Source organism: Faecalibacterium sp. OF04-11AC, from assembly GCF_003460645.1.
Lineage (GTDB): Bacteria > Bacillota > Clostridia > Oscillospirales > Ruminococcaceae > Faecalibacterium > Faecalibacterium prausnitzii_I.
Genome location: NZ_QTVP01000018.1, coordinates 1 through 49,262 on the forward strand (window position 1 = coordinate 1; position 49,262 = coordinate 49,262).

32 protein-coding genes, 1 tRNA gene, 1 other RNA gene and 8 pseudogenes are annotated in these 49,262 nt (G+C 60.9%); 10 read left to right on the top strand and 32 right to left on the bottom strand.

The window, feature by feature from the left end; genetic code table 11:
• Positions 1–480, bottom strand: a 480-nt coding sequence (locus DXA70_RS09270; protein ID WP_147341639.1) for an oligosaccharide flippase family protein, incomplete at its 3' end; no start/stop codon positions are given.
• Positions 481–715: 235 nt separating this feature from the next.
• On the opposite strand from DXA70_RS09270, the gene DXA70_RS09275 reads away from it, so the two are divergent.
• From DXA70_RS09275 to DXA70_RS09310, 8 genes and pseudogenes are all read left to right on the top strand, one after another.
• Entirely contained in the window at positions 716–1,549 is an 834-nt protein-coding gene (locus DXA70_RS09275; protein ID WP_181566962.1) for an Mrp/NBP35 family ATP-binding protein, read from the top strand.
• Between the two features lie 143 nt (positions 1,550–1,692).
• The gene (locus DXA70_RS09280) at positions 1,693–2,358 is read left to right on the top strand and encodes an HAD family phosphatase (RefSeq protein WP_128118290.1); all 666 of its coding nucleotides are present in this window, start codon (positions 1,693–1,695) and stop codon (positions 2,356–2,358) included.
• A 294-nt stretch (positions 2,359–2,652) separates the two neighbouring features.
• Positions 2,653–4,005, top strand: coding sequence for an NADP-specific glutamate dehydrogenase (gene gdhA / locus DXA70_RS09285; RefSeq protein ID WP_128118291.1), 1,353 nt, complete (start codon positions 2,653–2,655; stop codon positions 4,003–4,005).
• Positions 4,006–4,355: 350 nt separating this feature from the next.
• A complete protein-coding gene (gene hcp, locus DXA70_RS09290) occupies positions 4,356–5,972 on the top strand; it encodes a hydroxylamine reductase (RefSeq protein WP_128118292.1) in 1,617 nt (538 codons plus the stop codon).
• Between the two features lie 258 nt (positions 5,973–6,230).
• Positions 6,231–10,761, top strand: a pseudogene (gene gltB, locus DXA70_RS09295) (glutamate synthase large subunit).
• 14 nt (positions 10,762–10,775) lie between these two features.
• Positions 10,776–12,253: pseudogene (locus tag DXA70_RS09300) on the top strand (glutamate synthase subunit beta).
• 329 nt (positions 12,254–12,582) lie between these two features.
• Positions 12,583–12,933, top strand: coding sequence for a metal-sensing transcriptional repressor (locus DXA70_RS09305; RefSeq protein WP_112114981.1), 351 nt, complete (start codon positions 12,583–12,585; stop codon positions 12,931–12,933).
• Between the two features lie 47 nt (positions 12,934–12,980).
• A pseudogene (locus DXA70_RS09310) lies at positions 12,981–15,556 on the top strand (heavy metal translocating P-type ATPase).
• Between the two features lie 51 nt (positions 15,557–15,607).
• Here DXA70_RS09310 and DXA70_RS09315 read toward each other — a convergent pair.
• The 5 genes and pseudogenes from DXA70_RS09315 to DXA70_RS09340 form a co-directional block, all read right to left on the bottom strand.
• Positions 15,608–17,050: an amino acid decarboxylase gene (locus DXA70_RS09315; RefSeq protein WP_347553539.1), complete on the bottom strand. Its 1,443-nt coding sequence runs from the start codon at positions 17,048–17,050 to the stop codon at positions 15,608–15,610.
• Positions 17,047–18,497: pseudogene (scfB, locus tag DXA70_RS09320) on the bottom strand (thioether cross-link-forming SCIFF peptide maturase). Before scfB ends, DXA70_RS09315 begins: the two are co-directional and overlap by 4 nt.
• 60 nt (positions 18,498–18,557) lie before the next feature.
• Positions 18,558–18,704, bottom strand: coding sequence for a six-cysteine ranthipeptide SCIFF (gene scfA, locus DXA70_RS09325; RefSeq protein WP_005926683.1), 147 nt, complete (start codon positions 18,702–18,704; stop codon positions 18,558–18,560).
• A gap of 357 nt (positions 18,705–19,061) precedes the next feature.
• On the bottom strand, positions 19,062–19,985 hold the full coding sequence (locus tag DXA70_RS09335) for a haloacid dehalogenase-like hydrolase (RefSeq protein WP_128118294.1): 924 nt from the start codon (positions 19,983–19,985) through the stop codon (positions 19,062–19,064).
• A gap of 101 nt (positions 19,986–20,086) precedes the next feature.
• Positions 20,087–20,160: transfer RNA gene (locus DXA70_RS09340), tRNA-Gln, on the bottom strand.
• A 210-nt stretch (positions 20,161–20,370) separates the two neighbouring features.
• On the opposite strand from DXA70_RS09340, the gene DXA70_RS09345 reads away from it, so the two are divergent.
• Positions 20,371–20,652 (top strand): DUF2508 family protein, encoded by a 282-nt coding sequence (locus DXA70_RS09345; RefSeq protein ID WP_022257742.1) that lies wholly within the window; start codon positions 20,371–20,373, stop codon positions 20,650–20,652.
• A 71-nt stretch (positions 20,653–20,723) separates the two neighbouring features.
• Here DXA70_RS09345 and spoIVA read toward each other — a convergent pair whose 3' ends face one another.
• From spoIVA to DXA70_RS09390, 10 genes and pseudogenes are all read right to left on the bottom strand, one after another.
• Positions 20,724–22,220 carry a stage IV sporulation protein A gene (gene spoIVA / locus DXA70_RS09350; protein ID WP_128118295.1) on the bottom strand — a complete coding sequence of 499 codons (1,497 nt, stop codon included), beginning with the start codon at positions 22,218–22,220 and terminating at the stop codon, positions 20,724–20,726.
• A 286-nt stretch (positions 22,221–22,506) separates the two neighbouring features.
• Positions 22,507–23,144, bottom strand: a pseudogene (locus DXA70_RS09355) (GDSL-type esterase/lipase family protein).
• A 15-nt stretch (positions 23,145–23,159) separates the two neighbouring features.
• Positions 23,160–23,471, bottom strand: a complete 312-nt coding sequence (locus tag DXA70_RS15475; protein ID WP_347553540.1) for an ROK family protein — start codon at positions 23,469–23,471, stop codon at positions 23,160–23,162.
• Between the two features lie 85 nt (positions 23,472–23,556).
• Positions 23,557–24,090 (bottom strand): annotated as a pseudogene (locus DXA70_RS15480) (ROK family protein); the annotation flags it as partial.
• 24 nt (positions 24,091–24,114) lie between these two features.
• On the bottom strand, positions 24,115–24,819 hold the full coding sequence (locus tag DXA70_RS09365) for an N-acetylmannosamine-6-phosphate 2-epimerase (protein ID WP_128118310.1): 705 nt from the start codon (positions 24,817–24,819) through the stop codon (positions 24,115–24,117).
• On the bottom strand, positions 24,819–25,286 hold the full coding sequence (locus DXA70_RS09370) for a YhcH/YjgK/YiaL family protein (protein ID WP_128118296.1): 468 nt from the start codon (positions 25,284–25,286) through the stop codon (positions 24,819–24,821). The genes DXA70_RS09365 and DXA70_RS09370 overlap by 1 nt, the downstream gene beginning before the upstream one ends.
• A gap of 102 nt (positions 25,287–25,388) precedes the next feature.
• Positions 25,389–26,318, bottom strand: coding sequence for a dihydrodipicolinate synthase family protein (locus tag DXA70_RS09375; protein ID WP_128118297.1), 930 nt, complete (start codon positions 26,316–26,318; stop codon positions 25,389–25,391).
• A 15-nt stretch (positions 26,319–26,333) separates the two neighbouring features.
• Positions 26,334–27,302 (bottom strand): carbohydrate ABC transporter permease, encoded by a 969-nt coding sequence (locus tag DXA70_RS09380; protein ID WP_112114736.1) that lies wholly within the window; start codon positions 27,300–27,302, stop codon positions 26,334–26,336.
• A gap of 14 nt (positions 27,303–27,316) precedes the next feature.
• Positions 27,317–28,243 (bottom strand): sugar ABC transporter permease, encoded by a 927-nt coding sequence (locus DXA70_RS09385; protein ID WP_181566960.1) that lies wholly within the window; start codon positions 28,241–28,243, stop codon positions 27,317–27,319.
• 114 nt (positions 28,244–28,357) lie between these two features.
• Entirely contained in the window at positions 28,358–29,722 is a 1,365-nt protein-coding gene (locus DXA70_RS09390) for an extracellular solute-binding protein (protein ID WP_128118298.1), read from the bottom strand.
• A gap of 455 nt (positions 29,723–30,177) precedes the next feature.
• Here DXA70_RS09390 and DXA70_RS09395 point away from each other — a divergent pair, with 455 nt between their 5' ends.
• The gene (locus tag DXA70_RS09395; protein WP_128118299.1) at positions 30,178–31,023 is read left to right on the top strand and encodes a MurR/RpiR family transcriptional regulator; all 846 of its coding nucleotides are present in this window, start codon (positions 30,178–30,180) and stop codon (positions 31,021–31,023) included.
• A 127-nt stretch (positions 31,024–31,150) separates the two neighbouring features.
• Here DXA70_RS09395 and DXA70_RS09400 read toward each other — a convergent pair whose 3' ends face one another.
• The 16 genes and pseudogenes from DXA70_RS09400 to DXA70_RS14520 all read right to left on the bottom strand — a co-directional run.
• Positions 31,151–32,359, bottom strand: a complete 1,209-nt coding sequence (locus DXA70_RS09400; protein ID WP_112114733.1) for a GNAT family N-acetyltransferase — start codon at positions 32,357–32,359, stop codon at positions 31,151–31,153.
• A 44-nt stretch (positions 32,360–32,403) separates the two neighbouring features.
• Positions 32,404–34,119, bottom strand: a complete 1,716-nt coding sequence (locus tag DXA70_RS09405; protein ID WP_128118300.1) for a PASTA domain-containing protein — start codon at positions 34,117–34,119, stop codon at positions 32,404–32,406.
• A gap of 62 nt (positions 34,120–34,181) precedes the next feature.
• Positions 34,182–35,525, bottom strand: a complete 1,344-nt coding sequence (locus DXA70_RS09410) for a DUF4832 domain-containing protein (RefSeq protein WP_158565151.1) — start codon at positions 35,523–35,525, stop codon at positions 34,182–34,184.
• A complete protein-coding gene (locus DXA70_RS09415) occupies positions 35,518–36,183 on the bottom strand; it encodes a DUF4956 domain-containing protein (protein ID WP_128118302.1) in 666 nt (221 codons plus the stop codon). Before DXA70_RS09415 ends, DXA70_RS09410 begins: the two co-directional genes overlap by 8 nt.
• Before the next feature lie 22 nt (positions 36,184–36,205).
• Complete coding sequence (locus DXA70_RS09420; RefSeq protein ID WP_128118303.1) at positions 36,206–36,997, bottom strand: polyphosphate polymerase domain-containing protein; 792 nt, start codon at positions 36,995–36,997, stop codon at positions 36,206–36,208.
• Positions 36,987–38,639, bottom strand: a complete 1,653-nt coding sequence (locus DXA70_RS09425) for a CotH kinase family protein (protein WP_243001277.1) — start codon at positions 38,637–38,639, stop codon at positions 36,987–36,989. Before DXA70_RS09425 ends, DXA70_RS09420 begins: the two co-directional genes overlap by 11 nt.
• Positions 38,640–38,786: 147 nt before the next feature.
• Positions 38,787–40,277: an exopolysaccharide Pel transporter PelG gene (gene pelG, locus DXA70_RS09430; protein WP_128118305.1), complete on the bottom strand. Its 1,491-nt coding sequence runs from the start codon at positions 40,275–40,277 to the stop codon at positions 38,787–38,789.
• A 3-nt stretch (positions 40,278–40,280) separates the two neighbouring features.
• On the bottom strand, positions 40,281–41,696 hold the full coding sequence (gene pelF, locus DXA70_RS09435; protein ID WP_112147796.1) for a GT4 family glycosyltransferase PelF: 1,416 nt from the start codon (positions 41,694–41,696) through the stop codon (positions 40,281–40,283).
• 93 nt (positions 41,697–41,789) lie between these two features.
• Positions 41,790–43,562 (bottom strand): DUF2194 domain-containing protein, encoded by a 1,773-nt coding sequence (locus tag DXA70_RS09440; RefSeq protein WP_243001278.1) that lies wholly within the window; start codon positions 43,560–43,562, stop codon positions 41,790–41,792.
• Positions 43,562–44,473, bottom strand: coding sequence for a hypothetical protein (locus tag DXA70_RS09445; RefSeq protein ID WP_128118306.1), 912 nt, complete (start codon positions 44,471–44,473; stop codon positions 43,562–43,564). The genes DXA70_RS09440 and DXA70_RS09445 overlap by 1 nt, the downstream gene beginning before the upstream one ends.
• Before the next feature lie 4 nt (positions 44,474–44,477).
• Positions 44,478–46,589 (bottom strand): nucleoside-diphosphate sugar epimerase, encoded by a 2,112-nt coding sequence (locus DXA70_RS09450; protein ID WP_128118307.1) that lies wholly within the window; start codon positions 46,587–46,589, stop codon positions 44,478–44,480.
• A 201-nt stretch (positions 46,590–46,790) separates the two neighbouring features.
• Positions 46,791–47,139: a transfer-messenger RNA gene (ssrA, locus tag DXA70_RS09455) on the bottom strand.
• Between the two features lie 68 nt (positions 47,140–47,207).
• The gene (gene smpB / locus DXA70_RS09460) at positions 47,208–47,690 is read right to left on the bottom strand and encodes an SsrA-binding protein SmpB (RefSeq protein ID WP_022257764.1); all 483 of its coding nucleotides are present in this window, start codon (positions 47,688–47,690) and stop codon (positions 47,208–47,210) included.
• Between the two features lie 114 nt (positions 47,691–47,804).
• A complete protein-coding gene (gene recR / locus DXA70_RS09465; RefSeq protein WP_022257765.1) occupies positions 47,805–48,404 on the bottom strand; it encodes a recombination mediator RecR in 600 nt (199 codons plus the stop codon).
• 16 nt (positions 48,405–48,420) lie between these two features.
• Positions 48,421–48,758, bottom strand: a pseudogene (locus DXA70_RS09470) (YbaB/EbfC family nucleoid-associated protein).
• Positions 48,759–48,784: 26 nt separating this feature from the next.
• Positions 48,785–49,262: pseudogene (locus tag DXA70_RS14520) on the bottom strand (DNA polymerase III subunit gamma/tau); the annotation flags it as partial.

A 49,262-nucleotide genomic window follows, 5' to 3' on the forward strand; every position in this document is an offset into this window, starting at 1 on the left:
GACGGCCATCCAGGGCATCCCGAACTGCTGCCGCCCGCAGAGCGCCCGCCGGCCCGGGCATCTCCCAGCCACCAGGCAGCCGCCAATCCTGCCAGCCCGAACTGCGCCGCCCGCAGAGCGCCCGCCGGCCCGGGCATCTCCCAGCCACCAGGCAGCCGCCAATCCTGCCAGCCCGAACTGCGCCGCCATGGCAAAGGCCCCCAGCCCAAGGCCCGCTGCCAGCAGCCGCACCAGCATTCCCCGAGCTTCGGCCCTGCCGCGGCTCAACTCCTCGGCCATGAGGCGGGTAGCCGCCACCGAGACGCCCGCCGTGGCCAGCGTAACGAACAGGGCGTACACCGCCAGCACCAGCTGGTACAGGCCCATTCCCTCACCGCCCAGGGCATTGGCCAGATAAATGCGCAGCCCCATGCCTGCCAGCCGGAGCAGGACATCCGCCCCGGTCATCAGGGCCGCATTCTTCAGGTAGCTCTGCCGCATGGCGCGCCTCCTTTCCCCGCCAATGCACAAACGGGGAGGTTTTGTTTACTGTATGCGGCAAAACAGCCCGTTTATGCGCTTTGCAAAAGATGAGTGGCGTCGTGGGTTGTTTCTCTCCCACTTTTATGGTATGATATGTGTTGGTCACACAAGGGCGGTTCGCGCCCTTTGATACAAAATGCAAGGAGGAAGCGCATTCCCCTACGGCAACGCCGCCGGAGTGCGCAACGAGAGAATGAGCGAAGAATGCACCCATGACTGCTCCAGCTGCGGAGCAGCATGTTCTTCCCGCAATGCCGCGCCTCAGCACGACGCGCCCAACCCCAACAGCAGCGTCAAAAAGGTCATCGGCGTTGTATCCGGCAAGGGCGGCGTTGGCAAGAGCATGACCAGTGCCCTGCTGGCCTGCGCCATGGCCCGCCGCGGCTACCACTGCGGCGTTCTGGACGCCGACATCACCGGCCCGTCCATCCCCAAGCTGTTCGGCATCCATGGCCGTGCCATGGCCGACGCGCAGGGCTGCTGGCCCATCCAGAGCCGGATGGGCATTGACGTCATGAGCATCAACCTGCTGGTGGAGAACGAGGAAGACCCCGTGGTCTGGCGCGGTCCCGTCATTGCAGGCGCGGTGAAGCAGTTCTGGACCGATGTGGTCTGGAAAGACGTCGATTTCCTGTTTGTGGACATGCCTCCGGGAACCGGCGACGTGCCCCTGACGGTCTTCCAGAGCCTGCCCGTGGATGGCATCGTGGTGGTGGCAAGCCCGCAGGAGCTGGTGAGCATGATCGTTGCCAAGGCTGTGAACATGGCCGAGATGATGAAAGTGCCCATGCTGGGCCTGGTGGAAAACATGAGCTACGTTGTCTGCCCGGACTGCGGCAAGCACATCAATGTGTTTGGCGACAGCCATGTGGACGAGGTGGCCGCCAAGCACGGCCTGCCCGTGCTGGCCAAATGCCCCATCGACCCCGAGCTGGCGCGCCTCTCTGACGCCGGCCTCATTGAGACCTACGGCGGCCAGTACCTGGAGGGTGCCGCGGACGCCTGCGAGAAGCTGCTCAAGAAGTAAAATTTCATGTTCCCGCTGTTCTGCCCCGTGCAGGATGGCGGGATTTTGTTATTTTTCGGACGGATTTGTCCTATCGCATCCCGGGAGATTCTGGTATACTGGTTTTATCACGATACGTTTTGATGAAAGGATGTGCGCTGCCCGTGCTGGATTCCATTATTTTTGACATGGATGGTCTGCTGATCGACACCGAGATCATCTCCTACCAGTTGTATTCTGCTCTTTTGGCTCCTTATGGCTTTACCGTGAGCCTGCACGATTACGCCGAGACTTACAGCGGCAAGACCGAGGAGAAAAACGTGACCACCCTTTTGGAGCATTACCCCCTGCCCCTGAGCCGGGAGGAGTGTTTTGCCCGCATTTCGGCCATGGAAAAAGAGTTTCTGGCCAAGGGTGTTGCTCTCAAGCCTGGCGCAAAAGAGCTGCTCACCTATTTAAAAGAGCATGGCTATAAAATTGCACTGGCCTCTTCCAGCATCGCAGACCGGGCCTACGGCATCCTGGACCAGCACGGCATCCGCGGTTGTTTTGACGCCTTTGTGTTCGGCCCGGACCTGCCCAAGGGCCGCGGCAAGCCCGCGCCGGATATCTTCCTCATTGCCTGCCAGAAGCTGGGCACCACCCCGGCGCGGGCACTGGTGCTGGAAGACAGTGAGGCAGGCATCCAGGCCGCTCACTCCGCCCGCATCCCGGTCCTCTGCGTGCCCGACCTGCACCACCCGGCCCCGGCTTACGAGTCCATGACCGCTGCCATCCTCTCCTCCCTGCACGAGGTGCCGGGCTGGCTGGAAGCCCAGAACGCGCAATAAAAGCCGCACAAAAGTCTTTCTTTTGCAGCCTCCGCTCACTTTAGAAAAGAAGATTTTTTGCCTGTTTCCGCACAGTTTTTCTTTTTTGTGAAGCGTGTTCATCTTTTATCCTGTTTTTTTGAAAGATTTTCGCAAAATATTCGCACAGCTTCTATTGTAAATTGCCCCGCAAAGCTTTATAATAACAAAGTGCTCTGCGGCAGATGTGTGCCGCAGAGGGGAAAAAGCCTGCACAGGGCGAATGTGCGTTTGGCCCTGTACTGCTGCAATATAGAGGAAAAGGAGTATTCTGTTATGTTGACGAATGAATACCTGAAGCGCGTTTACGATGGCCTTGCACAGCGCAATGCCAATGAGCCTGAGTTCCTGCAGGCAGTCCGCGAGGTTCTGGAGAGCATCCAGCCCGTGGTGGAGAAACACCCCGAGTACGAGAAAGCCGGCCTGATCGAGCGTCTGGTCGAGCCCGAGCGCGTCATCAGCTTCCGTGTGCCCTGGGTCGATGATCAGGGCAAGGTGCAGGTCAACCGCGGCTACCGCGTCCAGTTCAACAGCGCCATCGGCCCCTACAAGGGCGGTCTGCGCTTCCATCCCTCTGTCAACCAGGGCATCCTGAAGTTCCTGGGCTTTGAGCAGATCTTCAAGAACAGCCTGACCACCCTGCCCATGGGCGGCGGCAAGGGCGGCTCTGACTTTGACCCCCACGGCAAGAGCGACATGGAAGTGATGCGCTTCTGCCAGAGCTTTATGACTGAGCTGTACCGCCACATCGGCCAGTTCGTGGACTGCCCCGCCGGTGATATCGGTGTCGGCGGCCGCGAGGTCGGCTACATGTTTGGCCAGTACAAGCGCCTGACCAACAGCTTCCAGGGCGGTATGCTCACCGGCAAGGGCCTGACCTTTGGTGGTTCTCTGGCCCGCACCGAGGCTACCGGCTACGGCCTGTGCTACTTCACCGCTGAGGCGCTGAAGTGTATGCGCAACGACAGCTTCAAGGGTAAGACCGTGGTCATCTCCGGTTCCGGCAATGTTGCCATCTACGCCTGCGAGAAGGCTACCGAGCTGGGCGGCAAGGTCGTGACCATGTCCGACTCCAACGGCTATGTCTATGACCCCAACGGCATTGATCTGGCTTACGTCAAGGACCTGAAAGAAGTCCGCCGCGGCCGCATCAAGGAGTATGCCGAGACCCACAAAGACGCAACTTACGTTGCAGACTGCACCAAGGTCTGGACTGTCCCCTGCGACATCGCCCTGCCCTGCGCAACCCAGAACGAGATCAACAAGGAGTCCGCTGAGGCTCTGGTCAAGAACGGCTGCACCGTGGTCTGCGAGGGCGCAAACATGCCCAGCACTCCGGACGCCATCGAGGTCTATCTGGCAAACGGTGTCCTGTACGGACCCGCAAAGGCTGCCAACGCCGGCGGCGTGGCTACCTCCGGCCTGGAGATGAGCCAGAACTCCGAGCGCCTGAGCTGGACCTTTGAAGAAGTCGATGCAAAGCTCAAGGGCATCATGGAGGGCATCTTCCACGCCAGCTACGACGCTTCTGTTGCCGCTGGTTCCGAGGGCAACCTGATGGTGGGCGCAAACTGCGCTGGCTTCCTGAAAGTTGCTACCGCTATGATGGCTCAGGGCATCACCTACTAATTCTCCTCGCGTTTTTGAGAGCTGCACCCCGCCGGGTGCGGCTCTTTTTGTTTGTGCGGTTTCGTCCGTTTGGGGAGCTTTCTCTTCGGACACGAGGACGAGTTGCGGCTCCCAGCATCCGCTTCGCTTGCGCTTGCGTTTTGCTGGCCGCGGCCCCAACAACAATTCCCTGATTCCGCCACTGGCGGCGGTCATTGTTGTTGCAGGCCATTCCATCGCCCGCTCGATTGCCTGCGGCAACAGGGTCCCACCCCAGCGGACGGTCCTCAGAGAAACTCCCCGCACTGACATGCATAGCGGGATGCAGTTTTGTCCATACTCTTTTTATCACAAAAAGAGAGGTTTTACCAATGGACGAGAAGATGTTCTGTTTCCAGTGCGAGCAGGCGGCCAATGGCTGTGCCTGCGTGGGCAATGCGGGTGTGTGCGGCAAATCGGCGGAGACGGCGGACGCGCAGGATGCACTCACCGGGGCGCTCATCGGGTTTGCAGAGCTGCTGGTGGAGCTGGGCCAGCCCATCCAGCCGCCGCAGGCACTGCTGTTATTGGAGGGATTATTCACCACCATCACGAATGTGAACTTTGACCCCGAGACGGTCCGCCAGCTGACGGAAAAGGTCTGGGAGGCAAAGAACACTGCCTTTGCCACAGCCTGTCCTGCTCCGGCCCCGGTGGGCGATTACGACATGAAACAGCTGTGGCAGGAGCCGGATGAGGACATCCGCAGCCTGAAATCCACGGTGCTGTTCGGCCTGCGGGGCATGGCGGCCTACACCTACCATGCCCGGGTGCTGGGGTACACGGACGGCGAGATCGACACGTTTTTCTGCACCGCCCTCTCCACGCTGGCCCACGAGCAGGACAAGGAAAAGCTGTTCCAGCTGGTACAGGAGACTGGCCTGATGGCCTACCGGGTGATGGAGCTTCTGGACAAGGCCAACACCACCACGTTCGGCGACCCGGAGCCTGTGGAAGTGCCCCTGACCATCCAAAAAGGGCCATTCATCGTCATCTCCGGCCATGACCTCTATGATATGAAATGCCTGCTGGAACAGACAGCGGGCAAGGGCATCAGCATCTACACCCACTCGGAAATGCTGCCCGCCCACGGCTACCCGGAGCTCAAGCAGAAATACCCCCACCTCAAGGGCAACTTTGGCACGGCGTGGCAGAACCAGCAGCGGGAGTTTGAGGACATCCCCGCGCCCATCCTCTTCACCACCAACTGCATCATGCCCCTGCGGCCCAGCTATGCGGACCGGGTGTTCACCACCTCGGTCGTCTCCTACCCCGGCATTGTGCACATCGGGGAAAGCAGGGATTTCTCCCCCGTCATTGCCAAAGCGCTGGAGCTGGGCGGCTATGAGAAAGACACCCTCGTCCCTGGCATGAACGGCGGAAGCACCGTTGCCACCGGGTTTGCCCGGGATGCAGTCCTGCACCACGCGGGCGAGATCGTGGAAGCCGTCAAGGCCGGGAAGATCCGGCACTTCTTCCTGGTGGGCGGCTGCGACGGCACCCGCCCCAGCCGCCGCTACTACACCGAGTTTGCCAAGCTCACCCCGCCGGACACCGTGCTGCTGACCCTGGCCTGCGGCAAATTCCGGCTCAACGACCTGCCGCTGGGCACGGTGCCCGGCACAGGCCTGCCCCGCATCCTGGACGTGGGCCAGTGCAACGACGCCTACAGCGCCATCCAGATCGCGCTGGCGCTGGCGGACGCCTTTGGCTGCTCGGTCAACGAACTGCCCCTCTCCATCATCCTGTGCTGGTTTGAGCAGAAAGCCGTCTGCGTGCTGCTGGCGTTGCTGGCGCTGGGCATCCGGGGCATCCGCCTTGGCCCTACCCTGCCGGCTTTCCTCTCCCCGGGTGTCGCTGCCGCTTTGCAGCAGAAATACGATCTGAAGCCCATCACCACCCCGGAGGCCGATCTGGCCGCCTGCCTGGGCAGTCACGCCGCAGACTGAGGCGGGAAAAGTCATCCTTTCCCCACTGGGCCTATCTGTTTTTCACAAGAAGAAACGCCAATGGTGCACCAATGTTTGTTGCACCTCACACTTGAACAATCTTCACGAACCAGTATAATAGTTTTATCGGAACAACGGCGTTCCAGCAGGGTCTCCCCGACTCTGTTGGAGCGCCGTTTCTTTTTGTTTCCGGTTGTGCTGCGGAGTGTGCCGCAGTGCCATAGAGAGGATTTTTCAAGAAAAAGGATGGGAAAGGCAATGGATAATTTTACCGAGCAGACCTCGCCCCTCGGTCTGTACGATCCCCAGTTTGAGCACGATGCCTGTGGCATTGGCGCTGTGGTGGATATCAAGGGCCGCAAAAGCCACCAGACTGTCAGCGACGCGCTCTGCATCGTGGAGCAGCTGGAGCACCGCGCCGGCAAGGATGCAGAGGGCAAGACCGGCGACGGCGTGGGCATCATGCTCCAGATCAGTCACAAGTTCTTCTCCAAAATTGCAGACGAGATGAACATCCGCCTGGGCAACGAGCGGGAATACGGCGTGGGCATGTTCTTCTTCCCCCAGAACGAGCACCTGCGGGCACAGGCCATGAAGCTGTTTGAGCTGGTGACCCGCAAAGAGGGGCTGGAATTTCTGGCCTGGCGCGAAGTGCCCGTGAACCCGGACGCCGTAGGCAGAAAGCCCGTGACTGTATGCCCGCCATCTGGCAGTGCTTCATCAAAAAGCCGGCCAAGGTGAGCAAGGGCATTGATTTTGACCGCAAGCTCTACATCGTCCGCCGGGTGTTTGAGCAGGCCAGCAACGGCACCTATGTGCCCAGCCTGTCCAGCCGCACCATCGTATACAAAGGCATGTTCCTGGTGCACGACCTGCGGCTGTTCTACGCCGACCTGCAAGACCCGGATTATGAATCCGCCATCGGCATGGTGCACAGCCGTTTCTCCACCAACACCAACCCCAGCTGGATGCGTGCCCACCCCAACCGCTTTATCCTGCACAACGGCGAGATCAACACCATCAAGGGCAACACGGACGCCATGCTGGCCCGTGAGGAGACCATCTCCTCTTCCATCATGCGGGACGATATGAACAAGATCCTGCCCATCATCAACACTTCCGGCTCCGACTCCGCCATGCTGGACAACGCGCTGGAGTTTATGGTGATGAACGGCATGGACCTGCCGCTGGCCGTGATGATCACGATTCCCGAGCCCTGGGAAAACAACAAGAACATCAGCCAGAAAAAGCGGGATTTTTACCAGTATTACGCCACCATGCTGGAGCCTTGGGACGGCCCTGCCGCCATTCTCTTCTCGGACGGCGACGTGGTGGGTGCCGTGCTGGACCGCAATGGCCTGCGCCCCAGCCGCTATTACATCACCAAGGACGGCCGGATGATCCTTTCCTCCGAGGTGGGCGTGCTGCCCTGCGACCCCGAGAACATCCTGGTCAAAGACCGTCTCCGCCCCGGCAAGATGCTGCTGGTGGATACCGTCAAGGGCGAAGTGGTGGACGATGAGAAGCTGAAAGAATACTACGCCAGCCGCGAGCCCTACGGTGAGTGGATCGATCGCAACCTGGTGGAGCTGAAAAACCTCAAGATCCCCAACACCAAAGTCCCCAGCTACACCGGCGAGGAGCTGACCCGCCTGCAGAAAGTGTTCGGCTACAAGTATGAGGAGATCAACTCCCTCATCCTGCCCATGGCCCGACTGGGTGCCGAGCCCTCGGGTGCCATGGGCACGGATACCCCGCTGGCTGTCCTCAGCGAGCAGCACCCGCCGCTGTTCAACTACTTCAAGCAGCGGTTTGCCCAGGTGACCAACCCTCCCATTGACGCGATCCGCGAAAAAGTGGTCACTTCCACCAGCGTCTATGTGGGCACCCACGGCAACCTGCTGGAGGACAAGCCTGAAAACTGGAAGGTGCTGAAAGTCCACAACCCCATTCTGACTTCCACCGACCTGCTCAAGATCAAGTACATGAACGTGCCGGGCTTCAAAGTGGCCACGGTGTCCATCAACTACTACAAAAACACCAGTCTGGAAAAGGCCATTGACCGGGTCTTCCTGGAAGTGGACCGCGCCTACAAGGATGGTGCCAATATCATCATCCTATCGGATCGCGACATTGATGAGTACCATGTGGCCATCCCCAGCCTGCTGGCGGTCTCCGCGGTGTCTCAGTACCTCATCCGCACCAAGAAGAGCACGGCACTGGCTCTGATCCTCGAGAGCGCCGAGCCCCACGAGGTGCACCATTTTGCCACCCTGCTGGGTTACGGTGCCTGCGCCGTCAACCCCTACCTGGCCCACGAGACCATCGGCCAGCTCATCGACGAGGGCCTGCTGGACAAAGACTACTACGCTGCCGTGGACGACTACAACAAGGCCATCCTGAACGGCATCGTCAAGATCGCCTCCAAGATGGGCATTTCCACCATCCAGAGCTACCAGAGCAGCCAGATCTTTGAGGCAGTGGGCATCTCGAAAGAGGTCATCGACAAGTACTTCACCGGCACGGTGAGCCGTGTGGGCGGCATCGAGCTGGAAGACATTCAGGCCGATGTGGAGGCCCAGCACAACGCCGCGTTCGACCCGCTGGGCCTGGACATCAACATGGAGCTGGAGGACGGCGGTGCCCACAAGTTCCGCAGCGGCAAAGAAGAGCATCTGTTCAATCCCCAGACCATCCACCTGTTCCAGAAAGCCTGCTGGACCAACGATTACGGCACGTTCAAGCAGTTTACCAGTGCTGTGGACAGCATGGGCAAAGAGGGCGTGCACCTGCGCAGCCTGCTGGACTTCAACTTTGACCCCAACGGCGGCATCCCGCTGGAAGAGGTGGAACCGGTGGAGTCCATCGTCAAGCGGTTCAAGGCCGCTGCCATGAGCTACGGTGCCCTGAGCAGCGAAGCCCATGAGACCATTGCCATCGCCCTGAACCGTCTGGGCGGCCGGAGCAACACCGGCGAGGGCGGCGAGCCGGAAAAGCGCTACCACAGCGAGAGCAATTCCAAGATCAAGCAGGTGGCTTCCGCCCGTTTCGGCGTCACCAGCAAGTATCTGGTCTCCGCGGAAGAGATCCAGATCAAGCTGGCACAGGGTGCAAAGCCCGGCGAGGGCGGCAACCTGCCCGGTGCCAAGGTGTACCCCTGGATCGCCAAGACCCGCCACAGCACCACCGGCGTGGGCCTCATCTCTCCCCCGCCCCACCACGACATCTACTCCATCGAGGATCTGGCCGAGCTCATCTATGACCTGAAGAACGCCAACCGCCACGCCAACATCAACGTCAAGCTGGTCAGCGAGGCAGGTGTTGGCACCATTGCCGCCGGCGTTGCCAAGGGCGGCGCACAGGTCATTCTGGTCTCCGGCTACGACGGCGGCACCGGCGCGGCACCTCGTACCTCCATCAAGAACGCGGGCCTGCCCTGGGAGCTGGGCATCGCCGAGACCCACCAGACCCTGATTTTGAACGGCCTGCGCACCCGTGTCCGCATTGAGAGCGATTCCAAACTGCTCTCCGGCCGTGATGTGGCCATCAGCTGTATGCTGGGCGCTGAGGAATTCGGCTTTGGTACCTCCCTGCTGATGTGCGAGGGCTGCGTGATGATGCGTGTCTGCAATCTGGACACCTGCCCCATGGGCATCTGCACCCAGAATCCCGAGCTGCGCAAGAATTTCAAAGGCAAACCGGAGTATATCATCCACTACCTGACCTTTGTGGCGCAGGAGCTGCGGGAGTACATGGCCAAGCTGGGCGTCCGCACCATCGACGAACTGGTGGGCCGTACGGATCTGCTCCATGTCAAGCCCAGCGCGCCGGGCAGCCGTTCCGCCAAGATGAACCTGGACTGCATCCTGCACAACCCGGCCATCGTCAACAGCAACGTCCACTTTGTCAAGGAGGACACCTACGACTTCCATCTGGAAGATACCCTTGACATGAAAGTGCTGATGAAGAAGTTCAAGCTGAACAGCAAGAACCCCCAGAGCGTGGCCCTCAATGTCAGCAACACCGACCGCGCTTTTGGTGCCATCTTTGGCAGCGAGATCACCCGCAAATACGGCAGTGACCTGCCGGACGATGTGTACACCGTCCGCTGCAACGGAGCCGGTGGCCAGAGCTTTGGCGCGTTCATTCCCAAGGGCCTGACCCTGCGGCTGACTGGCGACTGCAACGACTACATGGGCAAAGGCCTTTCCGGCGGCAAGATCATTGTCCGCCCGCCGGAAAACGTGACCTACAAGCCCGAGGAGAACATCATCACCGGCAACGTGGCCCTCTACGGTGCCACCTCCGGTAAGGTGTTCGTCTCCGGTGTGGCCGGTGAGCGCTTCTGCGTCCGCAACTCGGGTGCTACCGCCGTTGTGGAGGGCGTGGGCGACCACGGCTGTGAGTACATGACCGGCGGCACCGTGGTGGTGCTGGGCCAGACCGGCAAAACTTTGCAGCCGGCATGACCGGCGGCATCGCCTATGTGCTGGATGAGAACTGGGATTTCTACCAGCGGGTCAACAAGGAGACCGTCAGCCTGGAGCCTGTGGAGCACAAGTATGATGTGGCCACCCTGAAAGAGCTGATCCGGGAGCATGTGGAAGAGACCGGCTCCCCCCGCGGCAAAGAGATCCTGGACAACTTCAGCGAGTTCCTGCCCAAGTTCAAGAAAGTTCTCCCCTACGATTATGACCGGATGCTCCGGGTGATCGCCTCGATGGAAGAGCGCGGTCTGGACGGAGACCAGGCACAGATCGAAGCATTCTATGCCGTGCAGAAGAAGTAAGGAGGGGAAATCATATGGGCAAGATCACAGGATTTATGGATTACAAGCGCAAGACCAGTGCGGACATCCCGCCGCTGGAGCGCATGGAAAACTTTAACGAATTTCACATCTGGCTCTCCCGGGAGGAGCAACAGACCCAGGCTGCTCGCTGCATGGACTGCGGCGTGCCGTTCTGCCAGGCGGGTATGATGATCGGCGGCATGGCCTCCGGCTGCCCGCTGAACAACCTGATCCCGGAGTGGAACGACCTGGTTTATCAGGGCAAGTGGAGATGGCGCTCCACCGCCTGAAAGCCACCAACCGTTTCCCGGAGTTCACCAGCCGGGTCTGCCCCGCCCTGTGCGAGGCGGCCTGCACCTGCGGCGATGTGACCGGCAGCAGCGTTACCGTCCGGGAAAACGAGCACGCCATTGTGGAAACGGCTTACGCCAAGGGCTGGATGAAAGTCACCCCGCCCCCGGCCCGCACGGGCAAGAGCGTGGCGGTCATCGGCAGCGGCCCCTCCGGCCTCTCGGTGGCCGAGTACCTGAACATCCGAGGCCACGCCGTGACCGTGTTTGAGCGGGCTGACCGCATTGGCGGCCTGCTGATGTACGGCATCCCCAATATGAAGCTGGAAAAGAACGTCATCGAGCGCCGCCTGAAGATCATGCAGGCGGAGGGCATTGAGTTCCGCACCAATATGGATGTGGGCGGGGCGGTCTCGGCGGAAGAGATTTTGAATAGCTATGACGCGGTCGTCCTCTGCTGCGGTGCCAAAAAGGCCCGCGACCTGAATGTCCCAGGCCGGGACGCCAATGGTGTCCACTTTGCGGTGGACTACCTCACCAGCGTGACCAAGAGCCTGCTGGACTCCGACTTTGCAGACGGCAGGGCCATCAACGCGGCGGGCAAGAACGTCCTCGTCATCGGCGGCGGCGACACCGGCAACGACTGCCAGGGCACGGCCCTGCGGCAGGGCTGCACCGACCTGATGGCACTGGAAATGATGCCTCAGCCCCCCAAAGAGCGTGCCGCCAACAACCCCTGGCCGGAGTGGCCCAAGGTGCTCAAGGTAGACTACGGCCAGACCGAGTGCATCGCAAAGTTCGGCAAGGACCCCCGCGTCTACCAGACCACGGTCAAAGAATTCCTGAAAGATGAAGCGGGCAACCTGACCGGTGCCGTCATTGCGTATCTCAAGCCGGAGAAAGACCCCGAGACCGGCCGCACCAACATGGTGCCCACCGGCGAGACCTTTCTTTACGACTGCCAGCTGGCCTTTATTGCAGCGGGCTTTGTGGGCTGCGAGAGCTATGTGGCCGATGCCTTTGGCGTCAGCCTGACGAATCGCGGCTGCGTGGACACCGACCACTTCAAGACCAATGTGGACAAAGTATTTGCCTGCGGCGATATGCGCCGGGGCCAGAGCCTCGTTGTCTGGGGCCTGCGGGAGGGCCGTGACTGCGCGGCCGAGGTAGACCGCTACCTGATGGGCTACACCAACCTGTAACCCCCTCCCCTCTATTTTTCAAGCCATTCTCTTTCCTATCCTAAACAAGCAGCAGCGGGGACCTCGCATGGGGTTCCCGCTGCTGCTTTTCTGTTTTTATGGGCACATTTTCACAAAGTTTTCACATTTACAGCTTAATTCCTACTTGTCTTATAGGACAAGCTGTGCTAGAATCATCTCGCAGGAAGAGATACCCCCACGGGGTAATTCTTTAAACCAGAAAGGAGCAAGATACGATGTCGGAACCATCGGAACACATGGAGCACGCTTCCCCCGCCTGCCCGCACTGTGCGGCAGCGGCTGAGGCTGCCACACCGGAACCTGCGGAAATGGCGGCAGAATGCCGCGCCGCGCCGGAACCGCCAGAGGCAGAAACGGAAGCCGCTCCCCATGCCTGCTGCTGCCGCCACAAAGTGCGCACGCCGGAGGAGCACAAAGCCCTGCTCAACCGCCTGAGCCGCATTGAGGGGCAGATCAGAGGCATCCGGGGCATGGTGGAGAAAGACGTCTATTGTGCCGACATTCTGGTGCAGGTGGCAGCGGCCAACTCGGCGCTGAACAGCTTCACCCGCGAGCTTCTGGGCCAGCACATCCGCACCTGTGTGGCGGATGACCTGCGGGCCGGGCAGGACGAGAAGCTGGACGAGCTGCTCAAGCTGCTGCCCAAGCTGATGAAATAAGCCCCGCCGGGGCATCCTAGTTCCAAGCGACAGGAGGAACCAACACAATGGAACAGTATAACGTTACGGGCATGAGCTGCGCGGCCTGCTCTGCCCGGGTGGAAAAGGCCGTAAAGAAAGTGCCGGGTGTGACCAGCTGCTCGGTGAGCCTGCTGACCAACTCCATGGGCGTGGAGGGCACGGCCAGCGAGGCGGCCATCCTCAAAGCCGTGCAGGACGCCGGTTACGGTGCCAGCCTCAAGGGTGCGGCCAGCAACGCTACCCACAGCACCAGCGCCGATCTGGACGCCCTGGCCGACCATGAGACGCCCAAGCTCAAGCGGCGGCTCATCGCCTCGCTGGGCTTTCTGCTGGTGCTGATGTACTTCTCCATGGGACACATGATGTGGGGCTGGCCCCTCCCCCACTGGTTTGACGGCAACCACATTGCCATGGGCCTCGTCCAGCTGCTGCTGGCCGGCATCGTCATGGTCATCAACCAGAAATTCTTCCTCAACGGCTTCAAGGGCCTCCTCCACGGTGCGCCCAACATGGACACGCTGGTGGCCCTGGGCTCCATGGCCAGCTTTGTGTGGAGCACTTACGCCCTCTTTGCCATGACCCGTGCTCAGGTAGATGGCAATAACGAACTCGTCATGCACTATATGATGGAGTTCTACTTTGAATCCGCCGCCATGATCCTGACCCTCATCACCGTGGGCAAGATGCTGGAAGCCCGCTCCAAGGGCAAGACCACGGACGCCCTCAAGAGCCTGATGAAGCTGGCTCCTAAGACTGCCACCCTGCTGCGGGACGGCGCGGAAGTGGTTGTCCCCGTTGAGCAGGTGCAGAAAGGCGATGTCTTCGTCGTCCGCCCCGGTGAGAACATCCCCGTGGACGGCATCGTGCTGGAGGCTCCAGCGCCGTCAACGAGAGTGCCTTGACCGGCGAGAGCATCCCGGTGGACAAGGCCGAGGGCGATAAGGTCAGCGCCGCCACCACCAACCAGTCGGGCTTCCTGCAGTGCCAGGCCACCCGCGTGGGCGAGGACACCACTCTGGCCCAGATCATTAAGATGGTCAGCGATGCCGCCGCCACCAAAGCTCCCATCGCCAAGATCGCCGATACCGTTTCCGGCTTCTTTGTGCCCGCCGTCATCTCCATTGCCGTGCTCACCACCATCGTCTGGCTGCTGCTGGGCCATGAGCTGGGCTATGCACTGGCCCGCGGCATTTCCGTCCTGGTCATCAGCTGCCCCTGCGCGCTGGGTCTTGCCACCCCGGTGGCCATCATGGTGGGCAACGGCCTGGGTGCCAAGAACGGCATCCTCTTCAAAACGGCCGCTTCGCTGGAGGCTGCTGGCCGTACCCAGATCGTGGCGCTGGATAAGACCGGCACCATCACCAGCGGTGAGCCCAAGGTCACCGACATCCTCCCTGCGGAGGGCGTGACCGAGAGCGAGCTGCTGACGCTGGCCGCCTCGCTGGAGCAGAAGAGCGAGCACCCGCTGGCCAAGGCCGTGCTGGCCTATGCCGAGACCGAGACCATCGCATGCCCCGACGTCACTGACTTTACTGCCCTGCCCGGCAACGGCCTTTCCGCCAAGCTGGACGGCATGGAGATCTTTGGCGGCAACGCCAGCTTCATTGCCACCAAGGTGGAGGTGCCCGAGGCGTTGCAGAATGACGCCGCCGCCCTTTCCGCGCAGGGCAAAACGCCCCTCTTCTTTGGCGGGGCGGGCAGGCTGATGGGCGTCATCGCCGTGGCCGACACCATCAAAGAGGACAGCCCCCGGGCCATCCAGGAGCTGCAGAACATGGGCATCCGGGTGGTGATGCTGACGGGCGACAACCAGCGCACCGCCGATGCCATTGGCAGGCAGGCGGGCGTGGATGAAGTGATCGCAGGGGTCCTGCCCGACGGCAAGGAAGCCGTCATCCGCAGGCTGCAGGAGTCCGGCAAGGTGGCCATGGTGGGCGACGGCATTAACGACGCCCCGGCCCTGACCCGTGCCGACACCGGCATCGCCATTGGCGCGGGCACCGACGTGGCCATTGACGCCGCCGACGTGGTGCTGATGAACTCCAAGCTCTCGGACGTGCCCGCCGCCATCCGTCTGAGCCGCGCTACCCTGCGCAACATCCACGAAAACCTGTTCTGGGCGTTCATTTACAACATCATCGGCATCCCGCTGGCCGCCGGTGTCTTCATCCCGCTGGGCCTGACGCTCAACCCGATGTTTGGTGCCGCCGCCATGAGCCTTTCCAGCTTCTGTGTGGTCAGCAACGCCCTGCGGCTGAACCTGTTTGACGTCCACAGCACCAAGCACGACCGCAAGGTCAACCCCGTTTCGGCTCCCGCCGCCGCCTCTGCCCCCGTGGCTGAGGCTCCGGCTGAAGATAAAAAGAGTAATTCCAACCAGGAGGATCCTACCATGAAAAAGACTCTGCATGTTGAGGGCATGATGTGCGGCCACTGCGAGGCCCGTGTCAAGAAAGCACTGGAAGCCCTGCCCGAGGTCAGCGAGGCGGTCGTCAGCCACACTGACGGTACCGCCATCGTCACCCTGTCCGCTGAGGTCGCCAACGAGACCCTGAAAAAGGCCGTGGAAGACCAGGACTACCAAGTGACCGGCATCGAATAAGCCTGCCAAGACGCAAAAACACCGCTGAGGACAAAATCTCAGCGGTGTTTTTCATTTTATGACAGCGACGTTTGCAACGCCGTAGCGCTTCATCAGCGTAACGGCCTCTCTGCTGACCATTTCCCCGCTGACCACGATGGGGATGGCGGGCGGGCAGGAGACGGTGGGCATGGCGCAGACACGGCCCAGGGCTTCCTCTGCCGGGACGACCTCCTGCGGGGCAAGGATGGCTTCCCGGATGGTGCACCGGGGGCCATTTTCCGCCAGTTGCCGGGCCAGGGCCGCAAAGTTCCCGGCAGTGTCTTCTTCCGCCGGGGCACTGCCCAGCGGGCGGGCCGTACAGCAGGCGGTGATGGCCTCCCGCAGGCGGTCATAATCCTGCGGCGGGTTCTCCGGCGTAAACATCAGCACGAGATAGCGCGGGTCGGCATACTCGCACTCGATGCCATGCTGGCGCAGCACCTCGGCCAGTGCCTGCCCGGAACAACCCAGCGCGGCGGCATCCAGCGTCAGCTTGAGGGGCTCCCGGTCCGGGGGATTCCCGGGTAACGCCAGCGGGAGCACAGCCCCGTGGGCTGCAGCTGTCTCATTCAGGGCTTTGCGCAGGGCTTCCAGCGCTGCACAGCACCCGGCCAGCCGGGCCCGGTAATCCCCGGCCAGCACCGCGTTGCACTGGTCCAGCGACTGCAAAATGAGGTAAGACGGGCTGGTGGAGCCAAAGAGGTTGAGGGTATTGCGGACGGTTGCCTCGTCCTGCATGGGGGCATCCGGGCCCAGATGCAGGTAGGCCCCGCCTGTCAGGACCGGCAGAGTCTTGTGGCCGGAATCGCAGCACATGGCCGCCCCCAGTGCAATGGGGTGGCGGCTGCCGCCGGGCAGAAAGTGCAGGTACGCCCCGTGGGCGTTATCCACCAGCAGGGGCACGCCCCGCGCCTTGCAGACGGCTGCCAGCCCGGCGATATCCTGCACGCTGCCCAGATAATCCGGGCTGGTGACGTAGACGCCAAAGGGCCGTGTTCCCTGCCCTGCCAGCGTTTGCAGGGCCCTGCGCAGGGCTTCCGGCGTCACCGGGCAGCTGCACAGCGCCCCGGATGCTTCCGGGGCCGGCCAGAGCCACTGGATGTCGAAATCCAGCAGGGCGGCGGCATAGAGCAGGGCCTTGTGGGCATTGCGGGCCGCCAGCAGCACCGGGCGCTTCCCTGTTTTGGGAGCCCTCCGCAGGGCCAGCGCCAGCATGGCCCGGATACACTGGGACGAGCCCTCCGTGCTGTAATAAGTGCGCGCCGTGCCGAAAAGGGCCGTGGCGTTGGCTTCGCTCCGGGCAATGATACCCTCGGCCTCGTACAGCTCATCGGCCCCTTTGATCTCGGTGATGTCCCAGGCCTCACAGCCCAGAAACGGCTGGCCCTTATGGCCGGGCATGTGCAGGCGGCTGGTGCCGGACCGCGCATACTGCCGCACAAAATCCACGATGGGGGTGGTCATGGAGCTCATTCGCAGGCTTCGCCGGTGGCGCAGGCATTGCACTGGCCGCCGATCTCAATGGGCACCTCGATGCCCTGGGCAGCCAGCTCCTGGTTTTCGGCCACCTTGATCATGATGGCGCACTCCATCCGCTTGCGGAACAGCTCACAGCCGTACTCATACACGCCCTTGATGCTGCCCGTGGCGTGGTAGCCGTTGGCCGCACAGCCGCCGGAGCAGTAGAGCTTGGCCCAGCAATCCTTGCACTCCTTGCGGGCATAGGCGTTGCAGTGCTTGAACTCATCCCGGATCTCGGTATTGGTGACACCTTTCCAGATATCGCCCATGAGGTACTTGGGGTCGCCGACGAACTGGTGGCAGGGGTACAGGTCGCCCCAGGGGGTAACGGCCATGTACTCGGTGCCGGAACCGCAGCCCGAAATGCGCTTGTAGATGCAGGGGCCGCCGGTCAGGTCGATCATGTAGTGGTAGAACGTGAAGCCGCGGCCCTCGCGGTCCCGCTTGATCATCTCTTTGGCCAGGATCTCATACTGCTCCTTGAGGATGGGCAGATCTTCCGCGGTCAGGGCGCTGGGATCGTCCGGCTTGCAGACCACGGGCTCCATGCTCAGCTCGGTAAAGCCGAGGTCGGCCATGTGGAAGATGTCGTTGGTAAAGTCGGTGTTGAAATGGGTGTAAGTGCCGCGCATGTAGTAGTTTTTATCACCGCGCTTCTTGACGAACTCCTGGAACTTGGGCACGATGGCATCATAGCTGCCGTGGCCCGCGTAATCCTTGCGGAAGCGGTCGTGGACTTCCTTGCGGCCGTCCAGGCTCAGAACGACATTGTGGCACTCCTTGTTGCAGAAATCAATGACATCGTCGTCGATGAGCATGCCGTTGGTGGTCATGGTGAAACGGAAATTCTTGTTGTGGATCTTCTCCTGCTCACGGCAGTAGGCCACCAGCTTTTTGACCATATCGAAATTCATCAGCGGCTCACCGCCGAAGAAATCGACTTCGAGGTTGCGGCGGGTGCCGCTGTTCTCAATGAGGAAATCCATGGCGCGCTTGCCCACCTCAAAGCTCATGAGGCACGCTCGCCCTCATAACGGCCCTGGGAAGCAAAGCAGTAGGAGCAGTTCAGGTTACAGGTGTGGGCCACATGCAGGCAGAGAGCTTTGACCACGGTGTTGCGGTTCTTAAAGTCAAATGCCATATCCTCGTAGACATCCGGGCTCCACAGCTTGCCCGCCTCTTTCAGGGCGGTGACATCATCGATGCACTGGCGCAGGTCTTCCTCGGTGACGTCGGGCCGGTCGCCATATTTTTCCATCATGGCAGACACGATCTCGTCCGGGGTGTGGTCTGCATACATGGCGATCACATCATACGCCACATCGTCCACCACATGTACGGAACCGCTGCAGGTATCCAGCACGATGTTATATCCATTCAATTGATACTGATGTACCATTTTTACCTCCATACCATAAAAAAATGCCGCCCGGCAAAGGCGGCATAAGGTTTGCAAAAATTACTTATTGCTGTTCTCGCACTGCTGGTTAGCCACGCCGCAGGAGGTCTTGCAAGCGGACTGGCAGGAAGTCTGGCACTCGCCGCAGCCGCCGGTCTTAACGCTCTTAGTCAGGTCACGAGTAGCGATAGTCTTAATACGTTCCATAATAGAAAACCTCTCTAGCTCCATAGTTTCGTGCACGGAACCACCCGCACACCATGTTATCTTTATGTATGATAACACGCACGGGGGCTGATGTCAAGATTTTTAGGGGGCTTTTATCACCATCACCGCTTGGGGAGCTTTCTCTTCGGACACGAGGACGAGTTGCGGCTCCCAGCATCCGCTTCGCTTGCGCTTGCGTTTTGCTGGCCGCGGCCCCAACAACAATTCCCTGATTCCGCCACTGGCGGCGGTCATTGTTGTTGCAGGCCATTCCATCGCCCGCCCTACTGCCTGCGGCAGCAGGGTCCCACCCCAGCGGACGGTCCTCAGAGAAACTCCCCGCGCTCCCGGCATCATTCACCTCTCGATCGAGCAGGCCATCCGGTGGTACGTGTGCCGCACGCCCCGCACCGCGATGGAGTAGGCCATGATATTCTCCGGCAGGGCCATCCCGAAATAACCGGTATCGCCCAGGTGGTGGATATCGGTGCCCGCCATCTTGCACATGAGGGCAATGCGCTTTATCGTGTCGGTGTCAGCGCCCTCCTGCGAGGTGCCGATGGAAGTAATGGTCAGTGCGCCGTGCTGGTGGGCGCAGGTGATCAGGCGTTGGGCGTACTCCTGCGTGATGCCGGGCACAGTGCCGGGGGCAGGCAGGAGGATGATGTCGGCTCCGGCCTCCACAAAGGAAGCAATGTCCTGCTCTGTCATAATGTTTTCCGCCGCCTCCGAAAGGATCCCCGCCGCATGCATCTTGCCTGCCGCCAGGACGATGCTATCCCCGACGGCTTCTTTGAAACGGCGGAGCGTCTGCTCAATGGCTGTGTTGGTGACACCGACACCGGGGTTGCCCGTGAGCAGGACAAAATCAATGCCCAGCTTCTTGGCCCGCAGAGCGTTCTCCACCGTGGCGTGACGCCCGGCGGACATGGCCCACATGGGGTCCGTCTCGATCTCCGCGTCATCCGCCACGGGCTCCAGATTGATGCCGATGGGCCGCCCGGTGAGCTTTTTCAGCAGGCGGATGGTCTCCCCCGGTTCCACCGGCGGCAGGCCGTGGATGACGGGCTGCTGCACATCAAACAGATTCAGCAGCAGGATATCCGCCCCCATGGAGGCCGCAAACTCCGCGTTGGTCACATTGCCCAGCAGCGGCTGCACCGAACCGATGGTCTCGCAGGCAATGACCCGGCCCTCGCTCTTCTGGATGGACTCCAGCAGGTCAGCCTTGGTGAACTGCGCAAAATCCGAAGCGCAGCAATCCAGCATTCGTTTTGCCATAGTGGGTTCTCCCTTTTTGTTTTTCTTTTATTATACGACAGGGCAGGGGGCTTTTACAAGATAAACAAAAAAACCACCCGATTATTACCGGATGGCCAGACTGGTTGGGGATGAGAGAATCGAACTCCCACAAGTAGAGTCAGAGTCTACCGCACTACCACTATGCAAATCCCCAATATTCTGTTTTGTTTTGCGGGGTGATCCGCTCAACGTGTGCTATTATACGGAAAACGCGCGTCTTTGTCAAGCGGTTTTTTGAAAAAATTTGCACTTTTTGAAAAATCAACGCGGAGCCGTGCACAGTGCCCTGAAATGTCATCCTTTTTGTGCCCGCTGCATATACTGGAAACCAGCAGATGCAAAAAACAAAAAAGGAGGACATCCTATGGTACAAGCCGCACAAAAGCCGCAGACCCTGCTTTCCAGCCGCATCCCGCGGGACACGGAGCACGAGCGTTACCACCCGGAGCTGGAGGAGGAACTGAAAGAGTGCCTGTTCTGTCTGCGCCGCAACGAGATGATGTTTGATCTGGAGACGGACACAGACCTCATCGAGCAGCGCATCTACGAGCGGCAGGCCCTGCTGGCCCGCTACCGTTACTTACTTTCCCGCGCCCGGGAACTAGGGCTCCACACGATCTTGCAGAAGTATCAGCCACTGGGTTGATGTTCCTCATGGGAAATCAGCCTAAAATGACAGCAGCCCCCGACGGAACTCCCGCCGGGGGCTGTTTTTGTTTAAAGTAAGATGCAGATGAGGCCGGTGCAGCCCTCGTTGATGACCTGCTCCAACGTTTCCTGCATTTTGGTGCGGGCTTCCTGCGGCATGTGCAAGAGCTTGTTCTGCAGCCCGTCGTTGACCAGCTCGTGCAGACTTTTGCCAAAGATATTGGACTCCCACAGCTTGACGGGGTCGCTCTCAAAATCCTGCAAAAGGCTCTGGACTAAATCTTCGCTCTGCTTCTCGGTGCCCACAATGGGGCTGATCTCGGTATGGATGGTGGCTTTCATCATCTGGATGGAGGGGGCGCTGGCTTCCAGCCGGACGCCGTACCGCCCGCCCTGCTGGACGATCTCAGGCTGTTCCAGCGAGAGCTCGTCAATGGTGGGCATGACGATGCCATACCCGGTGGCCTCCACCTGCTCGAGGGCGGAACGAATTTTCTCGTACTCCCGGCTGGCCTTTGCCAGCGAGAGGATGCAGGGCATCAGCCCGGCCTCGTCGCCGATCTCCAGCCCGGTCTGCTCGCTGAGCACCTGATAGAAGACTTCCGGCTTCAGGATCACCGTCACCCGGACGATGCCATCAGAGAGGTTCATCCCGCTGAGAGCGGTCTGCTGGACGGCGTCACAGGCCAGCGCGGCCCCGCCGGAGGCAGAGAGGTCTTTCATCCGGGTCACCTGCTCGGAAAAGGCCATGGCGGCAGAGTACACTTCCGTCTGGAGCCAGTGGCCTTTGTCCAGCATGGTCACCCAGCGGGGCAGCGCGAAATCCAGCTCCCGCACCGGGAACTCATACAGCACCTTTTGCAGGATGGTGTTCAGTGCGGCGGCATCCAGGTCCAGACAGCTGACGGCCAGCACGCCGCGGCCATAGCTCTGCTCCAACTCGGCCGCCAGGGCCCGGGTCTCCGGGGCGTCCGGGTGGGTGCTGTTGAGGAGGATGACAAAGGGCTTGCCCAGCGCTTCCAGCTCCTGCACCACCCGCTGCTCCGCCGGGAGGTAACTTTCCCGGGGGATCTCGCTGATGGAGCCATCCGTCGTGACCACGATGCCGATGGTGGAGTGGTCGGTGATGACCTTGCGGGTACCTGTTTCTGCCGCCAGGTCAAAGGGGATCTCCTCCTCAAACCAGGGGCTCTTGACCATCCGGGGCTTGTCATCCTCCTCGTGGCCCATGGCCCCCTCCACCATGTAGCCCACACAGTCGATGAGGCGCACCCGGCACTCGCCCCCGCCCTCCAGTGCCAGCGGCACTGCCGCTTCCGGGATGAACTTGGGCTCGGTGGTCATGATGGTACGCCCCGCCGCCGACTGGGGCAGCTCATCCCGGGCGCGGAGGCGGGCGGCCTCCGGCCCCATGGCAGGCAGCACCAGCTGCTCCATAAACCGCTTGATGAATGTACTCTTCCCTGTCCGCACCGGCCCCACCACCCCGATGAGGATGTCGCCGCCCGTCCGTGCACCGATCTCCCGGCAGACCGCGTTCTGCTCCAGCATTTCCTGCTTTTCCAAAGTGCTCTCCCCTCTCGTCCTGTTTTAGCAAAGTTTATGCGGCTATCTTTCAAAAAATAACTGCTGCTTCCCGCTTTGCCAAGGCCTCTCCCTTTGGGAGAGGTGTCACCGCAGGTGACGGAGAGGGCTAGGATGCTGTCAAAAAGCAAAAACACAGCGATACGCTGCCTCTGACAAACAGAGTGCGTATCGCTGTGTTTGCGTGTTTTTCTTTGCCAGGCTCGCCCTCTCAGGCGCTAACGCGCCAGCTCTCCCAAAGGGAGAGCCTCTGGCGAGGAGGAAAATTTTACAATAAAGCAGGCACCAGCTCTGCCAGCTTTTCCGCCAGCTGAGCGTGGCCATGGCGGGTCAGGTGCATAAAGTCGATCTGATTGAACTCGCAGCCCTCGGCGTCCAGAAAGTGCACGCCCTGCCGCTCGGCGATGACGCGGAACTGCTCCGCCACACCGGCGGATCTCTCCACACAGCCCTCGCCCATGACGGGGTCGTGGAAGCCTCTTTGATACGGGGCGGGGCCACCACCAGAATGTTGGGGGCCTTGGCACCCCAGCAGTCCACGCTCTTGCACTTGAGGATGAGCCGTTCCAGACCCGCGGCGATACAGGCAGCGTTGGCGCCAAAGCGCTCCTTGACGTCGTTGGTCCCCAGCATGATGATGAGCAGGTCGATGACCTCATGGCTCTTGAGGAGGGCGTAGGCGGCGCTCAGGGCGTCCATGGATTCGTGGATGGGGTCTACAAAGACGGTCGTCCGGCCGGAGAGGCCCTCTTCGGTGACGAGATAATCGCTGCCCAGCGCGGTCTGCAGGCGGCAGGTCCAGCGTTCCTCCTCATTGAAGCGGATCCCGCCGTCGGCACAGTCCGTCGGGTCGGCACAGTAGCCGTGGGTGTTGCTGTCACCCAGGCAGAGAACATGTTTTTTCATGGTAGTTCCTCCTGTTCAGGTGTTTTCCATGGTCTGGCGGAAATAATACACAGCGCCTACCATTCCGGCGTCGTTGTGGAGCTGAGCCGCCCGGATCTCCAGCCCCTCGGCAAAGGCGGGCATGATGGAGCGCCGGACCTTTGCGGCCACCGGCTCGATGAGGAATTTTTCCTGCGCGCTGACGCCGCCGCCGATCAGGATGAGCTGCGGATTGAAGATGTGCACCATGCCCGCCAGCCCCTGCGCGATCTCGTCCGTCCAGCGTTCGATGAGATCGAGCACCAGCGGGTTGCCTGCCTCGGCCGCCGCAAAGATGGCCCGGCCCATCTTTCAGGTTGGGGTCAATGGCGTGGGCTCCCCGCACCAGAGCCGTGGTGGAGGCGTACTGCTCCCAGCAGCCCACCGCCCCGCAGGTGCAAAGCAGGCCGTGCTGGGCGTGGGTACGGTAGTGGCCCATCTCGCCGCCCAGGCCCCGGGCACCCTCCAGCAGGCGGCCCCCGGTCAGGATGCCGCCGCCGACGCCAGTGCCCAGCGTGACACCGATGACGTCGGTATAGCCCTTTGCCCCGCCGACCCAGACTTCACCCAGGCACATGCAGTTGGCGTCGTTGGCCACGGTGACGGGCCGGTGGAATTTGGCTTCCAGCTGCTCCTTGATGGAGCTGCCGATGTAGTTGGGCAGGTTGCCACAGGTGCCCACCACCACGCCGGTATGGCTGTTGATCTGGCCGGTGGCGGAAACGCCGATGCCTTCCAGCGCCCGCGGGTCTTCCCCCCGCGCGGTGAGGAACCGCTCGGCAGCGGCCAGCACCGTGGTCAGGATGGGAGTCTGCCAGCCGTCAAAGCTGACGCTCTCCTCGGCTTTGGCAAGGATGCCGCCCGTTTCGTCCACAAGGCCCAGCTTGACGCTGGTGCCGCCGATGTCAATGGCAAGATACTGTTTCATCCAGCATTCCCTTTCCTTTTGTTGTCATTTGTTCATGGCGTGGATGGCACCGGTAAAGCGGGCCGTGATCTCGGCCGGGCGGGTAATGGCGCCGCCCACCACCAGCGCAAAGGCACCGGCTTCCAGCGCCTTGACGGCCTGCTCCGGGTAGTGGATGTGGCCCTCCGCGATGACTTTGGCCGGGCACTGGGTGGCCAGCGTGTGGACGAAATCAAAATCAATGTCGTTGATGCCGGTGGTCTCGGGGGTATAGCCCCGCATGGTGGTGCCCACAAAGTCCGCTCCGGCGGCGGCGCAGGCCATGGCGTTTTCCACGTTATCGCAGTCGGCCATGAGCAGCTGGTCCGGATATTTCTCTTTGATGGCCTTGATGAACTCCGGGGAGGTCATGCCGTCCGGGCGCAGGGCGCCGGTGCCCTGCACAGCCAGGATATCCACCCCGCAGGCCACCAGCTCGTCCACTTCCTTCATGGTGACGGTGATGTACATGGGCGTGCCGGGGTAGTCCTTTTTGATGATGCCGATGACGGGCAGGTCCACCACCTGCTTGATCTGGGTAATGTCCCGCACGGTGTTGGCCCGGATGCCCACGGCCCCGCTCATGGCGGCTGCTTTGGCCATCAGGGGCATCACACCGCCCTCCTTGGTGTACAGGGGCTCGGTCTCCAATGCCTGGCAGGAGACGATGAGGCCGCCCTTGATCTGTGCAAACAGTTTTTCTTTGTCCATCATGCTTTGTCCTCCATTCTGATCTTGACGACGGCTTTGCGCACTTTCGTGCACTCCGGGCGGGCCACGCCGGGCTTGTGCAGCTCTCCGGGGAAGAAAAGGACGAACCGCCCCTCCCCCAGCGAACCCGTGACGGCGTCCGGGCTGTTCTGGAACCCGATGTCCCCCGTGAACGTCCCGACTTCCTCGCCGGGAGCCGTGGCGTAGCCCCAGCCCTCGCCGCCGGTGATGTCGATTTGCAGGTCCGCATAGCGGCGGTGGTACTCAGGGTTTGCCCCCTCGCCCGGTTTCAGGTCAGCCTCCATCACATTGATGAAGATGTTCTCCCCGTCCACTTCGGTGCGGCCCAGTGGCAGGTCGGCCAGGGTGTGGCCCACACAGTAGGCGGTGAGGTAATCAATGGCGGTATCGAGGTTTTCATGGAAGCCCCGGTAGCGGTTCAGATGTTCCAGCGTATCGCAGATCATGATGTTTTCTCCGTTTTTGTGTTGTGATAAAACCAGAAACAGCGCCTGCCCTCTCCCCTCAAAAATGAGACGGAGAGGGGGCGCGGTTTCCGGGAACAGGGGTTACAGTTTTGCGATGGCGGCCTCGATCATGGCCTGTGCCTGCGCGACGATCTTCTCATCCTCGCAGGCCAGGTTGGGCATGGGAGCGCGGACGCCGCCCAGCTCCAGGCCGTACATCCGGCGCAGGATCTCTTTCTGCACCGCGTAGAGGTTGCCGTGGGCCTCGCACATCTTATAAATGATGCGGTCGGCATCGTACTGGATGGCGCGGGCCTTTTCGATCTCGCCCTTGTTGATGTGGTCGTTCATGGCCAGATACAACTCGGGCATAACGGCGTAAGTGCCGCCGATGCCGCCGTCGGCACCAATGACACGGCCGGAGACGAACTGCTCATCCGGCCCGTTGAAGACCACGAAGCTGCCCTCGCCCCGGGCGGCGATGCCGGCATCCTTGAACATCTGGATGTCCTGAGTGGGCATGGAGCTGTTCTTGACGGCGACGACGTTGGGGTTCTTGAGCATCTCATGCAGCAGGCTCATGGTCAGGCCGGTGCCTGCCAGCTGGGGGATGTTATAGATGACGAAATCCGTGTGGGGGGCGGCAGCGGACATGTCATTCCAATACTTGGCAATGGCATACTCAGGCAGGTGGAAGTAGATGGGCGGGATGGAAGCAATGGCGTCCACGCCCACGCTCTCGGCATGGGCTGCCAGCTCCACGCTGTCGGCGGTATTGTTGCAGCCGACATGGGCAATGACGGTGATCTTCCCTTTGGCCTCGCTCATGACAGCTTCCAGCAGCTTCTTGCGCTCATCGGGGTGCTGGTAGATGCACTCACCGGAGGAGCCGCCCACATAGACGCCCTTGACGCCCTTGGCGATCAGGTGGCGGGTCAGGGCTTTCGCGCCCTCCGTGGAAATATTGCCCTCTGCATCATAGCAGGCATAGAACGCGGGGATGACGCCGCAGTATTTGGTTAAGTCTTTCATGATTTCTTCTCCTTTTTATCCCTTAACGGCACCCATTGCGATGCCCTTGGTAAAGTATTTCTGGAAGATGAGGAAGATGATGATGATGGGCACAGCGGCCAGCGCGGCACCGGCCATGATCAGGCCGAAGTCGGTGCTGTTTTCCGCCTGCAGCTTAGCAATGCCCAGCGAGATGGTCAGGTTGCTGGTGCTGGACAGCATGATCAGCTGCATGAAGTAGTCGTTCCAGCTGTTGATGAACGTGAAGATGGCCAGCGCGCCGATGCCCGGCTTGACCATAGGCAGCACGATGCTGATAAAGGTCTTGGCCTCGCTGGCGCCATCGATGCGGGCCGCTTCCAGCATCTCGGTGGGGATGCCCTCACTGAACTGCTTCATCAGGAAGACACCGAAAGGCCAGCCGACGATGGGGAAAATGACCGCCCAGATGGTGTTATACAGGTTGAGGGAGCTCATCTCGCGCAGCAGGGGGATCAGGATGACCTGCTTGGGCAGAGCCATGGCGCAGACGATGAGGGTGAACAGCAGCTTGCGGCCCACGAAGCGCTTCTTGGCCAGTGCATAGCCTGCCATGGCAGCCGTTGCACAGGTGAGGATCATGGAGACGACCGCCATGAAGACGGTGTTGACCATCCAGCGGATGGCCGCCGGGACGGTGGGGCCGACCGAGAAGTAGATGGGCTCGCCGTCGGCGCTGAAACGGCTGCCGAACGGCACGGCCAGCTGCCACAGCGGAGCGCTTTTGCCCGCAAACAGTTTCTGGTAGTTGGTGAGCACCCACTCACTGGGCCACCACTCCGGGGTGGTGGAGTTGATGGCCGCGCCCGTTTTGAACGAGCCGGTGATGATCCAGTACAGCGGGAACGCGAACAGCACCGCCATGATGCTGATGAGGATGATGGCAAGGATCATGTAGGCGCTCATCCGCTTGAGTTTGCTGGGGTGACGCTTTAAGGGCTTTTGCTTTTTTGCAGTTGCACTCATTTCCGGCACCTCCTTTAATTATCCTGGTTGCCCAGCTTGAACTGGACCGCCGACAGGATGGCAATGATGACCGCCAGCACCACGCCCATGGCGTTGCCGTAGCCGTAGCGGTAGAGCTTGAACGCGGTGTAGTAGATGTAGTACATGATGGTATCGGTGCTGTGGTTGGGGCCGCCGGACGTCAGCAGCTGGATCAGCGCAAAGCACTGGAACGAGTTGATGGTGGTGATGACCAGGATGTACAGGGTGGTGGGCATGATGGCGGGCCACTTGATCTTCCAGAACGCCTGGAAATCGTTCGCGCCGTCCACCTCCGCCGCTTCCACGATGGACTGATCGACGTTGCCCAGGGCGGAGACATACAGGACGATGGGCTGGCCCACCGAGGTGGTGAGCAGGATGAGGATGATGCAGCCCAGGGCGTATTTTTCATCGCCCAGCCAGTTGATGTTCTTATCAATGAGGCCGACGGCTTTGCCCAGGTAGTTGAAGATGCCGTAGTAGTTGTTGTACATCCACTTCCACACCACGGTAACGGCCACGGAGCCGGTGACCACCGGCAGGTAGAACACGCAGCGGAAGAGGCTGGTGGCCCACTCCGGCAGGTCTACGATGGCGGAGGACACCCACAGCGAGAACGCGCAGGTGACGGGCACCGAGACGATGACGATGATGAACGTATTTTTGAGCGCGCCAATGAAGACGGGGTCACTGAACAGTTCTTTATAGTTTGCCAGGCCCACGAAAACATCGGCACGGTTCATGGTGGAGTCAAAGAAGCTTGTGACCACGCAGAGCACCATGGGATAGATGACGAACCCCAGGAAGAAGATCAGGCTGGGTAGCAGGAACAGGTAGGAGGCAATGGTCTCCTGCCGGACCAGTGCGCTGCTGCGTTTTGGCTCTTCGATCTTTACAGTCTTTGCTGCCAAAAAAATCACCAAACCTTTCTTTCCGGCATGTGCACCGGTTTCTTACACAAAATGCCCCTCCCTCGCCGGGATGTTCGAGGGAGGGGCACAAAGTTTACCTTGATCTGCCCTCAGGCAGGCTCGTTATGCCTCGGCAGCAGCGGCTGCATTGGCGTTGTCGCAGAACGTCTTGACGGCAGTGGTCACATCCTCACCGGTGCCAACACGCTGGAGCATGTTCCACCACTCGGTACGGGCGGTTGCCCAGCCCGGGGTGATCTGGTAGTAATCGCCCAGGTAGTTCATGAACTTGCTATACTCGCTCATGATCTCGTTGCCGGCGTAGATGTCGCCCACGCTTGCACGGACCGGGAAGTAAGTGGAAGCCAGAACGCTTGCACCCACCTGATCGGGGTCGGCCGCGATGAAGTCGATAAAGGTCTTGGCTGCTTCGATCTTGGCGTCATCGCCGTTATTGAAGATGCCAAAGCCCCAGATACCGCCGCAGAGCTTCGGGTCGCCGCTTGCGGTGGGGAATGCCATGGGGAAGATCTCATCGCCGCTGTTGGTCAGGCCGGCGTCGTTGTTGTCGGTGTTGAGCTGCTGGGCAATGTTCCAGCAGAACGCCATCTGCAGGGTTCCGTTGCGGAAGAGGGTGATCTCTTCGCCGCCGTTGATGGAAGCGTCAAAGTTGATGCCGTCGGCGTCGTGCAGAGCCTGGATGGCCTTGATGTTCTCAGCGGAATCCGCAGTGTACTTGGTGTGGGCCGCATCGGTAAAGGTGCCGCCGTACATGTTGTTGATGATGGCGCGGGTGCCCTGGTCGCCGCCCTGGCCGCTGCAGTAGATGGCTGCCACGTTCTCGTAGCCGCCCTTGTACAGAGCATCCACGGTAGCCAGGAAGTCATCGGTGCTCCAGGTGTGGGTATCGGTGTTGATGTACTTGTCCGCGCCCACTTCCTTCACTTTGGTCATGTTGACAGCCATGCAGTGTGCGGTCATGCACAGGGGATACTCGTAGTAATCACCGGCGTCGTTCTTGCAGGCGGATTCTACAGACTCATAGATGTCTTTCTTGGCATCGTCGGTCCACAGGTCGTTCAGCGGAGCCATGACGCCCTTGGCACCCCAGTTGGCCACCAGACGCTCGGGGCCTTCCATGATGAGGTCGGGCGCGCTGCCGCCCTCGATGGCGGTGTTGACCTGGTCGTCGCCGTTGGTGTAATCCAGATACTCCACGGTGACCTTGATATCGGGGTACTTGGCGTTGAAGCTGGCGATGATCTCCTGAACGGTCTCATCCTTGCCCCAGCCGCCGATGGGGTATGTCCACAGCTTGATGCTGGCGGCAGCGCTGCCGGAAGCCTCGGAAGAGGCAGCCGGGGCAGCGGAAGAAGCGGTGGAAGCAGCTGTGCTGGTAGAAGAACCGCCGCATGCGGCCAGAGCGCCTGCCGCGCTGAGCGCGCCAACAGCTTTCAGGAAAGAGCGGCGAGAGATACTTTTTTTCATAACAGTTTCTCCTTATTTTATCACGGTGCGGCCCCTCGTGCGGCGGGCCGTTGTTCATTGGCCTTATTATAGAAAATAATTTTCATTTTGTCCATTAGCCGCTTGTCTAATTAAAAAATTATTTTCTTGTGCATCTCGCACAACTTTCTGGGATACATCCTGTTTTTTAGCATTTTGTCCAGTTTTGTCCCCAATTGTTTTTATTTTGTAACCATTTCAGTTTCATCTCGTTCACGGGGTATGAAAATTATTTTTCAGTCAATTTGAAAGACTTTTTCATGAATAAGTATCACTCTTCACAATTTTTTGGATGCTCTGCACAGAAAACCGGGCACATTTGTGGGCAAAGCCCCACTTGTAAACCGGGCGGAATTCTTTTATACTTTTTATGGAACAGGTGTAAGAACAGTGCAGCGGGAGCCCGGCTCCCCTGCTTTATAAGGAGTAATCAAATCATGTCGATCAACTTTTGGGATCTGCTGCACCAGCGGCAGGACGAGCTGACCAAGTCCGGCCGGGCGGTAGCGGATTATCTGCTCCAGCACGCCGACGAAGCGCAGTACCTCTCCATCTCTTCCCTCGCCAAGGAGTGCAATGTGGCCGAGGCCACGGTCTTCCGCTTTTGCCGGGCACTGGGCTTTGAGGGCTACCACGAGATGCGCATTGCCCTGGCCCAGGCCAACGCCACTGGCAGCATGGTCAACCATCAGGAGCTGCAGCCCGGGGCCACCACGGCCACCCTCTGCGACCATGCCCACGCCCTTTTTATGACAGCCATCAACGGCACTCAGAACGCCCTTTCCACCGAGGCTGTGGACGAAGCGGTCAACCTGATGCGGGCGGCAAAGCAGGTATTCTGTTTAGGGCAGGGCGGCAGCATGTTACTGGCCAACGACATCTGCGCCCGCTTTTCCAGCCTTTCCACCAAGTTCCGGACGGCGGGCGACAGTCATTTGCAATTACTGACAGCCAGCCTGATGGGCCCGGAGGACGTGGTGCTCTTCGTTTCCTACTCCGGTGCCACCCGCGACATGATGGAGACCTTGCGCACGGCCAAGGACGCCGGAGCCAAAATCATTTTACTGACCCACTACGAGGACTCCCCCGGCGCGGCATTGGCGGATGTAGTGCTGCTGTGCGGGGCGCAGGAGAGCCCGCTGGACTCCGGCAGCATCCCCATCAAGGTGGCGGTGCTCTACGTCGGCGAGGTGCTGCTGCTGCGCTACATGATGGACGACCCCGAGACCGCCAACACGGCACAGGACCGCACCAGTGAAGCCGTGGCGATGAAATTGTTGTAAATCGCGCCAGGGAGCGGTCGAGCGAATGCGAGACTGAGAGGTTTCCCCTTACGAAAAAAACTTCCGAATGCCGGAACGTGACCGTTCCAGTTCGGAAGTTTTTTCTTTTTATGATACCGCGTAACAATCAAATGTAATCCGAAATATACGGAATTTTGTGGAAGAGCACGTCGTCCAGGCGCTCGGCGGCCTCTTCCCTGCCCTCGATGCGCTCCAGCTCATAGAGACGGTCGGCGGTCTTATAACCCAGCAACAGGGTGGAGAGGGTACCGATGCCCATTTTCAGCTTATACTCCGCCGGGGCATTCACTACCTTGCAGTGACCATCGGCAAAGCGGACGGTGAACGTCCGGTTATTCCAGGGCAGCAGGGTGTCCTCGATTTCCAGGTCGATGCAGAGCTCGCCGCCATCGGGGTCGCAGGGATAATCTTCCAAAAAGCTCTCCACATCCACGATGCGGCCCATCGCGTAGGGGCGGATGCTCTCCTTGATGTCGCCGTCGTCCATCTCGAAAGCGATGGGTTCACTAAAGTAAGTATTGCCATGCACCTCGTCGATCATGGAGTCGTGGGCGTGGATATACTCCCACAGGCCTTTCTGTGCCTCGCGGTTGAGGTAGATCATCTCCTTGATATGCATGATATCGTTCTTGATGAGGTAGACCATATAGCCGCAGGGCTTATCTTTCATGTTGTAGTAGACGGCCACGTTGGTGTCGTCCTCATCCCAGCGCCAGTATTCCTCCCAGGCCAGGTTATTGCGGAACAGGCACCCGTGGGTGACAGAGGCAAAGTGGGAATGGAGCTCATGGAAATCGGTGTTATCCCACGCTACCCGGCGGACATAGCCCGGGGCCTGGACTTTGGTGGGGATCTGCCGGTCCTTGATGTTGAACGAAATTTTATTGGAGACGATTTCCCACCCGAGGTGATGATACAGCGGGATGGAGTAGGGGTAGAGCAGCGCAAACGTCTTGCCCTCCTCATACATCCGGGTCAGGCCCTGGATCATCAACTTTTTCATGATGCCCTGCCCGGTGTACTCCGGGTAGGTGCAGACACTGGTGACGAAGCCGACGTGGTAGACTTCATCGTAGATGTTCATTTTCAGCGGGTAGACCGCGAACTGGGAGACGAGGGTATCGCCGTCAAAACAGCCCAGCACATCGGCGCGTTCCAGCACCGGGAATTTGGACTGCTTGATCTCATCGTCTTTCCAGCCTGTAGCCGTCAGTTCCTCCTCCGTCACCTGAAAGGTGTAGCGGAGCAGGGCGTTATACTGATCCAGGTCGTCCGTTTCCAGATAGCGCGTGGTGTAATGCTCTGCGGAGTTCATGGAATGATTGCCTCTTTTCGTTCTTTCACTTTCCCGTATTTTACTCAGTCCGTGTCGTATTCAACGGAGTCGGCGGGGGCTTCCCCGCTGCCGTCGGCGGTGTCGGTGTTATCGGAGGCTGCGGGCTGCTCCGGGGTGGCCGGGACATTCTCCACGCTGGGGTCCGCGGCAATATACACCACGATGACACTCCCGGCCTCCACGCTGGTACCCGCTTCGGCGCTGCAGGAAACGACGCATCCCGACGCATAGGAGCCGTCGTTGACCACCATGAAGCAGCTGGGCACCAAGCCCCTGCTCTCCAGCTCTTTCACGGCTCCCTCCTGGGTAAAGCCGATGACATTGGGCATCTCGATCATCTCGGGGCCCTTGCTTACCACCAGGCTGATGGTGCCGCCCTCTTCCAGCAGCTCCCCTGCCGCGGGCTCCTGCCGGATGATCTTGCCCTCGGCCACGGTGTCGCTGTATTCCAGCGTGACATAGAAGAGATAATCGCCCACATAGCTGCGGTTGTTCCGCACCTGAGCGTCATAATCCAGCCCCACGAAATCGGGCACCAGATTGGCGGGCTCGGTGATGCTGGGCTCCTCCGGCACGCTCTCGGGCGTGGTGACGGACGAAGCCCCCTGTTCCGGCAGGTGGGTACTCACAAAGCCCCAGACCGCGAGCAGGGTGAGCACAGCCAGCAAGATCAGGATGGCCGCCAGCAGGTTGCGCAGGCTGAGCAGGTGGGTGTCATCCCCGGGGTCTTTTGCCGCCGGGGCGGTCTCGGGCTTCATGGTGCGGGCCAGCTCCTGGGTGTACTCCTGAGAGGACAGGGCCTTGAACAGCTGGGGCACGGTCTGGATGCGCTCCACCGGCTTGAGCCGCAGGCCGTACTGCAAAACGTCCGAGAGGTAGACCGGCAGGGCCGGGTTGACGGTGCGGGCTTTGGGGTTGGAGTCCGACACCAGCCGCTGGGCGGCGGGCACCGGGCTCAGGCCGCAGACCATCCGATAAAAGACGGCGGCAAGGCTGTATTCATCGGTATAGCGGCCCTCAAACTCGGCGGTGGAGTATTGCTCCGGGGCCGAGAAGCCCTCGTACAGCTGCTCGTGGAGGCCGCTTCCGGCCGTGCGCAGGCCCACGGTGGCGTAGCCCGTCAGCCGGGCCCGGCCATTGTCCAGCACCCGGATGTTGGCCGGACAGATGCCCCGGTGCACCAGCCCCACCTCGTGCATGGCCGCCACGCCCTCAAACACGGGCTGCAGCATGGCACAGGCAGCGGCAGGCTCCACGGGGCCGGGGTGATCTTCCAGCCATTTCTGCAGGGGCCGTCCGCCGGGGTTCTCCATCACGGCGTAGACGGTATTGTTCTCTTCAAACACGTCCAGCACGGCTTCCAGGCCGTTGGCCGGGGTGATGCGCTGGATGGCGTGGTAGAGGTCCGCAAAGTCCATCCGGGTGGTCTTGAACAGCACCTCGCTGCCGGGTTTGGGGCGCAAATAGCAGTCCCGGCCCCGCTCGGCGGCCAGCGTCAGGGGCATATACTCCTTGACGGTGACCCGGAAGCGGCCCTTGTTCTCCACGCCCCGGTAAAGGATGCCCTCACCGTCGATGCTCTGGATCTCGCCCACGGTGTACCGCCCGGCCAGCACGGTGCCCACCGGGAGGCTGCCCGACGGGTTGCGTCCGGTCAGGCTCCGCCCGCAGTGAGGGCAGACCGGTTCCGGTGTGTCCAGCTCCTGCATACAGTACGGGCATATCCGTTTTGCGTCCATGGTGGTTCCCCCTTTGCGGCGTGTTGTAGTGCCTTTTATTGTAGCATATCGCGGATGGGAAATCAAATGAGCACCGCCCGGCCGTTGCGGATTTTGGTCTTCATGGCGAAGCGGACGGCGTCGCGGCCGGTCATGGGGTCCACGATGCCGAGGGTGAGCCTCTGGCCGCCGTTTTTCCCAGAGAGGGAGAGCCGCACCCCCTCCAGCGTGACGGAGACCGTCTGCTCCTGCCCGGGCAGAAGCTCCGGCAGGCTCAGACCCAGCGGGAGGGTGCACAGGGTATTCCCTGCCGCGTCTTCCAGATACAGGTTCGTGCTCCAGTCCCAGTAAAACGGCGCGTTTCCGTCATTCCGGATCGTCAAAGCGACCGTGGTGCCGCCCGGGCCCGGGGTGAGGGTGAGCTGAGTGACCCGGAGGCGGTAGCCCAGGTTTTTGAGCACCGCATTGTATCCGCCGCGGTACGTTTCCTCCGCCACCTTGGGGCCGAGGAAGCTCATGTGGGACTGCTGCACCAGCTCCACGGTCCGGGAGAGCTGGCTGCGGAGCATCGTCTTCATGGGGATGGAGCTGGTGAACTCGCCACCCACGGGAGCGTTCTGCCAGAACACGGGCATGGGGGTAAGTGCATTCGGTTCCTCGCCGTACCAGCCGCCGTTCTGCAGCCAGCCCAGCCACTCGGCAGTGTCTTTCCCGTGGCCGGTCATATCGTTGTAAACGCCCAGGCCGTGGGCCGCCGTGATGTTGAATGGCCGCCGCATGAGCAGCTTTGCCGTGGGGAACGCGGCCTCATAGTCCGCGACGTATTCGTCCCGGATGGCCTCGCCGGGCATGGGGACCAGCCCCTCCCCGGTCTTGATGTGCCACTCGCCCCAGTGGCCCAGGCTCCCCAGCTCCACATAAGTGACAAAGCCGTCGTTGCCAAAGTGCTCGCCCAGGGCGGCAAGCACCCGGCGGTGGGCGGCCCGGAACGTGGCATTGTTGTAATCCGGGGAGTAGCCCTTGCCGTAATCGGTGCTGTACCAGCTGCCATCGCCGGTCTGGGCGTAGAGCCAGTCCGGGATGTCCATGTGGCTCTCCTGCCCCGGCACATCGCAGACGAAGCGGACCACCAGATGGATGCCCCGGGCCCGCAGGTCACGGAAGCCGTATTGGGCGTCCAGAGCATCCCAGGCGTAAACGCCCTCCTGGGGCTCCACCTCCCGCCAGCGCAGCTCCACATACCGCAGGAGGGAATCCTGGGCATAGGCGCTGTCGGTCATGGGGGCATAGCCGATCTGCGCGTTGGGGAACGCGCTTTCGTCCGGCGTGTAAATCCTAGTCTGCTGTGTCGCGGCGTTTTTCAGCATGGAGCCTCCCATTCCCAGCAGGAAAAGCCCTGCGGCCAGCAGGCTGGCCAATTCAACCATGGTACTCCCCGTTGTACTGGATGAGTGTGACATCCTGCACTCCTTCCACGGCCCGGACGCGGTCTGCAAACTCCACGTTGGGGTCATTGCAGAAGACCTCTACGGCCATCTCGGTGTTCTCGCCCCGCATGGTCTTGGATTTGACGACGAACTTGATGCGGCCCAGCGCCCGGACGATGTTGTCCCCGGCCTCCATGCCCGCATAGTGGATAACGGCGATGTACACCCGGCCTTTGGCCTGCCAGTGGGAGAAGAGGTAGATCATGCCGATCATGACAACAGCCGTGACCAGCCCCAGCGCGTACATGCCCGCGCCTGCCGTGATGCCCGTGGTGATGGACCAGAACAGGTAGAGCAGGTCCAGCGGGTCCTTGACGGCAGTGCGGAAGCGGACGATGGACAACGCACCCACCATACCAAGGGAGATGACCACGTTGGTGCTGATGGCCAGCGTGACCATGCAGGTAAGCACGCACATGCCCACCAGCGTGACTGCAAAGCTGCGGGAGTAGACCACGCCCGTGTAGAACTTGCGGTAGACCAGATAGATGAGGATGCCCAGCGCCAGCGCCGCCAGCAGCGCCACGGCCAGCTTGGGCGCGTCGTACTGGGTAAAGGCGTTCAGGACGGATTTCTTGATAAAGTCTTTTGTGCTCATAAAGCGATTTGATTCCTTTCCCTCAGGGTTCGTTCCAGTAGGTAAAGCCATGCTGGTAGGCAGTTTTATCGCAGCACAGCACATATTTGGAGACGGCGGTCAGCTCCTGCGCCCGGGGCGGGAGGAGATCCCGCACGATCTGGGGCAGAAACTCGGTGAACTTGACTTCCAGCACCAGCTTGCCCGGCTCCAGCACCGGCAGGGTGGGCAGCGTGGGGTCAAAGATGTCCCAGCTGCCCACGGCGGCCCGGACGCCCATGTCGAACGTGACCCGCACGGTGCCGGCATCTAAAATCCAGGGTTCCCGGTCGTAATCCACGATGACCCGGGGCCGGAGGACATTGCTGACACACTCGGTATAGAACTCCTGACACAGGCGGTGGGGGCTGTGGAGCAAAAAGTCATAGTCCCCGGCCAGGATCCGCTCAAACTCCGCCCGGGTCAGAGGGGCGGCTTCTTTGTAGATCCAGCTGCCGAACTTTTTCTTCCGCTCCAGCTTGATGCTCCTGTCGCTGCAATGATAGATGCGGACGCGGTACTTCTTGCGCAGGAGGACGCCCGCGTCTTTCTCCGCGTAGGCGGTGTTCCAGTAATCGTCAAAGTAGAGGCTGCGGATGAAGTACCCGCCCTGCTTCGCGTGAGGGTCCAGGTGGAGCACCGGGGCCATCCGCACGGCCAGCTCGGCCTTGTCGGCGTAGGAGATGAGGTACTTCAGCTCGTGGCGGTAAGCCTCGGCATGGCTGCGGGGCGGCGGGGCCAGCAGCTCTTTGCCCCACTCCATGCCCCGCTGCCAGAGTGCGGCATCATTCTTCATAGGTATCCTCCACCACGGTACCGTCCGGCTGGATGTAGAAGCACTTGACGCCATACACCTTGCCGCTGTCGATGACATAATAATCAAAGGCGTCCTGGGTGTAGCCGGAGGCGTTGGTGGCCCGCACCCGGATGAAATACTGGCCCGCGGCGGGGGCGGCCGTCTGGGTCATGGGCAGAACGACGTGTTCTTCCCGGTAGACCATCTGCCGGAACTGATAATCCCGGGCCAGCTCCACGGTGTAGGAGATGTCCTCGGCATTGAAATCATAAGAGGTGTCCCAGCTGAGCTGCAGCACTCCATTCTGAAGAGAAGGCGTGCCGATATAGAACGGCATGGGTTTGTGGTAGCTCTCCCAGTAGTAATCGTAGTCTTCGTCGATCTCGGGCCAGATGCTTTCCAGCACCTCCTCATATTGCTCATGGGTGATGGGAACATAGAGCCGATCCGGCATCCTCCAGACATATTCCTCGGTAACGCCGCGGTAGTGCGCCAGCATGGACTCAATGCGGTCCTGGTTCATGTAGGCATAGAGCTCGTCCATGGCGGTGTCCAGCAGCTGGCGGAAGCTCTCGGTCTGGAGGCAGCGGCGGAACAGCACATTGCCCCAGTAGTTGCTCACGCCCCGCTCCCAGCTCTCGGAATCCGAAAACTGGATGATCTCCCGCTCCTTGCGGCGGAGCATACCGTCGTTGTCCCAGTCCAGCAGATACCAGCAGTCGGAGTTCTGGGGACTGTAGAGGTAAACATTCCGGCTCTGGGTATCGGTGTTGCCCGTCAACAGTTGGAACGCCAGCCAGTAGGCAATATTCTCGGGGTCAAAATACCGGGCAAACACTTCCTCATCCATGGAGGAAGATTCATCGTTGAGGACGTCCAGCATCTCAATGAGCTTGGAGTGGTCGCTGTTGCCCTTGATCTCCATGAGCCGCTCAAAGGCCGTCTGGTCATAGGCAGGGTCCGTCGTGAGGCGGATAATATCTTCATTCCGGTAGAACTCAAAGGAGTTGATCTTGTACAGCTGGCCCGTGGAGTCCAGCCCATGGGCTTTCAGGGCCGTTTTATTCAGCTGCTCCACCTGGGTGTACAGGCCGTAGTCCACAAAGGCACCGGTATCACTGTCGGTGAGGTCCTTGACATAGAGGTGGACGAACTGGGTCCGCAGGCCCATCATCTGGTCGATGCCCTTGATGAGGTCGTAGGCCATTTTGTTGCGGAAGCGCAGGCCCTCGCCCATGTGCTTGTTGAGGGCGATGGTGCGCTGGCCCCGCCAGCTTCCCTTGTTCTTTTTGAGCTCGATCTTATAGTTTTTCTGGGCGTTCCGGCTGGAGGTCTGGCCGCGGATCTGCACCGTGGCGTTGGGGGCCTCTACCCCATAGCCCAGCTCCCCGGGCAGGGGGCCGTTCTCGTCGCCCACCTGCAAAAGGGCGTTGACCTGATAGCGGGGCACGCCCATGGCCTCGTAATCATAGGCGGAGTAGTGGTTGACCTGGGCCCAGCTGTGGTTGGTGTTCTCGCTGTCGTTGCCCCGGCTCACGGTGAGGTACATGGTCACCACGCCGCTGTCGTCGTAAACGGTGTAGAGCTCCGGGTTATCCCGCAGGTGGACGCCGTTGAGCTCGGTCCGCGGTGCCTTTTCCACCTTGTCAGCTGCTTTATTCCCAGACGCTGCCTGTGAACCGGCGGCGCTCTCTGCACTGCCGGCATCGGGCAGCACGGCGCAGCCGCACAGAGCCCGGCCAGCGCCACCCCCAGCCCCAGCACTTTGCGCCGGGGGATCAAAGCATTTTTATTCATCTTCTCTCTCCTCTCCGGCGGCGTGTTTTGCACGCGCTGCCGATCTGGTTTCCAGAAACAGGCCCAGCCGGGTGAACCGCCCGGCCCTGGTCTCGGCCACGATGGGCTGCTGGCCCAGGACCCGATACGGCAGGTTGGCCGTAAAGGCGTCCAGCCGGAGCAGCGTGACCAGATAGAACAGCGCAGCCCCGATGAGGAAGCCGAAGCCGTAGAACGCGGTGTTGAACGCCATGGACAGGGCCGTGAATCCGCTGGCGGACACCGCAAACACGGCGGCGGCCGTGACCGCGCCGCGGTAGTCCGTGAAGTAGAGCAAAATCATCAGGATGGTGTTGCCCACGGCGTAGAGGCCGTACCCCACGCAGAGGGTGCGGAAATAGCCGTGCATCAGGTCGTTGAAGCCCAGGGGCAGCAAGTCCAGCAGCGTCCCCTCCAGCGAGAGGACCGCCGCCGTGACAAAGAGCTGCTTGAGGGCCGTGAACCGGAGCTCCCGGTTGAGGACGGCCAGCATCTCCTCCTCGGCGGTGACGATGTCGCCCACGACGCCGCCATCGTTGAAGAGGCTGTAGTAATCCCGGTACTTGGGGTAGAAGTTGACCTCCACCGACACCACAAAGTTGATGCTGGTGATGAGGATGGTCAAAAAGGCGATGAGGGCCGGGACATCGTAATAGGGTGCCCCGTAGAACAGGCCCTTGACCTGCACGCCCACCGGCCCCACCCAGCAGATGACGAGGTGGGCAAACAGACCAATGTTGGTGCACAGGCCGGTGAACGCCAGAGGCAGGAATTCATCCACCCATTTCAGAAACGTCCAGGGGCTTTCATCGCTCTGGGGGAAATAGCGGTAGAGCAGCATCACGTCCCAGACCATCATCAGGCCGTAGCCCATGGCCACGGCAAAGAGCATCCCCTCCAGCACCGGGAAGCCCAGCAGGACCACCAGTACCAGCCCCAGCCCGAACGCCAGCCCGATGGCCGCTAAAAACGAGCAGAGGATGCCCCGGTAATCCTTGATGGCCGTGAGGTAGCTCATGCCGTTCCAGTTCACGATCATCTCCGCGAAGAGCCACAGGCAGAGCAGCCCCTGCAGCAGGGTGGCCCCTGAGACAAGGAGAAACAGCCCGTACAGGCTGCACCCCAGCACCAGCATCAGGCTGGAAGAGCCCCAGAACGAGGGCAGGATGGTCTGCTCCTGTTCCTCATACAGCATATCGGCCAGATACCGTGTCACCGGCATGGAGAAAAAGCTGGTGACGGTAAGGGAGAACAGCAGCGTATAGGTGATCATGCAGACGAGTAAGTCCTGCTGAGCCCGCTCGGCCCCCACCCAGCCGCAGAGCAGCAGGATGCCCAGCTGGAGCGCCACGCCCAGCAGCATGGGCCCGGTGCAGATGATGCCCGCGTACCCGTAGGCCCGCAGGGAGGCAAACAGGCCTTTGCGGCGGAACAGCTTTTTCAGTTCAAATCCAATTCCTGCCATGTGTTACTCCAAGTGATACTCTTTTGCGGTTTCGTCGTACATTTTCTGGTAGTTGGCCAGCATCTGCTCGTGGTGGAAGTAGGCGTCCACTCGTCTCTGTCCAATGCGGCCCATCTCCTCCCGGCGGGCACGGCTGGCGCACATCTTTTCCATGGCGTCGGCCAGGCCCTGGCGGTACATGGGCGGCACGCAGTAGCCCGCAATGCCAAAGGTGTCCCCGGGAGCGCCCTCCAGCAGCTCCCGGCAGCAGCCCACCTCGGTGGTCACGCAGGGGCGGCGGGCCGCCATGGATTCCAGCACCGAGAGTGGCTGCCCCTCCGAGATGCTGGTGAGGATGGTGAAATCCAGTTTCTGCATATACTGCACCACGTCCACACGGCCGGTGAAGAGCAGATTTTTGATCTGCAATTGCTCCACCAGCGCATAGCACTCGTTGGCGTAACCCTCATCGTCCACGCCGCCCATGATGTGGAGACGGACGTTGGGTACCCGGGAGGCCAGCTCAAAGAAGGCGTAGATCATGGTCTTGACGTCCTTGATGGGGGCCAGACGCACTACCGCGCCGATGTCCACCCAGCCGTCCTCTTCTTTCAGCGGGATATCGCAGAACCGCTGATACTGGACGCCGTTGGGGATGACGATGCACTTAGCCCCGTCGCAGCCCATCTCGATCTGGGTGCGGCGGGCGTTGTAGAACAGGCTGCTGACCCGGAACGCCCGCCGGTAAATTTCTTCCGATAACATATAGAAGAACCGGATCCAGCGGCTCTTGAACGAGGGCACCACCCACTCGGCCCGGATGATCTCCTCCTCCCGCTCCCGGGTGTAGATGCCGTGCTCGGTGAGGAGGACGGGGGCGTGGTTCAGGCTGCCGCCCAGGCAGGCCAGCAGGCCGCCGTAGCCCGTGGAGATGGCGTGGTAGACATCCGCTTTGGGCACCCGGCCCGTGAGCAGATAGAGCACCGGCAGCAGCATGGAGCGCATGGTGTGGAACGCGTCGGCATAGGCCACATAGGGGTACTCCTTGAGGCAGATATCGGTGAACAGCTCCATGAAATCCCTACTCTGCAAAAAGGAGAGCGGGTGGACGCCTTTTTGCTGGAACAGGCGGAACAGCACATCCCAGTCCGGGTGGCCCAGCCGCACCAGCTCCCGCAGGGCGGCGCGCTCGGCCTCATGAAAAAGGACCGGCTGCTGCTCGCCATGGAGGCGGAGGGCGTCGTCCAGAAAGACTTCCTCCACCTCTTTCACGTTGGGGGGCAGCTCATACACGAACTTGCCCCGGTCTTCCGCTTTGGCCCCGATGACCCAGAGGGAGAACTCCTGCCGGGGCATAGCCTGGATATAAGCGTGCATCCAGGTGGACACGCCGCCGTGGACATAGGGGTAGGAGCCCTCCAGCACCAGACAAATGCGCATGGTCTCACGCCCCTTTCTTTTCAATGTGGATGGTGTCGGCGTTGGCTTTGAGCAGGTAGAGGTTTCCCGTCAGGTTGGTGAGCTCGCCGCCCGTCACCCGGCCGGGGTGCCTTCATTGGCCCGGAAGAACAGCCACCCCTCGTCCACAAAATTGCCGAGGGTAAGCGTCCACTCCGTGGGGGTGCTCTCGGTGGTGACGGTGAGCTGGCTGTACCGCTGGATCGCACCGGCACACTCGGTGCCGGTCTGCTTGCGCAGGTCGGGGGCAGCGGCGGAGAGCCATTTGAGGTAATCCTCAAAGCCGCCCTTGTACACCTCCCAGCCCTCTTCCGCGCCGCGGTCCACGTCCAGCAGGTCGTCCGGGTGCATGAAGTGGGTGCTGACGTAGTGCATGTTCAGCTCGTTCATGGCAGCCAGCCGCATGTAGGTATCCCCCACCATGCCGCCAGAGACGATGCGGGGCTGTTCCACCATGCCGTCGCTGGCCACACCGAACTCCTGCACATAGGGCAGGTCCGTGCCATCCTCAAAATAGGTGCTGGCAATGGTGCGGATCTGCGGCACTTTGCTGCCCAGCACCTGCCGCCCGGCAGCCGAGAGAATGTTGGAGGGCGGCACATAAACGCTGCCATTCGTATGGGGCAGCACGGTCTTCTGGAACGCGATCAGCTCGTCCATGGCGGCCACGATGGCGTCCTCGCCGGGCCACTGGCGGTAGCTGTAGAGGTCTTTATAATCGGTATCGGGCAGCACCAGCGGCTGGTGGTTGTAGCCGTGGTAGCCCACTTCCCCGCCCTGCCGCAGCAGCAGGCTGCCAAAATAGCGGAACTGCTGGGTGTCCGGCTGGCGGGTGGGGGCATCCACCGTGTCATCCTCGTAGTTTTCGATCATGACGCCGGTAAAGCGGATGGAGTATTTCTGGGCCAGCTTCATCAGGTCCGGCCACCAGACTTTGGAGTAAAAATCCGCAGTGCTCATGCTGTAATCCCGGCGGATATAGGTGCCATCGCCGCCCGGCACCGGGGAGGGGAAATCGTCCAGGTAGAACACCGCCCCGTTGATGACGGGGTAGGCCGTGGCGTCGCACAGCAGGCTGTAGGAGGCCGCGTACACGCCCCGCAGCACCTTATTATAGATGCCGATGTTATCCACCACCACCCGGCCGGAGCCGCTGGAATGCTCCCACACCAGCGGGACGCCCTTGTCCCCGGTGCGGGCATACACGGTGGTATCCTCCCGGAGGCTGACACTGAGGGCAGACTCGAACGGGTCACTGAGCTCATACCGCTGCCCGCCGCCCAGCATAAAGTCTTCCGATGGGACGATGCTTTCCGCCATCTTATACTCCCATGCAGAGGACTGGACACCCAGCTTTTGTGAAATTGCATCGAAATATGTCGTTTTGTCCGGTGTCATGGCGAAGAGCACACTTCCGCCGTTCTGCACCCAGTTCATCAGGTCGATGAGGCGCTTGCCCAGGGCGTCCAGGTTGCTCATGAGGACCACCACGGTCTGATACTGGCTGAACTCCGGCAGGCTGGTCAGGGCCGTGGTGCGCACATCTACCGCCTGGGTACCCACTTTCATGTCCAGCAGGATCTGGTCGAACTGCTCCTTAACCTGGTCGGTACCCTCCTGCCCGGAGTCGTAGAGCAGCAGGCAGGTGACGGGTTGGCCGAACATGGCGATGGAGGCGGGCTTGACCTCCGTGCGGGGGAGATAATCAATTTTAAATTGGGTGGAGGCGTACCGGATGCCGCTGCGCTCCGCAAACAGGATGGCCGCCATGGCCAGGAACACGGCCCAGATGAGGAGCAGTTTCCGCCAGCGGAACGCATCCAGCCAGGAATGCAATTTGTGTTTCATCACGCGTTCTTCCCCTGCCAGAACCGCACCGTCTCGCGGCCCTTTGCGCTGAGGTAGACCTCCTTTTCCTCGATGTCATGCAGTGTTTTCTGGATGGCCGCACCATCCCGCAGGCAGCCGCCATCCGCAGGTGGAGCAGCCAGGGCGTTTCCCGCTGGGGCCAGCGGGCCGTCAGCGCGTCCAGCGTGGCCTCGGCCCGGTCGTACTCGGCAAGGGCCAGCCGGGCTGGCTGCCAGCTTGCATTCCAGCGTGTAGCTGCGGCGTCCCAGGGCATCCAGCCGCTTTTTGAGCAGCTGCTCCAGCTGGTGGCGCTGAATCTCCGCCGCCTTGCCCTGCACAAAGCCGCCGTCCAGATAGCTTTCCAGATAATCGCAGTATTCTTCCAGCACCTTGGCGTCGCCGGGGGCGGCGGCATAGCGCTGCTCCTGCTGCTGGAGCTTCAGGTCGGCCTCTTTGGAAATTTGCGCCAGTGCAGTGGAGGCATAGTGTACCACCTCGCTGTCGTCGTCCATCCGGGCCTGCTGCAGCAGGTCGTAGTAACCTGCGGGGTCGTCCGTGAGCACCGAGAGGATGAGCTTCCGCTTCTGGGCGGGGCTGTTCACCAGCAGGGCCTCTTCCAGCGGGACGACGGTATCTTTCTCCTCGTTTTCCACCACGAGGATATTTTTGTAGATTTCTTCGTTGATGCGCAATTTCTTCAATGTCTGGTCGAGCAGCTGCCCGCCCGTGAGCCGGTGGGAGGTGTGGAGCAGCACCACGCACAAAGGCCCCCACACCGGCACCAGCAGCGCCACCGGGAGGAAATACCCCTCCACTTCCAGCGCCCGGGAGCGGGCCAGCAGCCAGAGGGCCCCGCACAGAGCCAGATGCAGCACCAAAAACAGCAGACCAACCCAGAATCCGCTCCCCATCTCACTACACCTCCTGTTTGGCGGCGCTCACCAGCCGCAGCTGCTCGTCCAGCGGCACGGAGATGACATGCAGACCTTTCTCTCCCATGCGCTTGGTCAGCAGGGGCAGGTTTGCTTCCTCCGCCTGATTCATCAGCAGGTAGATCGCGTTGTCCGAGCCCACGCCGGCCACATCGGTGCTGCGGATGGAGCGCTCCACCCGGGCGTTGAGCTCGGCCTGGTTCTTGAACTCGCCCGTCACCCGCAGCAGAAGGTGGTGGGCCATTTTATCTTCCTGCAAGGTGCAGGCGGATTCCAGCTTCTGCGCAAACACGGCAGGCCGCAGCAGGCAGGTACCGGGCAGATACCAGCTCTCCCGCACGGCGTTCTCGTACTCAAAGGCACGCACCAGCGCTGTTTCCACCAGCCCGCAGAGGATGCGGAAAAGGTTCTGGTAATAGAGAGTCATCTGCTCCTCGGTGGCCGTCCGCAGACCAATGAGCACCACGAGGGTGCCGTTCTGCCGCACGCCTGCCGCGTACATGGGCAGGCCGGGCCTGAGCTCCCGGTTCACCCACAGACCCTCCTGCTCAATGCCCCGGAGGACATCCAGCCGCCGGGCCACCTCGATGGAATGGGCCGGGGCAGGCTCCAGCCCGGCGCTGGCGGCGGTCAGGCGGGCAAAGGTGTGGTTTTGTTCCAGCCGGTAGATGGTCAGGCTGTGGTTTTCCAGCACGTCCTCCATCACCTGGACGGTCTTGCGGTAGATTTCCTGCGGCTGCAGCATATCCAGCTGCTGGGTCACGGTATAAATTTTGCCAAAACTGTCCCGGCGGCCTAAGATCTGGCGGCGGAACATCTGTTTGTCTTCCAAAGTATCCTGATACAGCCGCTGGGTGAACCGGAGCCGGTCGCGCAGGAGGTTGTTTTCCTCCCGCACAAAGCGGGCGGCCTCGGTGTTGCGCAGCTGCACATAGCCGCAGGAGGCGCCCACCACAAAGTAGACGATGAACGCCAACCAGTTGGAGGGCTCATAGAACAGCAGCATCAGGGTTGTCCCCTGCCGCAGATACCCTGCCGCCAGCGAGACGGAGGCCAGCACGGCAGCCAGCACACCCGCGTTGAGGCCGTACACCGTGCCGATGAGCATGACGAACATCAGCCGGAAATCGATCATCTGGAACTGGGCGTCGGTGCCGGTGGCCCGTACCAGCACTTCCGAGAGGAGCCATGCGGCTAATATCTCCACGATGCGGAGCAGCCGGGTGCTCTGGCGGAGTTTGTCCATGGCGCGGTGGACGACGCTCTTTTTTTCGGTCTGGCGGGCCTGCCAGAGCTTGTAGATGGCGGGCAGGTCGTCCAGCAGACTGTACCGCTGGAACCAGCCGTACCGGCGGCGGACCGTGCGGTCGTCGGTGGGGTACGTCTGGAGGGTGTCGGCGCCGTAGCACACTTCCAGCCCGGGCTGCAGCTTTTGCAGCACCTCGCCCACCTGCCGCTGGGTGGCGTCGAACACCTGCGGCAGCAGGAACCGCTCCGGCTCCGGCGTCCAGGTATCAAACACCCGGGCGGTCAGGTCGGCCAGTTCCTCCATGCAGAGGGCAAGCAGGGGCTGGGCCGCCTGCTCATCCATCTGCACCGTGCCGGTGGACATCTGCTCAAACAGGCGGGCAAACTGCTCCGTGCCGCTCTCTGAGACGGCGTAGAGATAAGGCAGCCGGAACACCTTGACCTGAATTTTGCTGGTCTTGGCATAATGGAAGCAGAGCTCCTCCGCCGCGTTTGCCAGCAGCGATTTGCCGGAGGGGGGTGTCAGAGCGGCCATCGGGCCCGAAAAGTACAACAGCTGCACTTCCCGCTCACGGCAGGCCTGCAGCACCCAGCGCAGCCGGTCCAGCTCGCCCTCCTGCTCGCCGTGGGGCAGCAGGTACTCTGAAAAATAGACGATGCGGTCAAACTGGTAGGTCTCGTTGATCTGGGCCAGCAGCTGCTTGCCGTCCAGGGTGACGGTCTTCACCCGGGTGTCCAGCAGTGCTTCGCTCTTGGTGTGGGTGGTCAGCACATGGTCGTCAGGGAACGCCGTCTCGATCCACTCCTGGGTCAGAAATGCCGTATAGCCTGTCAATAATATCTCCATCTTCTCTTCTCCTCGTCCGCTGTGTGGAGAGCGGGCTGTTCAAAGACAAAAGTTTGTTTCTTGCAAAAAACTTACTAGAAGAATTTTACCACTGCGGCAGTGGGATTTCAACTGCCAAACCCGGGCAGCCGAGCAGATTTTCCCCGTTGGCCGCCAGATGAAAAAATCCCCCTGAGCAAATGCTCAGAGGGATTTTTCATTTGGTGGAGGCGATGGGAGTCGAACCCATGTCCGAAAAGAGCTCAGCGCAGGTGTCTCCGGGTGCAGGCGATCTACAACATTCCCGCCGCGTCACGCCGATCGTCAGGCTAACGCTTTGGTAGCTTCATGAGTTCCTGCCGGTCCGCAAAGCTTAAGTCCGTTCAGGTGCTGTGTCTAAAGGACGCCCCGGCCCCACACGACACAAGAGTGGGCGGAACGCGCAGCACTCAGGCTGCGAGCAACTGATAATTATTGTTGTCAGTTAATTTTTGGAGGAGTTATAGAGCAGTTCCCCCGCTGCTACCCGCTGCCCAGGCCTCCCTCCCCCCGTCGAAACCTTTACGCCCCCATAAAAGCACACCTTGCGGCGTGCTGATAAAGCGAATGTTCCTGGCAGGAAAAGCTGCCTGAAAAAGTTTAGTAATACTGGCCGTTGGATTTGACCGCCCGGTCAATGGAACGCTTGGCGTCCCGCTGGGCGGCGTCGGCGCGCTTGTCGTAGAGCTTTTTGCCCTTGCATAGGCCCACTTCCATCTTCACGCGGCCATGCTTGAAGTAAAGCGAGAGCGGTACCAGGGTGTACCCCTGCAGCTTGCACTGCTGGTGCAGCCGCCGGATCTCGTTCTTGTGCGCCAGCAGACGCCGCACCCGCAGCGGGTCCTGATTGAAGATGTTGCCGTGGTCGTAGGGAGTGATGTGCATTCCCTTGACCAGCAGCTCGCCGTCTTCGATATCGACCCAGCTGTCTTTCAGGTTGACGCCTCCGGCCCGTAAGCTCTTGACCTCAGTGCCCTTGAGCTCCACGCCGGTCTCCAGCGCTTCCATCACAAAATACTCGTGGCGCGCCTCACGGTTGGTGGCAATGGTCTTGGTTGCCGGACGTTCTTTCGTCGGTGCCATGGGTGCGCCTCCTTTCTTCTGGTCTGGCTTCGTTTTTGTAGTATATCATATTCCCACGGTTTTGCAAGGGCGGATTTTGAAGAAAGTGTAACACTTTCCCAAATTTTCCGTGCCTTACAGTTCCCCGCGGCCAGAGAGGGCCCGGTACAGGGTGGTCTCATCGGTGTACTCCAGGCTGGCGCCCACCGGCAGGCCGTAGGCCAGCCGGGTGGTCTTGATGCCCATGGGCTTGATGAGCTTGGCCAGGTACATGGCGGTGGCCTCGCCCTCCACGGTGGGGTTCATGGCCATGATGACCTCTTTCACCGTGCCGTCGCCCAGGCGGGCCAGCAGCTCCTTGACGCTGAGCTGCTCCACGCCGATGCCGTCCATGGGGCTGATGAGGCCGTGCAGGACATGATACAGGCCGTGGTATTCCCGGGTGCGCTCAAAGGCCTGCACGTCCCGGGGGGTCTCCACCACGCAGATGACCGAGCGGTCCCGCTTGGCGCTGGCGCAGATGGGGCAGAGCTCTGCCTCGGTGTAGTTCTGGCAGACGCGGCAGCGATGGAGCTTGGTGTGGGCGTTCTGGATGGCACCCGCCAGGGCGGCGGCGTCCGCATCCGACATGCTCAGCACCTGATAGGCCATCCGGGTGGCACCCTTGCGGCCAATACCCGGGAACTTGCTGAACTCTTCGATCAGCTTTTCCAGCGGGGCTGCATTGTAACCCATTGCGTTCCCTCCCGGATCAGAGGCCGGGGATGTTCATGCCGCCGGTCAGCTTGCCCATCTCGGCTTCCGCGGTCTCGTCCACCTGCTTGACAGTGGCGTTGATGGCAGCCGCCACCAGGTCTTCCAGCATCTCAATGTCGTCCGGATCCACGGCCTCGGGCTTGATCGTGATGGACAGCACCTCGTGCTTGCCATTCATCTTGACGGTGACCATCTCACCGGAGGCGCTGCCGGTGTACTCGGCAGCTTCCAGCTCAGCCTGCTTCGCCTTCATATCCTCCTGCATCTTCTGAGCCTGACGCATCAGGCGTTCACATCGGGGCGGCCAAAGCCTGCGGGCATTCTTGCTTTCATGATAATTTCTCCTTTAAAATGTTATTTTATGCTTTTTTCTTGCGATCGGTGTCCTCAATGGAGACATCGAGCCCCAACTGCTCCAGCTTGTGCAGGGACTCCTCCGCATTGGAGGCGGTCTTCCCTGCCACTTTGGGCTCATAGGGGCCGATGGGCACTGCCACACCGGACACCTGGGCGATCAGCTTTTTGATGAGCTTCTGGCTGTCCTTGTTGGCCCGGATGAAATCGCGGAACGTCTTACCGCCGTCGATCAGCACCCGGGTACCATCAAAGTAAGCCTTGGATTTTTTCAGGTAGGTATAGAGCATGGGGTCTTTTTCCTGTAACAGATGGATGACCTCGCTCCATTTGTCAAAGGGATTGATGCCGGCAGCCGCCACCTTGCGGGGCCGGTCAAGGGCGGGATCTGCCGCGCAGTCCGCTTTCGGCTGCTGCGGCATGGGAGCGGGGCAGGCGTTGCGGGCGGTTCCGGAACCGGTTCGGCCAGCGGCATGGGCGGCG

What these genes read in the sequence shown, in the direction of transcription:
- DXA70_RS15475 (WP_347553540.1), bottom strand. Translation starts at nt 23,471, where the DNA reads ATGGGCCGGGCCATCTTTGCGGCGGCCGAGGCAGGCAACCCGCTGGTG.
- gdhA (WP_128118291.1), top strand. Translation starts at nt 2,653, where the DNA reads ATGTTGACGAATGAATACCTGAAGCGCGTTTACGATGGCCTTGCACAG.
- DXA70_RS09380 (WP_112114736.1), bottom strand. Translation starts at nt 27,302, where the DNA reads ATGAGTGCAACTGCAAAAAAGCAAAAGCCCTTAAAGCGTCACCCCAGC.
- DXA70_RS09450 (WP_128118307.1), bottom strand. Translation starts at nt 46,589, where the DNA reads ATGGAGATATTATTGACAGGCTATACGGCATTTCTGACCCAGGAGTGG.
- pelF (WP_112147796.1), bottom strand. Translation starts at nt 41,696, where the DNA reads ATGCGCATTTGTCTGGTGCTGGAGGGCTCCTACCCCTATGTCCACGGC.
- DXA70_RS09315 (WP_347553539.1), bottom strand. Translation starts at nt 17,050, where the DNA reads ATGAGCTCCATGACCACCCCCATCGTGGATTTTGTGCGGCAGTATGCG.
- DXA70_RS09410 (WP_158565151.1), bottom strand. Translation starts at nt 35,525, where the DNA reads ATGGTTGAATTGGCCAGCCTGCTGGCCGCAGGGCTTTTCCTGCTGGGA.
- DXA70_RS09375 (WP_128118297.1), bottom strand. Translation starts at nt 26,318, where the DNA reads ATGAAAGACTTAACCAAATACTGCGGCGTCATCCCCGCGTTCTATGCC.
- DXA70_RS09440 (WP_243001278.1), bottom strand. Translation starts at nt 43,562, where the DNA reads ATGAAACACAAATTGCATTCCTGGCTGGATGCGTTCCGCTGGCGGAAA.
- DXA70_RS09275 (WP_181566962.1), top strand. Translation starts at nt 716, where the DNA reads ATGAGCGAAGAATGCACCCATGACTGCTCCAGCTGCGGAGCAGCATGT.
- recR (WP_022257765.1), bottom strand. Translation starts at nt 48,404, where the DNA reads ATGGGTTACAATGCAGCCCCGCTGGAAAAGCTGATCGAAGAGTTCAGC.
- DXA70_RS09365 (WP_128118310.1), bottom strand. Translation starts at nt 24,819, where the DNA reads ATGGACAAAGAAAAACTGTTTGCACAGATCAAGGGCGGCCTCATCGTC.
- smpB (WP_022257764.1), bottom strand. Translation starts at nt 47,690, where the DNA reads ATGGCACCGACGAAAGAACGTCCGGCAACCAAGACCATTGCCACCAAC.
- DXA70_RS09305 (WP_112114981.1), top strand. Translation starts at nt 12,583, where the DNA reads ATGGCGGCAGAATGCCGCGCCGCGCCGGAACCGCCAGAGGCAGAAACG.
- DXA70_RS09390 (WP_128118298.1), bottom strand. Translation starts at nt 29,722, where the DNA reads ATGAAAAAAAGTATCTCTCGCCGCTCTTTCCTGAAAGCTGTTGGCGCG.
- DXA70_RS09335 (WP_128118294.1), bottom strand. Translation starts at nt 19,985, where the DNA reads ATGGCAAAACGAATGCTGGATTGCTGCGCTTCGGATTTTGCGCAGTTC.
- DXA70_RS09370 (WP_128118296.1), bottom strand. Translation starts at nt 25,286, where the DNA reads ATGATCTGCGATACGCTGGAACATCTGAACCGCTACCGGGGCTTCCAT.
- DXA70_RS09405 (WP_128118300.1), bottom strand. Translation starts at nt 34,119, where the DNA reads ATGGACGCAAAACGGATATGCCCGTACTGTATGCAGGAGCTGGACACA.
- hcp (WP_128118292.1), top strand. Translation starts at nt 4,356, where the DNA reads ATGGACGAGAAGATGTTCTGTTTCCAGTGCGAGCAGGCGGCCAATGGC.
- DXA70_RS09420 (WP_128118303.1), bottom strand. Translation starts at nt 36,997, where the DNA reads ATGAAGAATGATGCCGCACTCTGGCAGCGGGGCATGGAGTGGGGCAAA.
- pelG (WP_128118305.1), bottom strand. Translation starts at nt 40,277, where the DNA reads ATGGCAGGAATTGGATTTGAACTGAAAAAGCTGTTCCGCCGCAAAGGC.
- DXA70_RS09415 (WP_128118302.1), bottom strand. Translation starts at nt 36,183, where the DNA reads ATGAGCACAAAAGACTTTATCAAGAAATCCGTCCTGAACGCCTTTACC.
- DXA70_RS09400 (WP_112114733.1), bottom strand. Translation starts at nt 32,359, where the DNA reads ATGAACTCCGCAGAGCATTACACCACGCGCTATCTGGAAACGGACGAC.
- scfA (WP_005926683.1), bottom strand. Translation starts at nt 18,704, where the DNA reads ATGGAACGTATTAAGACTATCGCTACTCGTGACCTGACTAAGAGCGTT.
- DXA70_RS09395 (WP_128118299.1), top strand. Translation starts at nt 30,178, where the DNA reads ATGTCGATCAACTTTTGGGATCTGCTGCACCAGCGGCAGGACGAGCTG.
- DXA70_RS09445 (WP_128118306.1), bottom strand. Translation starts at nt 44,473, where the DNA reads ATGGGGAGCGGATTCTGGGTTGGTCTGCTGTTTTTGGTGCTGCATCTG.
- DXA70_RS09345 (WP_022257742.1), top strand. Translation starts at nt 20,371, where the DNA reads ATGGTACAAGCCGCACAAAAGCCGCAGACCCTGCTTTCCAGCCGCATC.